This window comes from Blastococcus sp. SYSU D00820 (assembly GCF_054050695.1).
The window spans coordinates 1-57440 of sequence record NZ_JBJGZW010000023.1 but is presented as its reverse complement, the minus strand read 5'-3'; the positions used below and the strand labels follow the sequence as shown (position 1 = coordinate 57440).

51 protein-coding genes (1 of these 51 running past the window's edge) are annotated in these 57440 nt (G+C 76.2%); 31 read left to right on the top strand and 20 right to left on the bottom strand.

What is annotated here, in order from left to right; all coding sequences use genetic code 11:
- From ACI79R_RS19630 to ACI79R_RS19615, 4 genes are all read right to left on the bottom strand, one after another.
- On the bottom strand, positions 1-105 hold the 5' end (the start) of the coding sequence (locus tag ACI79R_RS19630; protein WP_456575345.1) for a GNAT family N-acetyltransferase. 543 nt of this gene lie to the left of the window's left edge; 105 of the gene's 648 nt are visible here — the first part of the coding sequence; the start codon lies at positions 103-105; its stop codon lies beyond the left edge, outside the window.
- 70 nt (positions 106-175) lie between these two features.
- On the bottom strand, positions 176-787 hold the full coding sequence (locus ACI79R_RS19625; protein WP_456575344.1) for a hypothetical protein: 612 nt from the start codon (positions 785-787) through the stop codon (positions 176-178).
- Positions 788-875: 88 nt separating this feature from the next.
- The gene (locus tag ACI79R_RS19620; protein WP_456575343.1) at positions 876-1709 is read right to left on the bottom strand and encodes a DUF2382 domain-containing protein; all 834 of its coding nucleotides are present in this window, start codon (positions 1707-1709) and stop codon (positions 876-878) included.
- A 51-nt stretch (positions 1710-1760) separates the two neighbouring features.
- On the bottom strand, positions 1761-2585 hold the full coding sequence (locus ACI79R_RS19615) for a TetR/AcrR family transcriptional regulator (protein ID WP_456575342.1): 825 nt from the start codon (positions 2583-2585) through the stop codon (positions 1761-1763).
- 156 nt (positions 2586-2741) lie between these two features.
- Between ACI79R_RS19615 and ACI79R_RS19610 the strand changes: the two genes are divergently transcribed.
- Genes ACI79R_RS19610 through ACI79R_RS19600 form a run of 3 tightly spaced genes read left to right on the top strand, consistent with a single transcriptional unit; the run spans position 2742 to position 8223 of the window.
- Positions 2742-5330, top strand: coding sequence for a molybdopterin oxidoreductase family protein (locus ACI79R_RS19610; protein ID WP_456575341.1), 2589 nt, complete (start codon positions 2742-2744; stop codon positions 5328-5330).
- Entirely contained in the window at positions 5330-7876 is a 2547-nt protein-coding gene (gene nirB / locus ACI79R_RS19605; RefSeq protein ID WP_456575340.1) for a nitrite reductase large subunit NirB, read from the top strand. The genes ACI79R_RS19610 and nirB overlap by 1 nt, the downstream gene beginning before the upstream one ends.
- Positions 7873-8223: a Rieske (2Fe-2S) protein gene (locus ACI79R_RS19600; RefSeq protein WP_456575339.1), complete on the top strand. Its 351-nt coding sequence runs from the start codon at positions 7873-7875 to the stop codon at positions 8221-8223. Before nirB ends, ACI79R_RS19600 begins: the two co-directional genes overlap by 4 nt.
- Positions 8224-8325: 102 nt before the next feature.
- Here the strand turns inward: ACI79R_RS19600 and ACI79R_RS19595 are convergent, their stop codons facing one another.
- From ACI79R_RS19595 to ACI79R_RS19585, 3 genes are all read right to left on the bottom strand, one after another.
- Positions 8326-9783 carry a hypothetical protein gene (locus tag ACI79R_RS19595; RefSeq protein WP_456575338.1) on the bottom strand — a complete coding sequence of 486 codons (1458 nt, stop codon included), beginning with the start codon at positions 9781-9783 and terminating at the stop codon, positions 8326-8328.
- Positions 9780-10298 (bottom strand): SigE family RNA polymerase sigma factor, encoded by a 519-nt coding sequence (locus ACI79R_RS19590; RefSeq protein WP_456575337.1) that lies wholly within the window; start codon positions 10296-10298, stop codon positions 9780-9782. Before ACI79R_RS19590 ends, ACI79R_RS19595 begins: the two co-directional genes overlap by 4 nt.
- A gap of 80 nt (positions 10299-10378) precedes the next feature.
- Positions 10379-10981: a helix-turn-helix domain-containing protein gene (locus tag ACI79R_RS19585; RefSeq protein WP_456575336.1), complete on the bottom strand. Its 603-nt coding sequence runs from the start codon at positions 10979-10981 to the stop codon at positions 10379-10381.
- A gap of 66 nt (positions 10982-11047) precedes the next feature.
- Here ACI79R_RS19585 and ACI79R_RS19580 point away from each other — a divergent pair, with 66 nt between their 5' ends.
- Positions 11048-12685, top strand: coding sequence for a methyltransferase domain-containing protein (locus ACI79R_RS19580; RefSeq protein ID WP_456575335.1), 1638 nt, complete (start codon positions 11048-11050; stop codon positions 12683-12685).
- Here the strand turns inward: ACI79R_RS19580 and ACI79R_RS19575 are convergent.
- Positions 12660-13121, bottom strand: coding sequence for a DUF2000 family protein (locus tag ACI79R_RS19575; RefSeq protein ID WP_456575334.1), 462 nt, complete (start codon positions 13119-13121; stop codon positions 12660-12662). The two genes, ACI79R_RS19580 and ACI79R_RS19575, sit on opposite strands and share 26 nt — an antisense overlap.
- Before the next feature lie 66 nt (positions 13122-13187).
- On the opposite strand from ACI79R_RS19575, the gene ACI79R_RS19570 reads away from it, so the two are divergent.
- Positions 13188-14003 carry an AraC family transcriptional regulator gene (locus ACI79R_RS19570; protein WP_456575333.1) on the top strand — a complete coding sequence of 272 codons (816 nt, stop codon included), beginning with the start codon at positions 13188-13190 and terminating at the stop codon, positions 14001-14003.
- Here the strand turns inward: ACI79R_RS19570 and ACI79R_RS19565 are convergent.
- A complete protein-coding gene (locus tag ACI79R_RS19565) occupies positions 14000-14794 on the bottom strand; it encodes a hypothetical protein (protein ID WP_456575332.1) in 795 nt (264 codons plus the stop codon). The two genes, ACI79R_RS19570 and ACI79R_RS19565, sit on opposite strands and share 4 nt — an antisense overlap.
- Positions 14795-14942: 148 nt before the next feature.
- On the opposite strand from ACI79R_RS19565, the gene ACI79R_RS19560 reads away from it, so the two are divergent.
- The gene (locus ACI79R_RS19560) at positions 14943-16334 is read left to right on the top strand and encodes a nitrate/nitrite transporter (protein WP_456575331.1); all 1392 of its coding nucleotides are present in this window, start codon (positions 14943-14945) and stop codon (positions 16332-16334) included.
- Positions 16335-16365: 31 nt separating this feature from the next.
- On the top strand, positions 16366-16938 hold the full coding sequence (locus ACI79R_RS19555; RefSeq protein ID WP_456575330.1) for a GNAT family N-acetyltransferase: 573 nt from the start codon (positions 16366-16368) through the stop codon (positions 16936-16938).
- On the opposite strand, the gene ACI79R_RS19550 is transcribed toward ACI79R_RS19555, so the two are convergent.
- The gene (locus ACI79R_RS19550) at positions 16916-18079 is read right to left on the bottom strand and encodes a uroporphyrinogen-III synthase (protein ID WP_456575329.1); all 1164 of its coding nucleotides are present in this window, start codon (positions 18077-18079) and stop codon (positions 16916-16918) included. The two genes, ACI79R_RS19555 and ACI79R_RS19550, sit on opposite strands and share 23 nt — an antisense overlap.
- A gap of 246 nt (positions 18080-18325) precedes the next feature.
- Positions 18326-19375 (bottom strand): MBL fold metallo-hydrolase, encoded by a 1050-nt coding sequence (locus ACI79R_RS19545; protein WP_456575328.1) that lies wholly within the window; start codon positions 19373-19375, stop codon positions 18326-18328.
- A 32-nt stretch (positions 19376-19407) separates the two neighbouring features.
- Between ACI79R_RS19545 and ACI79R_RS19540 the strand changes: the two genes are divergently transcribed.
- The 5 genes from ACI79R_RS19540 to ACI79R_RS19520 all read left to right on the top strand — a co-directional run bounded on the left by ACI79R_RS19540 (position 19408) and on the right by ACI79R_RS19520 (position 22435).
- Positions 19408-19911 (top strand): PH domain-containing protein, encoded by a 504-nt coding sequence (locus tag ACI79R_RS19540; protein ID WP_456575327.1) that lies wholly within the window; start codon positions 19408-19410, stop codon positions 19909-19911.
- A gap of 279 nt (positions 19912-20190) precedes the next feature.
- Positions 20191-20817 (top strand): translation initiation factor IF-3, encoded by a 627-nt coding sequence (infC, locus tag ACI79R_RS19535; RefSeq protein ID WP_456575326.1) that lies wholly within the window; start codon positions 20191-20193, stop codon positions 20815-20817.
- Positions 20818-20925: 108 nt separating this feature from the next.
- Positions 20926-21120 (top strand): 50S ribosomal protein L35, encoded by a 195-nt coding sequence (gene rpmI / locus ACI79R_RS19530; protein ID WP_456575325.1) that lies wholly within the window; start codon positions 20926-20928, stop codon positions 21118-21120.
- Between the two features lie 35 nt (positions 21121-21155).
- A complete protein-coding gene (gene rplT / locus ACI79R_RS19525; RefSeq protein ID WP_456575324.1) occupies positions 21156-21545 on the top strand; it encodes a 50S ribosomal protein L20 in 390 nt (129 codons plus the stop codon).
- A gap of 89 nt (positions 21546-21634) precedes the next feature.
- Positions 21635-22435 carry a TrmH family RNA methyltransferase gene (locus ACI79R_RS19520; protein WP_456575323.1) on the top strand — a complete coding sequence of 267 codons (801 nt, stop codon included), beginning with the start codon at positions 21635-21637 and terminating at the stop codon, positions 22433-22435.
- Between the two features lie 33 nt (positions 22436-22468).
- Here the strand turns inward: ACI79R_RS19520 and ACI79R_RS19515 are convergent, their stop codons facing one another.
- The 5 genes from ACI79R_RS19515 to ACI79R_RS19495 all read right to left on the bottom strand — a co-directional run bounded on the left by ACI79R_RS19515 (position 22469) and on the right by ACI79R_RS19495 (position 28575).
- Positions 22469-23080, bottom strand: coding sequence for a GNAT family N-acetyltransferase (locus ACI79R_RS19515; protein ID WP_456575322.1), 612 nt, complete (start codon positions 23078-23080; stop codon positions 22469-22471).
- 35 nt (positions 23081-23115) lie between these two features.
- Complete coding sequence (locus tag ACI79R_RS19510; RefSeq protein ID WP_456575321.1) at positions 23116-25644, bottom strand: FtsX-like permease family protein; 2529 nt, start codon at positions 25642-25644, stop codon at positions 23116-23118.
- 6 nt (positions 25645-25650) lie between these two features.
- A complete protein-coding gene (locus ACI79R_RS19505; RefSeq protein WP_456575320.1) occupies positions 25651-26415 on the bottom strand; it encodes an ABC transporter ATP-binding protein in 765 nt (254 codons plus the stop codon).
- A 249-nt stretch (positions 26416-26664) separates the two neighbouring features.
- A complete protein-coding gene (locus ACI79R_RS19500) occupies positions 26665-26898 on the bottom strand; it encodes a heavy-metal-associated domain-containing protein (RefSeq protein ID WP_456575319.1) in 234 nt (77 codons plus the stop codon).
- 108 nt (positions 26899-27006) lie between these two features.
- Entirely contained in the window at positions 27007-28575 is a 1569-nt protein-coding gene (locus ACI79R_RS19495) for an MFS transporter (protein WP_456575318.1), read from the bottom strand.
- 130 nt (positions 28576-28705) lie between these two features.
- On the opposite strand from ACI79R_RS19495, the gene ACI79R_RS19490 reads away from it, so the two are divergent.
- Positions 28706-31420: an AAA family ATPase gene (locus ACI79R_RS19490; protein WP_456575317.1), complete on the top strand. Its 2715-nt coding sequence runs from the start codon at positions 28706-28708 to the stop codon at positions 31418-31420.
- A gap of 155 nt (positions 31421-31575) precedes the next feature.
- On the opposite strand, the gene ACI79R_RS19485 is transcribed toward ACI79R_RS19490, so the two are convergent.
- Positions 31576-32544: a GlxA family transcriptional regulator gene (locus tag ACI79R_RS19485; RefSeq protein ID WP_456575316.1), complete on the bottom strand. Its 969-nt coding sequence runs from the start codon at positions 32542-32544 to the stop codon at positions 31576-31578.
- 236 nt (positions 32545-32780) lie between these two features.
- Here ACI79R_RS19485 and ACI79R_RS19480 point away from each other — a divergent pair, with 236 nt between their 5' ends.
- The 4 genes from ACI79R_RS19480 (at position 32781) to ACI79R_RS19465 (ending at position 37597) form a co-directional block, all read left to right on the top strand.
- Positions 32781-33173, top strand: a complete 393-nt coding sequence (locus tag ACI79R_RS19480; protein ID WP_456575315.1) for a hypothetical protein — start codon at positions 32781-32783, stop codon at positions 33171-33173.
- A 109-nt stretch (positions 33174-33282) separates the two neighbouring features.
- Entirely contained in the window at positions 33283-34623 is a 1341-nt protein-coding gene (locus tag ACI79R_RS19475; RefSeq protein WP_456575314.1) for an alpha/beta fold hydrolase, read from the top strand.
- A 193-nt stretch (positions 34624-34816) separates the two neighbouring features.
- The gene (locus tag ACI79R_RS19470; RefSeq protein ID WP_456575313.1) at positions 34817-35944 is read left to right on the top strand and encodes a flavin-containing monooxygenase; all 1128 of its coding nucleotides are present in this window, start codon (positions 34817-34819) and stop codon (positions 35942-35944) included.
- A 63-nt stretch (positions 35945-36007) separates the two neighbouring features.
- The gene (locus tag ACI79R_RS19465; RefSeq protein WP_456575312.1) at positions 36008-37597 is read left to right on the top strand and encodes a molybdopterin-dependent oxidoreductase; all 1590 of its coding nucleotides are present in this window, start codon (positions 36008-36010) and stop codon (positions 37595-37597) included.
- Between the two features lie 394 nt (positions 37598-37991).
- Here ACI79R_RS19465 and ACI79R_RS19460 read toward each other — a convergent pair whose 3' ends face one another.
- Complete coding sequence (locus ACI79R_RS19460; RefSeq protein ID WP_456575311.1) at positions 37992-38909, bottom strand: AurF N-oxygenase family protein; 918 nt, start codon at positions 38907-38909, stop codon at positions 37992-37994.
- Positions 38910-38971: 62 nt separating this feature from the next.
- Between ACI79R_RS19460 and ACI79R_RS19455 the strand changes: the two genes are divergently transcribed.
- Entirely contained in the window at positions 38972-39646 is a 675-nt protein-coding gene (locus tag ACI79R_RS19455) for a TetR family transcriptional regulator (RefSeq protein WP_456575310.1), read from the top strand.
- Entirely contained in the window at positions 39639-39950 is a 312-nt protein-coding gene (locus tag ACI79R_RS19450; protein ID WP_456575309.1) for a DUF4873 domain-containing protein, read from the top strand. Before ACI79R_RS19455 ends, ACI79R_RS19450 begins: the two co-directional genes overlap by 8 nt.
- A gap of 111 nt (positions 39951-40061) precedes the next feature.
- Here the strand turns inward: ACI79R_RS19450 and ACI79R_RS19445 are convergent, their stop codons facing one another.
- Together ACI79R_RS19445 and ACI79R_RS19440 are read right to left on the bottom strand one after the other, a co-directional pair.
- On the bottom strand, positions 40062-40847 hold the full coding sequence (locus ACI79R_RS19445; protein ID WP_456575308.1) for an alpha/beta fold hydrolase: 786 nt from the start codon (positions 40845-40847) through the stop codon (positions 40062-40064).
- 80 nt (positions 40848-40927) lie between these two features.
- A complete protein-coding gene (locus ACI79R_RS19440) occupies positions 40928-43189 on the bottom strand; it encodes an EAL domain-containing protein (protein WP_456575307.1) in 2262 nt (753 codons plus the stop codon).
- Between the two features lie 129 nt (positions 43190-43318).
- Here ACI79R_RS19440 and pheS point away from each other — a divergent pair, with 129 nt between their 5' ends.
- From pheS to tyrS, 12 genes are all read left to right on the top strand, one after another.
- The gene (pheS, locus tag ACI79R_RS19435) at positions 43319-44386 is read left to right on the top strand and encodes a phenylalanine--tRNA ligase subunit alpha (protein WP_456575306.1); all 1068 of its coding nucleotides are present in this window, start codon (positions 43319-43321) and stop codon (positions 44384-44386) included.
- 70 nt (positions 44387-44456) lie between these two features.
- Positions 44457-46952: a phenylalanine--tRNA ligase subunit beta gene (gene pheT, locus ACI79R_RS19430; protein WP_456575305.1), complete on the top strand. Its 2496-nt coding sequence runs from the start codon at positions 44457-44459 to the stop codon at positions 46950-46952.
- Positions 46945-47751 carry an SDR family NAD(P)-dependent oxidoreductase gene (locus ACI79R_RS19425; protein WP_456575304.1) on the top strand — a complete coding sequence of 269 codons (807 nt, stop codon included), beginning with the start codon at positions 46945-46947 and terminating at the stop codon, positions 47749-47751. The genes pheT and ACI79R_RS19425 overlap by 8 nt, the downstream gene beginning before the upstream one ends.
- A 73-nt stretch (positions 47752-47824) precedes the next feature.
- On the top strand, positions 47825-48865 hold the full coding sequence (gene argC / locus ACI79R_RS19420; RefSeq protein WP_456575303.1) for an N-acetyl-gamma-glutamyl-phosphate reductase: 1041 nt from the start codon (positions 47825-47827) through the stop codon (positions 48863-48865).
- Positions 48862-50013, top strand: a complete 1152-nt coding sequence (gene argJ / locus ACI79R_RS19415) for a bifunctional glutamate N-acetyltransferase/amino-acid acetyltransferase ArgJ (RefSeq protein ID WP_456575302.1) — start codon at positions 48862-48864, stop codon at positions 50011-50013. Before argC ends, argJ begins: the two co-directional genes overlap by 4 nt.
- Entirely contained in the window at positions 50010-51047 is a 1038-nt protein-coding gene (gene argB, locus ACI79R_RS19410) for an acetylglutamate kinase (RefSeq protein ID WP_456575301.1), read from the top strand. Before argJ ends, argB begins: the two co-directional genes overlap by 4 nt.
- Complete coding sequence (locus ACI79R_RS19405) at positions 51044-52231, top strand: acetylornithine transaminase (RefSeq protein WP_456575300.1); 1188 nt, start codon at positions 51044-51046, stop codon at positions 52229-52231. Before argB ends, ACI79R_RS19405 begins: the two co-directional genes overlap by 4 nt.
- Positions 52228-53172: an ornithine carbamoyltransferase gene (gene argF / locus ACI79R_RS19400; protein WP_456575299.1), complete on the top strand. Its 945-nt coding sequence runs from the start codon at positions 52228-52230 to the stop codon at positions 53170-53172. The genes ACI79R_RS19405 and argF overlap by 4 nt, the downstream gene beginning before the upstream one ends.
- Entirely contained in the window at positions 53169-53708 is a 540-nt protein-coding gene (locus ACI79R_RS19395; RefSeq protein ID WP_456575298.1) for an arginine repressor, read from the top strand. The genes argF and ACI79R_RS19395 overlap by 4 nt, the downstream gene beginning before the upstream one ends.
- The gene (gene argH / locus ACI79R_RS19390; protein ID WP_456575297.1) at positions 53705-55141 is read left to right on the top strand and encodes an argininosuccinate lyase; all 1437 of its coding nucleotides are present in this window, start codon (positions 53705-53707) and stop codon (positions 55139-55141) included. The genes ACI79R_RS19395 and argH overlap by 4 nt, the downstream gene beginning before the upstream one ends.
- Positions 55142-55143: 2 nt before the next feature.
- Positions 55144-55806 (top strand): DNA-3-methyladenine glycosylase, encoded by a 663-nt coding sequence (locus ACI79R_RS19385; RefSeq protein ID WP_456575296.1) that lies wholly within the window; start codon positions 55144-55146, stop codon positions 55804-55806.
- Positions 55803-57089 carry a tyrosine--tRNA ligase gene (gene tyrS, locus ACI79R_RS19380; protein WP_456575295.1) on the top strand — a complete coding sequence of 429 codons (1287 nt, stop codon included), beginning with the start codon at positions 55803-55805 and terminating at the stop codon, positions 57087-57089. Before ACI79R_RS19385 ends, tyrS begins: the two co-directional genes overlap by 4 nt.
- Positions 57090-57440: the final 351 nt, after the last annotated feature.

The following is a 57440-nucleotide window of genomic DNA, read 5'->3' as shown; positions in this document are numbered from 1 at the left end:
GGCGAGGGCGACGGTCAGGGTGGCCGCGATGCGCGGCACGTCCCGCTGCTCGGCCGGGCGCACGGAGGGCACCCCGATCTGCACCGTCGTCGGGTCGCCGTCCACCCGGCGATGAGACCACGACGAGGGCCGGCCCCGGTGCGCGGGGCCGACCCTCGCCGGGGAGGGGGCCGGTTCAGGCGTCGAATCCGGCGCGGTCGACCTTCCGGTGGTAGCGGGTGCCCAGCCGGCCGCCCAGGACGGCGCCGAGCAGGGTGGCCAGCAGGACGGCGACCAGCGCGATGATCCCGCCGGTGGTGGCGGTGCCCTCGTCGATCGGGATGCGCGGCAGGTCCAGCCGCTGCAGCACGTTGTACTGCGCGCCGAAGACGATGCCGGCCACCGCCAGCAGCACGACGACCAGCAGGCCGATGACCCACACGGCGATGCCCTGGCGGACGCCGTCGAAGCGCGCCATCCGCCCGGCGACGTAGCCGCCGGCCAGGTAGGCGAGGAACAGGACGACCAGCAGCACGATGCCGCCCACGATCCCGATCGTGCCGGCCTGCTCGGTGGCCTCGCCGGTGGTCGGCAGGCCCTGGGTCAGGCCGATGGCCACGCCGGCCGCGGACAGCAGGGCGACGAGGATGACCGCCAGGCCGTTGGCCGACAGCCAGCCGAAGAAGGCCGCGCCCCACTTGATGCCGCCGAACCGCTCGTGCTGGGCGGCGACCGCGTCGCGGGCGGGGCCCCGGGTGGGGTGGGCGCCGGCGGACCCGGTGCCGCTGTCGGACAGGGGAGTGCTCACGGGGTGCCTTCCTCCGGAGGTGCCGGTGGCCGGGGGCCACCGGGTCGAGCGGGGGGCGGGACCCGGACGGATCCCGCCCCGCGAGGCGTCAGGCCCGCCCGGTGGGCCCGGTCCGGCCGTCGGTGTCGACCTCGATCTCCTCCTTGCGGACGGTGTCGTTGACCGTCTCGGTGTCGGTCACCGTCTCGGTGTCCAGGCGCACGCGCTCGACCGGCACGGCCTCCTTGGCGACCACGGGGCGCTCGGCGTGCAGCGTGACCTCGTGCTCCTCCTCGGAGATCGCCGGGCCGTCGAGGGCGTTGCCGATGTTGGCGTCGGTGATGGGCTCGCGCTGGACCCGGACCTCCTCGCGGGAGACCGGCACGGTCTCGGTCACGTTCTCGGTGACCACGTACTTGCGCAGCCGGGCCACGCCCGACTCGACCCGCTGGGTGCCGACGGCGAGGCGCTCCTCGGAGCGGGTCATGGCGTTGTCGGTGGTCGGGCCGGAGGTGTCGTGGCCGACCGCGCCGCGGGTGCCGGTGTCGCGGGTGGTGTCGGCGGTGATCCCGGAGGTCGTGCCCGCGGCGGGCGGCCCGTCGACGGTGCCGACGGCGGCGGCCACGGACTGGCCGCCGTCCAGGCCGTAGTAGCGGTACAGGTCGGCCTCCTCCGACGGGGAGAGGTGGCCCTCGACGTCGTGGTGCGGCGCGCCGGCCACCATTTTCTTGTCGTAGGGCACGCGCAGCTCGCCGCCGGCGAGGTCGGCGTCGGCCAGGGGCACGAAGGCCTCCTTGGTGCCGAACAGGCCGGTGCGCACGGTGGCCCACTCCGGGCGGCCGGTCGAGTCGTCGAGGTACACCTCGCCGACCGTGCCGATCTTGCCCTCGGGGCCGACGGCGGTGCTGCCGATGAGGCTGCTGATGGACTGCTCAGTGATCATGGCAGCTCCGTGCCCGGTGGGTTTACGTTGTAAACGGGCGTCGTCCCACGTTCATCGGAAGGACTCCGGACGGCGTGGGCTGCGGCCCTCGCGGCGCATCTCCTCGAGGCGGCCCAGCAGGTTCTCCAGGGCCTCCTCGAACTCCGCGGCCGACTCGTCGAGCGACAGCAGCGACTCCAGCCGGACGACGGTGGGATACCCGCTGAGGTCGGGTGCCACGCCCGGCGTGCCGACGCCCGCGTCCTCGTGGTTGACCGGCACGCCCTTCTGCGAGACCTCCAGCAGCAGGTGACCCAGCAGGAAGCTGCTGTAGGCGCGGTAGGCCGCCACGGCCGAGTCCTCGGAGAAGCCGCTGCGGGTCAGCGCGACGAGGAAGGACTCGACCCACCGGAGGCTGCGCAGCGGCGGGCGGATCCACGGCGCGGCCGGGGGGCGGGTCGCGACGAGGGGGAAGACCTCCGGGTGCGCCAGGGCGATGCGCCGGACGCCGTGGGCGAGCCGCTGCAGGTAGTCCTGCCAGCCGTGCGCGGCCTCCAGGTGCACGTCGGGGTCGCCGTACAGCTCGTCGATGACGCTCTCGACGACGCCGTCCAGCAGGTTCTCCCGGCTGGGGACGTAGCGGTAGAGGGCCATCGCCTCCACGCCGAGGGCGCGGCCCAGCCGCCGCATGGTGAGCGCCGCCAGACCGTGCTCGTCGATGTACTGCACCGCGGCACCGAGGATGCGCCGCCGGTCCAGCGACGGGCGGCCGGTGGTGGGCGGCCCGGCCGGCAGCACGGCGGCCGCCCCGCCGCGCGCCGGCGGGGCGTCGGGGTCGTCGGCGCCCGTGCCGAGCTCCTCGTCGGGCGCGTCCCGGCCGTCCTCGCGGTCGCCCACTGGTACCTCCTGGCTCGTCGGCCCCCCGGGACATCCTCGCTGGTCGGTCGTGCCCGCCCGTCCGCACTCCCTGCAGTGCCCGGTTGTGAGCGGAGCGGAACCCGGTGTTGACGCCGGTGCCCACGGGGGGAAACCGGCGCCCCCGACTCTCGGTGCGTGACCCCGACCGCCCGCTCCGAGGCCGCCACGCGGCGGCCCGCCGGCGTGCGGACGACGGCCACGCACTGCCCCTACTGCTCGCTGCAGTGCGGCATGGAGGTCACCGCCGGCGACCGGCCGGCCACCCTCGTCCCGGCCGACTTCCCGACCAACCGCGGCGGGCTGTGCTCCAAGGGCTGGTCGTCGACGGAGCTGCTCGACCACCCCGAGCGGCTGCTGCGCCCCCTGGTCCGCGCCGTGCCCGGCGACCGCACCAGCCCGCTGGTCGAGAGCACGTGGGACGACGCGCTCGACCGGGTCGTCACGGCGATCCGGCGGACCCAGGCCGCCCACGGCCGCGATGCCGTCGGCTGCTTCGGCGGGGGCGGCCTCACCAACGAGCAGGCCTACCAGTTCGGCAAGTTCGCGCGGGTGGCCCTGCGCACCAGCGCCATCGACTACAACGGCCGGTTCTGCATGTCCTCGGCCGCGGGCGCGGCCAACCGCGCCTTCGGCCTGGACCGCGGCATGCCCTTCCCGCTCGCCGACCTCGCCGGGGCCGACGTCGTGGTGCTGGTCGGCAGCAACCCGGCCGACACCATGCCGCCGGCCATGCAGTACCTCGATGCCGGTCGCCGGCGCGGCGCCCAGCACGTGGTCGTCGACCCCCGCCGGACGGGGACCGCCCGGAACGCCACGCTGCACCTGCAGCCGCTGCCCGGCACCGACCTCGCCCTGGCCAACGGCCTGCTGCACATCGCGCTCGCCGAGGGCCTGGTCGACGAGGCCTACGTCGCGGCGCGCACCACCGGCTTCGACGCCGTCCGCGCCGGGGTGGCCGCCTACTGGCCCGACCGCGTCGAGCGGCTCACCGGCGTCCCGGTCGAGCAGCAGCGCCGGACCGTCTCCGCCCTGGCGCAGGCCGAGCGGGCCATCGTGCTCACGGCGCGCGGGGCCGAGCAGCACCGCAGCGGCACCGACACCGCGCAGGCGTGGATCAACCTCGCGCTCGCCCTCGGACTCCCCGGCCGGCCCGGCAGCGGCTGGGGCACCGTCACCGGCCAGGGCAACGGCCAGGGCGGCCGGGAGCACGGGCAGAAGGCCGACCAGCTGCCCGGCTACCGCAGCCTCGCCGACCCCGCAGCCCGCGCGCACGTCGCCGCCGTCTGGGGCGTCGACCCCGACGACCTGCCGCGCCCCGGGAGGTCGGCGTTCGAGCTGCTCGACGCCCTCGGCACCGACGGGGGCGTGCGCACCCTCCTCGTCCTCGCCTCCAACGTCGCGGTCTCCGCGCCCGACGCCCGCCGGGTGATCAGCCGGCTGCGTGACCTGGACTTCCTCGCGGTCGGCGACTTCTTCCTCTCCGAGACCGCCGAGCTGGCCGACGTCGTCCTGCCCAGCGCCATGTGGGCGGAGGAGGACGGCACCATGACCAACCTCGAGGGGCGGGTGATCCGCCGCCGGCGCGCCCTCGACCCACCGGACGGCGTCCGCGACGACCTGCAGCTGCTCGCCGAGCTCGCCGGCCGGCTGGGTGCCGGCGACCGGTTCAGCGCCGACCCCGAGGCGGTCTTCGACGAGCTGCGCCGCGCCAGCGCCGGGGGAGCGGCGGACTACTCCGGCATCAGCTACCGGCGCATCGACGACGAGCAGGGCGTGTTCTGGCCGTGTCCGTCGCCCGGGCACCCCGGTACCCCGCGGCTGTTCACCGAGCGGTTCGCCACCCCCGACGGTCGCGCCCGCTTCGTCCGCGTCGAGCACGTCGAGGCGCACGAGCGCCCCGACGACGAGTACCCCTACGTGCTCACCACCGGCCGGGTGCTCGCCCAGTACCAGTCGGGCACCCAGACCCGCCGCTCGCGCAGCCTCCAGCTGGTGGCGCCCGTGCCGCGGGCCGAGCTGCACCCCGACCTCGCCCGCCGGCTCGGCATCGCCGCGGACGACGTCGTCGAGCTCGCCACCCGCCGCGGCCGGGCGCGCTTCAGCGCGCGGGTCACCGACGACATCCGCCCCGACGTCGTGTTCGCACCCTTCCACTGGGGCGGCGGCTCCAGCGCCAACGCGCTCACCGACGCCGACGCCCTCGACCCCACCAGCCGGATGCCGGCCTTCAAGGTCTGCGCCGTCGCCGTCACCCGCGTCGGCGGGCCGGCCGAGCGCATCGATCCGCCGCCGGCCGCCGGCCAGCCACGGCCCCGGCCGCACCGCCCGACCGCCACCCCCGAGCCCCGGGTGCCCACCCGGAGGAGGAGCACAGGCATGAAGAGCACCCCCCGCTTCCTGCAGGGCGTCTACCCGATCACCGGCGAGGGCCTGGCCAAGCCCGGCCCGGTCGACCCGGCGCTGCGGTACACCGTCCCGTCGGGTCAGTCGGCCCAGGCGCTGTACTTCCGCGGCGGCAACGCCACCGGCGAGCTGGTCTACGTGCTGCTGCTGCGCGACGGCGAGCCGATGCGCTGGTTCCCGATCGGCGCCCGGGGCGACACCCACGTGCCGCTCCGGGTGGTCGAGGACCTCCCCGGCGGATGCGTGGTCGAGCTGCACGTCGCCGCGCCCGAGGGCGTCACCGGCGAGATCGTCGTCGACCTGGGCCTGGTGGAGGTCTGATGGCCCGGCGCACGGCGAGCGGGATCCTCGGTGGCCGCCCGGAGGGCCTCACCGTGCTGAGCCTCGGGGACGACGGGTTCGACGCCCGTGCCCGGCTCGTGGTCGTCGGCAACGGCATGGCCGGCGCCCGGTTCGTGGAGGAGGTGCTCGAGCGCGGCGGGGGCGACCAGTTCCGGATCACCGTCTTCGGCGACGAGCCGCACGGCAACTACAACCGGATCATGCTCAGCCCGGTGCTGGCCGGGGAGACCGGCGAGGACGAGATCGTCCTCAACAGCCACGACTGGTACGCCGACAACGGCGTCACGCTGCGCGCCGGCGTGCGCGTGGAGCGCATCGACACCGCGGCCAAGCTCGTGTACGCCGGCGACGGCAGCGTCGCCCCCTACGACCACCTCGTGCTGGCCACCGGCAGCTACTCCTTCATCCCGCCGATGACCGGCGTCCGGGACGACGACGGCGGCCTGCTGCCCGGCGTGCACGGCTTCCGCACCATCGACGAGACCCGCGCCATGCTCGCCGCCGTCGGCAGCTGTGCGCGCGCCGTCGTCATGGGCGGCGGGCTGCTCGGCCTGGAGGCCGCCCGGGCGCTGCAGGGCCACGGCCTGCAGGTCGAGCTGGTGCACGCCGCGCCGTGGCTGATGAACGCCCAGCTCGACGCCGAGGCCGGCGCGATCCTCAAGCGCAGCGTGGAGTCCCTCGGCATCACCGTGCACCTCGACGTCCTCGCCACCGAGGTGGTGGGCCCCGACCGGGTGCGCGGCGTGGTCCTCGCCGACGGCCGGCGGCTCGACTGCGACCTGCTCGTCGTCGCCGCCGGCGTCCGCCCGCACACCGACGTCGCCGTCCGCTCCGGGCTGGAGGTCGAGCGCGCGGTCGTCGTCGACGACCAGCTGCGCACCGACGACCCCGACGTCTACGCCATCGGCGAGTGCGCGCAGCACCGCGGCTCGGTCTACGGCCTGGTCGCCCCCGCGTGGGAGCACGCGAAGGTGCTCGCCGACGTCCTCACCGGCACCGACCCCGACGCCGCCTACACCGGCAGCCGGACGGCGACCAAGCTCAAGGTCGCCGGCGTCGACGTCGCCACCATGGGCGTGAGCACCCCCGAGCGGGACGACGACGAGTTCCTCGTCATCTCCGAGCCCCGGCGGGGCGTGCACCTGTCCGTCGTCATCCGGGACGACGTCCTGGTGGGCGCCACGCTGCTCGGCGACACCCGCAAGGTGGCCTACCTGACCCAGGCCTTCGACCGCGGCAGCCCGCTGCCCGAGGAGCGGATCCGGCTGCTGGTCGACCTCTCCGACGGCGCCGCGGAGGTGGGCGTCGCCGAGATGCCCGCCGACTCCCAGGTGTGCAACTGCAACGGCGTGTCCAAGGGCGACATCTGCGGCGCGGTGGCCGACGGCTGCGGCACCGTCGGGGCGGTCATGGACCGCACCCGCGCCGGCAAGGGCTGCGGCTCGTGCAAGGCGCTGGTGAAGCAGGTCGTCGAGTGGGCCGCCGACGGGGAGGTGACCGAGGACGCCTCCGCCTCCTGGTACGTGCCGGGCATCCCGATGGCCAAGCCCGAGCTCACCGCCGCCATCCGCGCGCAGGAGCTGCGCAGCGTCAGCGCCGTCTTCGCCGCCCTGGCGCCCGGCGGCACGGAGGACGCCAGGTCGAAGATGGGCCTGGCCTCCCTGCTCAAGATGATCTGGGGCCGCGAGTACGTGCGCGAGAAGGACGCCGAGTTCATCAACGACCGCGTGCACGCCAACATCCAGCGCGACGGCACCTTCTCGGTCGTGCCGCAGATGAAGGGCGGGGTCACCACACCCGCCCAGCTGCGCCGGATCGCCGACGTGGCCGAGAAGTACGAGGTGCCGATGGTCAAGGTGACCGGCGGCCAGCGGATCGACCTGCTCGGCGTCCGCAAGGAGGACCTCCCGGCCATGTGGGTCGACCTCGGCATGCCCAGCGGCTACGCCTACGGCAAGAGCTTCCGCACGGTGAAGACCTGCGTGGGCAGCGACTTCTGCCGGTTCGGCCTGGACGACTCCACCCAGCTCGGCATCGACCTCGAGACCCGGTTCCAGGGCATCGAGGGGCCGGCGAAGATGAAGCTCGCCGTCGTCGGCTGCCCGCGCAACTGCGCCGAGGCCTACGTCAAGGACGTCGGCGTCGTCGCCGTCGGCAACGGCCGGTGGGAGGTCCACGTCGGCGGCGCCGCCGGGGCCACCGTGCGCAAGGGCGACCTGCTGGCCACCGTCGACTCCCGTGACGAGGTGCTGACCCTCGCCGGGCGGTTCCTGCAGTACTACCGCGAGAACGCCAACTGGCTGGAGCGCACCTACGACTTCGTGCCCCGGGTCGGGCTGGAGCGGATCCGGTCGGTGCTGCTCGAGGACAGCGAGGGCATCGTCGCCGACCTGGACGCCGCCCTGCAGCGCTCCATCGACGCCTACACCGACCCGTGGCAGCAGGACGGCGGCCGGCCGGCCACGCCCGGCCAGTTCCGCCCCGCCCTGCCGCTGGTCGACCTGCCGAAGGTGCCGGTCCGATGAGCGCGCCGCAGGTCCTGGCAGAGCGCGAGCCCGGGCGGCAGCAGGTCCGGGCGCACGCGGTCGCGCGCGCCGAGGACATCCCTCCGGGCGAGGGCCGGGCCTACGTCGCCGGCGGCACCCAGGTGGCGGTGTTCCGGCTGCGCGACGGCTCGCTGCACGCCACCCAGGCGTCCTGCCCGCACGCCGGCGGGCCGCTGGCCGACGGCCAGACCGACGCCGACGTGCTGGTCTGCCCCCTGCACCTGTACGCCTACCGGTGGGTCGACGGCGCGGCGGCCAGCGGCTCGCCCGCCGTCCGGATCCACCCGGTGCGCGAGGTGGACGGCGTGGTGGTCGTCGAGGTGTGACGGCCCCGCGGCCGCGCGGCGCGCGGGGCCGTGGCGCGCGAGCGGGCCTCCTCGGCGAGCTGGCGGGCGGCGACCACCGACGCCGGCTCGGAATGCGGGCCCTCAGTCATCGAGCCCCACCTCGCCCCAGAGGACGTAGCCCATCGGCTTCTGGTACTCCAGCGGGGTCCCGTCGGCCGCCACGGTGGTCACCGTGGCGAGGGCCTCGGGCCGGTCGACGACCAGCGCACCGTCGCGGAGCGGTTCCTCGGCCAGCACGGCGCCCGTGCCGTCGACCAGCTGCGCCGAGGCGGCGGCCGGCGGGCCGATCACGACCAGGCTGGGCACCACCTCCGAGTCCTCCGTGAAGTCGATGCCGTCGCAGGCGAGCACGAACGTCTGCTCGGCCAGCGGCGGGCCGGCCGGCCGGAGCTGGGTGCCGCACACGGTGCCGGCGCTGCCGCCGCCGGGCACGCCCGACCGGAGGGAGGCCTCGGCGTAGACGGCGCCCGAGGGCAGGGTCGCGGCGAGCAGGACGACGCGCGCCGGCCCGGCCGGGGCGGGCACCTCGCCGGACCAGACCACGGAGAAGCGCACCTGCTGCCGGGTCAGGCCGAGCGTGGACAGCATGAGGCGCGCCTGCGTGTCGACCGCGCCCACCTCTTCCGGAGACGTCGGGGCGCCGCGCAGCCAGTCGACGGCCACGCCCGACGTCTCCTCGGTCGGGGCCAGGAGGGTGCCGGTCTCGACGCCGGACGTGCTCACCTCGGCGCCGTCCCGCGTCACCCGGTAGGCCACCGCGGACAGCGACGACTCGGCCGGTGCCACCGGCAGGGTCAGGACGGCCACACCCTCCGGCGCGGCGACGGCCTCCCAGGCGCGGCTCACCCGCGCGTCGGCCGCGACCTCCGGCCGGAGGGACACCTGGACGGCGTCCCCCGGGGCGGTGAGGACGACCAGCGCGCCGGTGGAGGGGTCGGCACGGGCCAGCGGCCGCTGCACGTCCACCCCGCGCGGCACGCTGCCCGCCACCATCTGGTCCGGCCGGGCGCCGGGCGGGCCGACGAACCAGATCGCGGCCACGTCGCTGAGCGCACCCAGGTCGGTCTGGCGTTCCGGTTCGGCCGCCGCCCCCGTGGGCCGGGCGGTGTTCGGTCCGGCGACCAGGGCCCAGCGGCCTCCGGCGACGTCCCCGGCCCAGACCACCCGCCGGGCGGACACGTCCGGATCGGGGAGGTCGCCGGGCATGCCCGGCTGCGCCCAGGACAGCTGCCGGACGCCCTCGACGAACTCCGCGTCTCCGGCCAGCGATCCGCGGGTCGGCCCGGCGAGCACGTCGGCGGTCGGCGCCGCGGGCGCCGGCGCCGCCGGCCGGTTCGGCGACGAGCCGCCGGAGAGGACGGCGGGCACGGCCACGACCACGGCGGCGACGGCCGCCACCACCGTGGCCAGCCCGATCCGCTGCCGCCGCTGCACCCGGGCGCGGGCGGCCACCGTCCCGGCCAGCCCGCCCCGGGGCGGGGGAGCGGTCCCCTCGGCCAGCCGGGACAGCCGCCGGCGCAGGTCGGTCTCGTCGATCACCGTCGTCCCTCCGGAGCGGTCGTGGTGGCCTCCCGGCCGGCCAGCAGCACCCGCAGCCTCGCCAGGCCGCGGGTGGTCTGGGTGCTCACCGCGCTGGCCGAGCAGCCCATGGCCTCGGCGGTCTGTGCCTCGGACAGGTCGGCGAAGTAGCGCAGCACCACCGCCGCGCGCATCCGCGGCGGCAGGGCGCGCAGCGCCGTGCGCAGCTCCTCGTCCACCTCGCCGCCGCCGGCGGACGGATCGGCCCGGTCGGGCAGCGACTCCACCACCTGCTCGCCGCTCGACAGCCGGCGCCGCCAGCTGGTGTGGGTGGTCACCAGCACCCGGCGCACGTAGGCGGCCGGCGCGTCCGCGGCAGCGACCCGCGACCAGTGCCGGTAGGTCTTCAGCAACGCCGTCTGCACGAGGTCCTCCGCATGTCCGCGGTCACCCGCCAGGAGGACGGCGAGACGCAGCAGGCCGGCCTGCTCCCGCGACACGAAGTCCGCGAAGGCCCGGCTGTCCTCGTCCCGCACGCACGACCCCCCTCGACGGTTCCTGCCCTCTAGACGCGGCGACCCCGCCGGGAGCCCCACACGCTCAGGTCACGGACCGATCACGATGCGTCCTGACCCCGCGCCGCCGGCCGGGCCCGCACGTGCATGCGCTCGCCCTGCGGCCCGAACAGGCCGAGCACCTCGGCCGGCTCGTCGAAGGGGTTGCCGATCCAGTGCGGCGTGCGGGTGTCGAACTCGGCGACCTCCCCCGGGCCCAGGACGACGTCGTGCGCCCCGAGCACCACGCGCAGCCGCCCGGCGAGCACGTAGATCCAGTCGTAGCCCTCGTGCACCTTGAGCTCGCCGTCGAAGGCGGGGGAGCGCGGCGGGTAGACCATCTTGAACGACTGGATGCCGCCGGGCCGCCGGGTCAGCGGGACGACGGTGATGCCCGAGTGCGAGGGTCGCGGCCGCAGGTGCACCCGCGGATCGCCGGTCGGCGGCGCGTCGACCAGCTCGTCGAGCGGCACCTGGTGCTCCCGCGCCAGCGGGAGCAGCAGCTCCAGCGTCGGGCGGCGGTCGCCGGACTCCAGCCGCGACAGCGTGCTGACCGAGATGCCGGTGACGGCGGACAGCTCGGCCAGGGTGGTGCCGCGCTGCTGGCGGAGGGCGCGCAGCCGCGGGCCGATGCCGGTGAGCACGGGGTCGAGGTCGTCGGGCATGCGCCCAGTTTGCCGTTCCAGCAAAGAAGTTTGTCAAGCGAGGGCCCGGCGGCGGACAGTTCCGGCATGGCGATCGACGAGTACGACGTGGTGGTGGTCGGCGGCGGTGCCGCCGGGCTCAGCGGGGCGCTGACCCTCGCGCGGGCGGGCCGCTCGGTGCTGGTGGTGGACGCGGGCGAGCCCCGCAACGCCCCGGCCGGGCACGTGCACAACTACCTCGGCCGGGAGGGCACCCCGCCGGCCGAGCTCTACGGCATCGGGCGGGCGGAGGTCACCGGCTACGGCGGCACGGTGCTGGAGGGCCGGGTCCTCTCGGCCACCCGCGCCGACGGCCGCGGCTTCGCCGTCGCGCTGGACGGCGGCCGGGCGGTGCACGCCCGCCGGCTGCTGGTGACCACCGGCCTGGTCGACCGGCTGCCCGACGTGCCCGGCCTGGCCGACCGCTGGGGCCGCGACGTGCTGCACTGCCCGTACTGCCACGGGCACGAGGTGCGCGGCCGCGCGATCGGCATCCTGGCCACCGCGCCCGGGCCGGCGGTGCACCAGGCGCTGCTGTGGCGGCAGTGGAGCGCCGACGTCGTCCTGTTCGTGCCGGCGGCCGTGGAGCTGTCCGCCGAGCAGACCGAGCAGCTGGCCGCGCGCGACGTCGTCCTGGTGCCCGGGGAGGTCACCGGCCTGGAGGTGCGCGACGACCGGCTGACCGGCGTCTGCCTGGCCGACGGCACGGTCGTCGCCCGCCAGGCGCTGGTCGCGCCGCCGCGGATGGAGGCCCGGTCGGAGGTGCTGGCCTCCCTCGGCCTGGTCGCCGAGGACATGGAGATGCTCGGGGCCGTGATCGGGTCGCGGGTGCCCGCCGGGCCGATGGGGGCCACCGACGTGCCCGGGGTGTGGGTGGCCGGCAACGTCACCGACCTCGCCGCGCAGGTGGTCGTGGCCGCGGGGCAGGGCCTCATGGCCGGCGCGGCCATCAACGCCGACCTGGTCGCCGAGGAGACGCGGCGGGCGGTCGAGGCCCGCCGGTCCGGCGGGCACGGGCACGGGCACCAGCACGGGGCGGACGACGTCGTGCACGACCGGGCGTGGTGGGAGGAGCGCTACCGCTCGGCCCCCGGTCTGTGGAGCGGCCGGCCCAACGACGCGCTGGTCGAGGAGGTCACCGGCCTGCCCGCCGGCCGCGCGCTGGACGCCGGCGCCGGCGAGGGCGGCGACGCGATCTGGCTGGCCGAGCAGGGCTGGCGGGTCACCGCGCTGGACCTGTCGGCGGTGGCGCTGGAGCGCGCCGCCCGCGCGGCCGCCGAGCGGGGCCTGGCCGACCGGATCGAGTGGCGGCAGGCCGACCTGACCGCCGAGGAGCTGCCCGAGGCCGCGTTCGACCTGGTCACCAGCGCCTTCCTGCACCCCGCGGCCGAGGTGCGCGACACGGTGCTGCGCCGGCTGGCCGCCGCGGTGGCGCCGGGCGGCACGCTGCTGGTGGTGGCGCACGACCCCAGCGAGCTCGCGCGCGGCCTCCGCCAGGACGCCCGGCCCGACTACTTCGCCTCGGCCGCGGAGCTCGCCGCGCTGCTCGACCCGGCGGAGTGGGAGGTGCAGGTCGCCGAGGCCCGCCCGCGGGCGGCTCGGCAGCACGAGCAGCACGCCGCCGCGCACGTGACCGACGCGGTGCTGCGGGCCCGGCGGCTCAGGGGTGCATCCGGGCGCCCTTGACCACCTTGTCGACGGCGTTGCGCGGCCCGTGCAGCGCGATGCCGACGAGGTCCAGGGCGCTGCCGGTCACGGCGGCGACGGCGGCGCGGTTGTCGTCGTCGCCGCCGGTGGCGAAGAGGTCGGTGGTGAACACGGCTAGGGGGAGGCCGCGGTCCAGGGCTCGGCTCCGCGCCCGCTGCAGCACCTCCACGTCGGCGGACAGCACGAGCACCGGCTGCCGGAACATCGCCAGGTAGCCGGTGCCGTCGGCGTCGCGGTAGGGGCCACCGATCAGCTCGGGCACCGCACCGGCGATCGCGCTGGCGAGGAACGCGGTCACGTTGAGTTCCTGCCAGGGGAGCAGGTCCTCGCGCAGCACCACGGCGATCTTGGTGGTCCAGGGCCGGCGCGGCCCGCCGTCGGCCGGCTCGACGTCCTGGAGGGACACGGTCGTCATGGGAGCAGCGTCGGCCGCGCTCCCGCCGGGGTCTTGTACGTTCCTGACCCTCGTAGGGTCGGGTCCATGGCGGGTGGAGCCGAGGTCGTCGCGTGGCACCCGGGGGTCCCGGGGCTGACGGAGGTGCTGCACGCGCGCTTCGGTGACCACGCGTATCCGGCACACACCCACGAGACCTGGACGCTGCTCCTGGTCGACTCCGGCGCGGTCCGCTACGACCTCGACCGGCACGCGCACGGAGCCACCCGCAGCGAGGTCACGCTGCTGCCGCCGGGCGTGCCGCACGACGGGCGCTCCCAGTTCCCCGGCGGTTTCCGCAAGCGGGTGCTGTACCTGGAGCCGGGCACGCTGGGGGCGTCCCGGATCGGACCCGCGGTCGACCGGCCGGCGTTCGGCGACGAGGTCCTGCGCCGCCGGGTCTCGGCGCTGCACGGCGCTCTCGGGCCGGAGGGCGACCGGCTGGAGGCCGAGAGCCGGCTGGCGCTGGTGGTGGAGCGGCTCCGCCGGCACCTGGACGCCGACGACGGGCCGGTCCCTGTGGTCCGGGACGACGCCGTCGCGGCCCGACTGCGCGCACTGCTCGACGACCGCGTGGCCGAGGGGCTGCCCCTGGCCGACGCCGCGGCCCGGCTGGACCGGCACCCCACGCACCTCGTGCGGGCCTTCACCCGGCGCTACGGCATCCCGCCGCACCGCTACCTGACCGGCCGCCGGATCGACCTCGCCCGCCGGCTGCTGCTCGACGGCCTCCCCGCGGCGCAGGTGGCGACGGCCGTGGGGTTCGCCGACCAGGCGCACCTCACCCGGCACTTCCGCCGGATGCTCGCCACGACGCCGGGCGCCTACGCCAGGAGCGGAGCCCGCATCGGCGGCCGCCGCTAGCCGTCGAGTTCGGCCAGCGCCGCGGCGACGTCGTCGTCCCGGACGAAGCCGAGCGCGAGCACCCGGTGCACCAGCACCCCGCGGCGGGTCAGCCGCAGGTCGGCCGGGCGGAGCCGGGGGAGCGCGGCGCCGCCCGGCCGGGGCTGGGCCGGCGGCGGGTCGAGCAGGCCGGTGCGCTGCAGCTCGGCGACGTCCTCGCGGGCGCCCCAGGCGGTCCAGCCGCGGGGGTCGTCGGCCAGCGGCGTCATCGGCAGGGGCGACCGGTCGCGCCGGCCCACCCCGGCCAGCAGCGCCAGCTGCCGCCAGCTCAGGGCGCCGGCCAGCCGCAGCGCCCGGTCGACCAGCGGACCGTCCAGGTCGGGGGAGACGGCGACCTCGGCGAGCAGGTAGCCCAGGTGCCGCACGCGGCGCTCGTCGGTCGAGCGCCGGGCGGCGGCGACGACGGCCTCGGCGACCTCGTCGGCGGCCGAGCGGCCGGCCAGCCGCGGGGTGAAGAAGCCGTCGTCGCGCACCCGCCGGCCCGACCGGGCCAGCGACGCGCTGTGCTCCACGGCGAACGCCAGCACCGCACCGGCGCGGGCCCGCTCGCGGCCCTCGGGCAGCCCCGCCGCCTCGTCGGCGGCGGTGCGCAGGCAGCGGGCCAGGCGCTCGGTCAGCCGTACCGCCGGTGCCGGCCCGTCGGCCGCGGCGAAGACCACCGACGCGGCCGCCCGGCTCATCGACCCGGCGACCACCGCACCGGCCTCGAGCAGGGCACGGCCGGTGGCCGGGGAGTCCTCGGTCGCAGTCACGCGGTGATCTTCCCCGCAACCGCGCCGGGCCCGCACGCCCGGCGGCCGCTCCCTCACCACAGCGGGTCAGCGACGGTGAGCACAACGGAACACGAGTCCCCCCGCGCGGCAACGGCGGCGGAACCCCCGCCCGTCACCGTCTCCGGGCATGGCCGCCCCCACGCGCACCGCGCCGCCGAGCTCCGCGACCGCCGCCGTCCCCCCGCCGCCGCGACCCGGCCGGTGGATCGACGACTGGCGCCCGGAGGATCCGCAGTTCTGGGAGACGACCGGCCGGCGGGTCGCGCGGCGCAACCTGTTCTTCTCGGTCTTCTCCGAGCACGTGGGCTTCTCGATCTGGAGCCTGTGGTCGGTCCTGGTGCTGTTCCTGCCCGAGCCGGTGTACGGCATCGACCCGGCCGGCAAGTTCCTGCTCACCACGCTCCCCACCGCGCTCGGCGCCGTCGTCCGGCTGCCCTACACCTTCGCCGTCGCGCGGTTCGGCGGGCGGAACTGGACCGTCGTCAGCGCCGCGCTGCTGCTGGTGCCGGCCGTCGCCACGGCGGTGGTGCTGGAGCCCGGCGTCTCCTACTCGACGCTGCTCTGGGTCAGCTGCCTGGCCGGCGTGGGCGGCGGCAACTTCGCCAGCTCGATGGCCAACATCAACGCCTTCTACCCCGACCGGCTCAAGGGCTGGGCCCTCGGCCTCAACGCCGGCGGCGGCAACCTCGGCGTCCCGGTGGTGCAGCTGGTCGGGCTGCTCGTGCTGGCCGCGGCCGGTGCGCAGCACCCGCGGATCGTCCTGGTCGTCTACATCCCGCTGATCGTGGTGGCCGCGGTCGGCGCCGCCCTGCTCATGGACAACCTGACGACGGCGCGCAACCAGCCCCGGGCCATGCGCGAGGCGCTGCGCCAGCCGCACACCTGGATCATGTCGTTCCTGTACATCGGCACGTTCGGCTCGTTCATCGGCTTCGGCTTCGCCTTCGGCCAGGTGCTGCAGAACCAGTTCACCGACTCCTTCGCCACCCCGCTGGCCGCGGCGTCGCTGACCTGGCTCGGTCCGCTGCTGGGCAGCCTCGTCCGCCCGGTCGGCGGCTCGCTGGCCGACCGGTTCGGCGGCGCCCGCATCACGTTCTGGAACTTCGTCGCCATGGCGGTGGGGGCCGGCGTCGTCCTCGTCGCCGGGCGGGTGGGCTCGCTGCCGCTGTTCGTCGTCGGCTTCGTGCTGCTGTTCGTGTTCAGCGGGATCGGCAACGGCTCGACCTATAAGATGATCCCGGCGATCTTCCGCATCCAGGCCCGGCGGGCGGTGGCCGCAGGCACCGATCCGGCGGTCGCCGACCGGCAGGCGCTGCGCCGGTCGGGCGCGCTGATCGGCATCGCCGGCGCCGTCGGCGCCTCCGGCGGCGTGCTGGTGAACCTGGCCTTCCGGCAGTCCTTCCTCGACACCGGCAGCGGCGAGGCCGCCTACCTGGCGTTCCTCGCCTTCTACGGCGTCTGCTTCGTCGTCACCTGGGCGGTGTACCTGCGGCCCGGGGCGGCGATGCGCGGCGTGTAGCGCTGTCGGTGGTCGGTGCCACCATGCGCGCATGTCCATCGAGATCCGGCCGGCGATCAGCTTCGACGACGTCGCGACGATGCTCGGCCCGAAGCGGCCCGACGCGAACGCCTGCTGGTGCCTGACCTACCGCATCCCCTCGAAGGAGCACCTGGCGCTGCAGGGGCCGGCCCGGGGCGAGCGGGTGCGGCAGCTGGTGGGCGAGGACCTCCCACCCGGCGTGCTGGCCTACGACGATGGCGAGGTGGTCGGCTGGGCCGGCGTCCACCCGCGAGCGGACACCACCTTCGCGCGGAACCGGAAGATCCCGCACGTCGACGACCTCGACGTCTGGTCGGTCTGGTGCATCCGGGTGCGGCCCGGCCACCGGGGCGCGGGGATCTCCCACGCGCTGCTGGCCGGCGCGGTCGACTTCGCCCGCGCGCACGGCGCCCCGGCCGTCGAGGGCTACCCGGTCGACAACCAGGGCCGGAAGGTCGAACTGACCATGGCCTACGTGGGCACCCGGGCGCTGTTCGAGCGGGCCGGGTTCAGTGAGGTCGCCGTCACCGGCTCGGTGCTGGCCGGCTTTCCGCGGGTGCTCATGCGCCGGGACCTCCGCTGACTGCCCCGCGCGGGTCCGGCGCCGCCACGGCCAGCCGGTAGCCCCGCTTCACGACCGTCTCCACGAGCGGCCGGCCCAGCGCCGCGCGCAGCCGGGTCACCGCCATCTCCACGGCGTGCTCGTCGCCGCCGCCGGGCAGCGAGCCGACCAGCGCGGTCCGCGACAGCACCGCTCCCGGACGCCGGGCCAGCGCCCGCAGCACCGCGATCGGCCCGGGCGCGAGCTCGACGACCCGGCCGTCGAGGACGGCGGCGTGCCCGCGCACCTGCAGCGTCGCCCCGGCCACCGACAGCACCGGGTCCCGCTCCGGCAGCCGGGCGACGACCTCGCGGGCCAGCGCTCCCAGCCGGGCCCGCTCGGGCTGCCGGGTCGGGATGCCGGCGGCCTCCAGCGGCGCGGCGGTGACCGGTCCGACGGCCACCGCCAGCACCCGGCCGCGCATCGCGGCGACCAGCCGGTCGCGCTCGCCCAGCTCCTCGGCGATCTGCAGCAGGCTGGCCGCGGCCGGGGCGCTGGTGAAGGTGACGGCGTCCACGCCCCCGGCGACGACCGAGCGGACCAGCCGGTGCACCGGGGTGACGTCCTCGGGCGGCACCCAGCGGTAGACCGGCACGGTCAGCACCTCCGCGCCCGTGGTGCGCAACCCCGACACCAGGTCGGGCAGCGGGTCACCGTGCAACTGGACGGCGATCCGCCGGCCGGCCAGCGGCCCCTCGGCGCCCGACAGCAGGTGCTCGAGCACCTCCGCCGAGCTCTCCGACTCCGGCGACCACGCGTCGACCAGCCCACCGCCGCGGATCGCGCCCCGCGCCTTCGGGCCCCGGGCGAGCACCCGGGCGCCGGACAGGTGCTGCACCAGCGGCAGGTCCCAGGCGTCGGCGGCCTCCAGCCAGCCGCGGAACCCGACACCGGTCGTGGCGATCACCAGGTCGACCGGCGCGGCCAGCACCGCGCGGGTGGCGGCGACCAGCTCGGCGTCGTCGGCCAGGGGCACGATGCGGATCGCCGGCGCGTGCACGACCCGTGCTCCGCGGCGGTCCAGCAGGGCGCCCAGCTCCTCCTTGCGGCGGGCGGCGGTCACCGCGACCGTGTAGCCGGCCAGCGGCAGCTCCGGGCCCGGCGCGACCCCGGTCTCGCTCACGCTTCCCCCTCGCTGCGCCGGCCCGGTCGGGCCGCACGGTGCCCATCCTCCGGGACCGCCGTTGCGGGCGTGTGTCCCGGGACGGCGGCGGTGGCCGGGATCACGGCAGCAGGGCCGGCACGCCCTCCGGCAGGGGCGCCGTCCACCCGGACGTCGGCGCGCCGGCGGGTGCCCTCCGCGGCGGACTGCCGCGCTCGGTGGCCGGCCAGGACGTCCACTCACCGGCCGGCGCCCCGGCCGGCACGGTCACCGGACGGCAGCGGTCCAGGTGTGGACGTCGTCCCCCTCGCCGACGACCAGCCCGCGGCTGGCCAGCAGCCGCAGGTGGGCGTCGGTCTCGGTGACGGCGAAGATCCGCATGCCGCGGGTGTACTGCTCCCACGGCCGCGACCACGACAGGTGCGCGGCGAGGTCCCACGGCGTGCTGCCGGGGTGCGCGCGGATGGCCCGCAGCAGCTCGTCGAGCCGGTGCTCGTGGTGGGCGGTCAGCTCGGCGGTCCGCTCGGCCAGCCCGCGGAAGCGCCACTCGTGCGCCGGCAGCACCTCGCCGTCGGCCATCCCCGAGACCCGCTCCAGCGAGGCGAGGTAGTCGCGCAGCGGATCGGCCAGGCCGACCGGCGAGGAGGAGATGTTGGGGCTGATCCGGGGCAGCACGTGGTCGCCGGAGAGGAACAGCCCGGTGCGCTCCTCGGCGAAGCACAGGTGGCCGGGCGTGTGCCCCGGCGTGTGGACCGCGCGCAGCGACCAGCCGGGGAAGTCCGCGGTCTCGCCGTCCTCGAGGTGGCGGTCGGGCGGCCGGATCGCGGTGAAGGCGGACATGTGCTCGGCGGGGCCGACGTCGCCCTCGGCCTCCTCGCGGCTGGCGCCGAGGGAGACCAGGAACTCGATCTGGCGGGCCACGAAGGCCTCGGCCTCGCCCTCGCCGGACGCGGCGACCAGCCGGGCGTCGGCCGGGTGCATCGCCATCCAGGCGCCGGAGGCCTCCCGCACGCGGTTGGCCAGCCCCAGGTGGTCGAAGTGGAAGTGGGTGACCAGCACCCCGCGGACGTCGCCGACGTCGCCGCCGATCGCGGTGAGCCCGGAGCGCAGCGCGTCCCAGCCCTCGTCGCTGTCCCAGCCGGTGTCGATCAGCCCGAGGCCGCCGCCGTCCAGGGCGAAGGCGTAGGCGCTGACGTAGCGGAGGGGGTTGTGCGGGATCGGGACGGGCACCGACCACAGCCCCTCGGCCACCCGTTCCACCGGTGGCAGCGCCCTGCGTTGCCACGCCTCGTGCTGCGCCGTGCCCGTGACCTCCACGTCCCGCACTCTGCCAGCCCCCGCCTGGGACCATGGAGCGCGTGTCAGCCAGTGGACGCCCGCCCGCCGTCTCCGCCGTTCCGCACCGGCTCCGCCTGCTCTGCGCCCTGCTGGCGGCCGTGGTCGTGGTGGTGGGCGTGTTCGTGGCGCTGTCGCTGCCCTCCCAGGACACCGGCGTGAGCTTCGGGACCGCCGACCAGGTCGCCGTCGCCGGCATCGGCGTGCTCCTGGCTGCCGGCATCGTCGCGCTCGGCCGGGCCCGGGTCGACGCCGACGCCGAGGGCATCCGGATCCGAAACGTGGTGGGTGGCCGGGAGCTGCCGTGGTCGGCGGTGCGCGCCGTCCGCTTCGAGCGGTCGTCGTGGTGGGCCACGCTGCGGCTGGGCAACGACGACGAGATCGCCGTCCTCGCCGTCCAGTCGATCGACGGGGAGCGGGCCGTCGCCGCCGTCGAGGGGCTGCGGGCGCTGCTGGCCGCCGCCCGGGCCGCGGAGCCGCCGCCGGCGCCGGAACCGCCCCTGCTCTACCGCGACTGAACCCGGGAATGTCCGGAGCCTGGGCGAGGCTGTAGCATGGGCGTGCCTCCCCGCTACACGAGGCGCGTGAACCACCCAGCGGCCCCGCCCCGGGCCGCTGACCAAGAGGAGCCCGCTCCCACCTGGCGCCGTCGAGGCGCCCAGGTCCCCGGTTCGCAGGACCGGCCACCCGGCCGGTCCGCGAGGCGCACCGCCCACCCGGGCGTGTGCGCCGCCGGCGAGTGGGCCCCGTGAGCAGCGCTCACGGGGCCTTCTGTCGTCCGGTGTCCGGTGGTCGGCGTGCGAGCGAGCTCCTCACCGTGTGACAGCAGAGGAGAGGCCATCACCGAGCCCCGTATCAACGACCGTATCCGCGTCCCCGAGGTCCGCCTGGTCGGTCCCGAGGGCGAGCAGGTCGGCATCGTGCCGATCGGCGAGGCGCTGCGCCTGGCGCAGGACGCCGAGCTCGACCTGGTCGAGGTGGCGCCCATGGCGCGGCCGCCGGTCGCCAAGCTCATGGACTACGGGAAGTTCAAGTACGAGTCGGCGCAGAAGGCCCGCGAGGCCCGGCGCAACCAGGCGCTCACCGTCATCAAGGAGATGCGGCTGCGCCTGAAGATCGACCCGCACGACTACGAGACCAAGAAGGGCCACGTCGAGCGCTTCCTCAAGGGCGGCGACAAGGTCAAGATCACCGTGATGTTCCGCGGCCGCGAGCAGTCCCGGCCGGAGATGGGCTACCGGCTGCTGCAGCGGCTGGCCGCCGACGTCTCCGAACTGGGCGTCGTGGAGTCCAACCCGAAGCAGGACGGCCGGAACATGGTCATGGTGATCGCCCCGCACCGGAACCAGCAGGCGCAGGCCCATCAGGGCGGGCGCCGGGCGGCGAAGGGCGAGCAGAGCGAGGAGCAGGCGCCCAGCGCCTGACGACCGGCCCTCCTGCCCCGCAGGAGGGCGGCACCACCGAGACGGCCGGCGCCGTCGCGTCGGCCGTGGCTGGCGCGCGCCGACAACACCAGGACAGGACCGAGGAACATGCCGAAGCAGAAGACCCACAAGGGCACCGCCAAGCGGGTGCGCGTCACCGGCAGCGGCAAGCTCATGCGCGAGCAGGCCAACAACCAGCACAAGTTCGAGCACAAGTCGGGCCAGCGCAAGCGCCGCCTCGACGCCGACCAGGTCATCTCGCCGGCCGACGCGAAGAACCTCAAGAAGCTGCTGGGCATCTGACCGCCCTCCCGTAACGACAAGACAGGAGCTCTCACGTGGCACGCGTGAAGCGGGCGGTCAACGCCCAGAAGAAGCGCCGGACGACCCTGGAGGCCGCCAGCGGCTACCGCGGCCAGCGGTCCCGGCTGTACCGCAAGGCCAAGGAGCAGATCCTCCACTCCGCGACCTACAACTACCGCGACCGCAAGGCGCGCAAGGGTGACTTCCGCAAGCTGTGGATCACCCGCATCAACGCCGCGGCCCGGCTCAACGACATGACCTACAACCGGTTCATGCAGGGCCTCAAGCTCGCCGGCATCGAGCTCGACCGCCGCGTGCTCGCCGAGCTCGCGGTCAACGAGCCGGCTGCCTTCACCGCGCTGGTGGAGTCCGCCCGGGCCGCGCTCGCCGCGAACCCCGAGGCGACCGGCGCCCAGGCCGCGTAAGCACGCAGCGCCACACCTGACGCCGTCGGTGACCGGTCCGCACGGACCGGCACCGGCGGCGTCGTCGTCTGCACGGGGGAGGAGAGGGCATGGCCGACGAGCTGCTGACCGAGCGCTCGGGCCGGGTGGCCGCGGCGCGCAAGCTCACCCGGCGGGCCGGGCGGGACGCCGCCGGGCTCTTCCTGGCCGAGGGCCGGCAGGCCGTCGCCGAGGCGCTGGCCGATCCGGGCGGCGTCCGCGAGGTCCTCGCCACCGAGGCCGCCGCCCGGGCGCACGCCGACCTGCTCGGCGGCGCCGGTGTGCCGGTGCGGCTGATGACGGAGAAGGCCGCCGCGGGGCTGTCGGAGACCGTGACGCCCCAGGGGCTGGTCGCCGTCTGCGCCCTCCGCGACGTGCCCGCCGAGCAGGTGCTCGCAGCACCCCCGCGGCTGGCCGTCGCGCTCGCCGAGCTCGCCGACCCCGGGAACGCCGGCACCGTGCTGCGCACCGCGGACGCCTGCGGCGCCGGGGCCGTGGTGTTCGGGTCCGGCTCGGCCGACCCCTACGGGGGCAAGGCGGTGCGGTCGAGCGCCGGCAGCCTGTTCCACGTCGACGTCGTCCGCGGGGCGCCGCTGGCGGAGTTCCTGCCCGCCGCCCGCGCCGCCGGCGCGACGGTGCTGGCCGCCGACGGCGGCGGCGAGGCGGCGCTGCCGGACCTCGTCGCGGAGGGCCGGCTGTCCGGCCCGGTGCTGTGGCTGTTCGGCAACGAGGCCCGCGGTGTGCCGGCCGAGCTGGCGGCGCTGGCCGACGCACGGGTCCGGATCCCGATGCGCGGCCGGGCGGAGAGCCTCAACCTCGCCGCGGCCGCGGCGATCTGCCTCTACAGCACCCAGCTCGCCCAGGCGGAGTGAGAGGGGCGCATTTTCCGCGCCCTCCCACTCCACTCAGACCGGGCCGGCCGGGCGCGGCGCTCGGCGCATCAGCCAGGTGCGGGGCCCGCCGCCGGGCAGGTCGACGACCGCGGCCACCGCGAACCCGAGGCGCTGGTAGAAGCCCACGTTGCGCGGTGCGCTGGTCTCCAGGTGCACCGCCAGACCGTGTCGATCGGCGCGGGCCAGTCCCGGTGCGAGGGTGGCGGCCCCCAGGCCCAGGCCCTGGTGACGCCGTTCGACGCCGACGCCGGCCAGCAGGAGGTGCTCGCTGCCGGGCCGGTACGGGGCGAGTGCCGCCTCGGCGGCGGCCGCGGCAGCCGCACGGTCGCCGGCCAGGTCGGCGGCCGTCGGCCCGATGTCGTGCCAGACGTGGTCCGGGACGGCGGTGCTGAGCAGCCAGACGGCGACCGTGGTCATGCCAAGGGCGGTGTGGCCGAGGTCGATCCGCCCGTAGGGCAGGGCGACGGCGGTGAGGTACAGACGCTGCAGCGCGTCCAGCCGACGGTCGTGGTCGTCGGCGGCGACCGTCCAGCGGGTCCAGGGGTAGTCGGTGAAGGCGTCGGCGAGGACCCCGGCCGCGGCCGGCAGGTCGTCGGCCGTGGCGGGGCGCAGGTGCAGCGTCATCGTTCCTCCGGTCGGGTGCGAGCCGCCGAGCGGCATCAGCGGGTGGCGATGGCGGTGAGCACGTCGAGCCGGGCGGCGCGGCGGGCGGGCAGCAGCCCCGCGGCCAGGCCGGCGAGCACCGCGGCGCCCATGAGGGCGAGCAACGGGAGCACCGGCACCTGGATGTGCAGCGGTGCGGCGTCGGCGAGGCCGGCGAGGGTGGCCGCCGCCAGGCCGAGGCCGAGCCCGGTGCCGATCACCGCGGCGACGGCGGCGATCAGCACGGCCTCGGCGCGGACCATCCCGGCCAGCTGGGCCCGGGTCATGCCGACCGCCCGCAGCAGCCCGATCTCGCGGGTGCGTTCGACGACGGAGAGCGCCAGGGTGTTGGTGATGCCGAGCAGCGCGATGAGCACGGCGAAGCCCAGCAGCACGGTGATCAGCCCGAGCACCTGGTCGACGGCGGCGGCGCGCCCGGCGGCGGCCTCGGCCTGGTCGAGGACCTCCGCGTTGGGGAAGTCGGCCACCGCCGCCTGCAGCGCCGTCCGGGCCGCGGCCGGGTCCGCGTCGTCGGCCAGGGCGACGTAGACGGTGGCGTCGACGTTCTCGCTGAAGTGGGCGGCGTAGGTGTCCAGCGAGACGACGTAGCTGGTGGACAGTGCCCGGGCGGAGGCATCGGCCATCAGGCCGACCACCCGCAGCCGCTGGTTCCCGTCGCGCGGCAGGGTCATGGTGAGGGTGTCGCCGACGGACAGACCCCGCTCGGCGGCGACGCCGTCGGCGAGGACGATCCCGCCGACGTCGAGGGCGGCGAGGTCGCCGGCGGTCATGTCGATGTCGGCGACGTCCGGCAGCGTGGCCGGATCGACCGCGGTCAGCGCGCTGGTCGTGTCGCCGTCGAGCCAGTGGCCGTAGCGGATCGTGGAGACCGTGGCGACCTCGGGCAGGGCCGCGACGCGGGCGGCGACCTCGGGGGAGAGCCCGCCCAGCATCTCGTCGCGGCTGCTCTGGACCAGCAGGTCGGCGGTGATCGCCTCGGTGGCCGCGGCGCCCATCGCCTTGACCGAGCTGCCGAGGACGGTGACGAAGCCGATGAGGGCCAGCCCCAGGGCGAGGGCCATCGCGGTGCCTGCGGTGCGCCGCGGATTGCGCACCGTCGACTCCCGCGCGAGCTGCCCGGGCACGCCGAGGCCGGTCAACGGCCGGCCGACCGCCTGCGCCAGCCGGGGCGTCAGGATGGGAGCGAGCACGAGCAGGCCGGCCAGCAGCAGCACCGCGCCGAGGGCGACGCCGGTGATGTCGCGCAGCAGCGCGGTGACGGCGAGCCCGGCCGCGCCGAGGGCGAGGGTCGCCCACCCGATGACCAGCCGGGCCCGGCGCGGTGCGGCGGGCGCCGGGGCGGCTGCCCGCATGGCCTCGACCGGGGCGGTGCGGGCGGCGCGGCGGGCCGGGCCGAGCACGGCCAGCAGCGTGATCACCGTGCCGGCGGCCAGGCCGACGACGATCGTGCGGGCGGTGACGGTCAGCGGGCCGTCGGGCAGTGCCAGGCCGGCACCGGAGGCCAGGCCCCGCAGGGCGTAGGCGGCCCCGACGCCGACGGCGGTGCCCCCGGCCGCGCCGGTTCCGCCGACCAGCAGCGCCTCCCCGAGCACGGAGGCGAACACCTGCCGGCCGGTGGCGCCGGCCGCGCGCAGCAGCGCCAGCTCCCCGGCGCGCTGGGTGAGCACGATGCCGAAGGTGTTGGCGATGAGGAACGCGCCCACGACCAGCCCGGCGGCGGCCAGTGCCAGCAGCACGATGCGCAGGTAGCCGATGCTCTCCTTGGCCGCGTCCGCGCTGGCGGCGGCGGCGTCCTGGGCGTTGCTGACCGCGTAGGTGGGGCCCAGCGCCGCGGCCAGGTCCCCGCGCAGGTCGGCGACGGCGACGCGGTCGGCCGCCAGCACCTCGACCGAGGTGAGGTCGGTGCCGAGGTCGAGCAGCGCCTGAGCGGTGGGCAGGTCCACCAGCACGACGGTGCTGTTGGCCAGGCCGTCGGCCTCGCCGACGCCGGTCAGGCCGACGACGCGCAGCTGCCGGCTCCCGGTCGCCGACACGGTGACCGTGTCGCCGAGGGCGATGTCGTGCCCGGCGGCGGTGGCGGCGTCGAGCACGACCTCGCCGCCGCCGACCGGGGCCCGGCCGGCGCGCAGCGAGTAGGCGGTGAACGGGGCCTCGGCCCAGGTGCCGAGCAGGGTCGGCCCGGCCGGGGCCACGGTCTGCCCGTCCACCTGCAGCTGGGCCGGTCCGGACGCGACCGGCCGGACCCGGTCGACCCCGGGGGTGGCCGCGATCCGGTCGGCGAGGTCGGCCGGCAGCGGGTCCCGCTGGACCTCGACGCCCATCGCGGCGTCGAACGAGGCGGCACCGCGGACGGTGAGGTCCACCCCGGCGGCCGTGGTGCGGAACTGCTCGTCGAGCAGGCGGCTGCTGGTGTCGGTGAGGACCAGGCTGCCGGCGGCGAACGCGACGCCGAGCGCGACGGCCAGCCAGGTCAGCGCGAGCCGGGAACGGTGCGCGAGCGTGGTGGCGAGGGCGAGTCGGAACATCGGGGCTCACGCCCCCACTCGCGCGTCGAGGCCGGCCATGCGGGCGAGCACGGTCTCGGCGGTCGGGGCGGCGAGCTCGTCGACGATGCGGCCGTCGGCGAGGAACACGACGCGGTCGGCGGAGGCAGCGGCCACGGGGTCGTGGGTGACCATGACGATCGTCTGGCCCAGGGTGCGGGTGGCCTCGCGGAGGAAGGCCAGCAGCGCCGCCCCGGAGCGGGAGTCGAGGTTGCCGGTGGGCTCGTCGGCGAAGACCAGTTCCGGCCGGGCGATCAGCGCGCGACCGACGGCGACCCGCTGCTGCTGTCCGCCGGACAGCTGCGCGGGGCGGTGGTCGAGCCGGGCGCCCAGGCCGAGCATCTCGACCAGCTCGGCCATCCAGTCCGGGTCGGGACGGCGGCCGGCGAGGGTCAGCGGCAGGGCGATGTTCTCCGCGGCGGTCAGCGACGGGATGAGGTTGAACGCCTGGAACACGAAGCCGAGCCGCTCGCGGCGCAGCAGGGTGCGATGGCGCTCGGACAGCGCGGTCAGGTCGGTGTCGCCGAGCAGGACCTGGCCGGAGTCGACACCGTCCAGGCCTGCGAGGGCGTGCACCAGGGTCGACTTGCCCGACCCGGAGGGGCCCATGACCGCGGTGAACTCACCGGCCGGGATGGCGACGGAGGCGCCGGCCAGGGCGTGGACGGTGGCCGCGCCGCGGCCGTAGGTCTTCACCAGGTCGATCGCGCGAGCGGCACACGCCGCGGCGGGCCCCGGTGCCGGGGTGGTCATGGTCTCTCCTGCGGAGGCGGGCCGCGGGGGCGGCGGGAGGAAGGGGCGGGCGGACATGGCGGCTCCTCGGGGTGTGCGAGCGGTGGTCAGCGGGTGCGGCGGCGCGGGAAGCGGGTCCGGGCGCGCCGGGTGAGCCGGTGGGCGCGGGCGTCGCGGAGCAGCTCGGCCTGGCGGGCGCGGAAGAGCTCCTCGTAGAGCAGGTTCACGGCGGACGTCCCTTCGTGGCGGGGATCGGTAGGCGGGGGAGGGTCAGGACAGGACGCGGTAGCCGGCCTCGTCGACCGCGGCGGCGATGTCGGCGCGGTCGACCGGGCGGGTCGCGGTCACGGTGACCACGCCCCTCGCGAGGTCGGCGGTGACCGACCCGACGCCGTCGACGGCGGCGATCCGCGCGGTGACCGCCTGCCGGCAGCGCTCGCAGGTCATGCCGGTGACGGAGAAGGAGGTCGAGCCGATGAAGGTGCGCGGCGTGCCGGACAGCATGGGGAGCTCCTGGGTGCGGGGACGGTGCGTCGGTCGGCGACGAGCGTCGGCGCCGGGATGGGTGGCTCTCACCGGGGAGATCGCCGGGATCCGCGGGAACCGGCCTGCTCAGTGGCCGTGGCCGTGGCCGTGGCTGTGACCGTGGCCGTGGCCGTGGCCGTGGCCGTGGCCGGCGGCGCCGGCCGGGGGCTTGCCGCCGGGGACGGCGAGTGCGGTGAGCACGAGGAGCGCGGCGAGGATGCCGGCGGTGACGGTGAATGCCCGGCCGTAGCCGTCGACGAGGCCTGCCGACGTGGCGAGGTTCCCGGCGACGGCGGTGAGCGCGGCGACGCCGAGGGCCGCGCCGATCTCGTGGCCGGTCATCATCAGCCCGGACGCCAGCCCGGAGCGCTCGGCCGGCACGTCCCTCATCGCGGCGACCGCGATCGCCACGAACATGGGGCCGACGCCCGCGCCGACCAGCAGGAAGCCGGGCAGCACGTCGGCGGCGTAGGAGGTGCCGCCGGCGCCCGCGGCCAGCAGCAGCACCCCGGCGGCCATGACCACCAGCCCACCGAGGAGCAGGGTGCGCGCGCCGAGGTGGCCGATGCCCCGCGACGCGGCAGCGGCGGCGAGGGTGATGGCGGCGGCCAGGGGCAGGAACTGCAACCCGGCGACGACCGGCGAGGAGCCCAGGACGGCCTGCAGGTACAGCGAGGTCAGGAAGATGGCGCCGACGACGACGCCGGTCACGCCGGCCATCACCGCCGAGGCCGAGATCAGCGACCGGATGCGCCAGGTCGCCGGGGGCACCAGCGGGTCGGCGGCCCGGCGCTCCAGCCGGGCGAACGCGGCCAGCAGGACCCCGGCGACGGCCAGGGCCAGCCAGGTGCGCGGCGCGTCCCACCCGGCCGAGCGGGTGGCCTCGATGCCGGACACCAGCGCCAGCAGCCCGCCCACCAGGGTCAGCGCGCCGGGCGCGTCCAGGCGACGCAGCGCGCCGGGCCGGGAGTCGCCGCGGGCCACGGCCCGCAGGGTGCCCAGCACCACGAGGGCGCCGATCGGCACGTTGATGAAGAACACGGCCCGCCAGCCCAGCGCGCTGGTCAGCGCCCCGCCGAAGAGCACGCCGGCGGCGATGCCGAGGCTGCCGACGGTGCCCCACACGGCCAGCGCGGTCTGCCGTTGCCTCCCGACGTAGGCGGTCATGACGATCGACAGCGCGGCGGGGGTGAGCAGCGCGGCGCCGGCGCCCTGCGCGGCGCGGGCCAGGATCAGCGTGAGCGGGGTCTGCGCCAGGCCGCTGACCAGTGAGGCGGCGGTGAACAGGACGATGCCGGCGAGGAACGCCCGGCGCCGGTCGAGCAGGTCGGAGATCCGGCCACCGAGCAGCAGCAGACCGCCGGAGAGCAGCACGTAGGCGCTCACCGCCCACTGGTGGTCCCCGGCCGACAGGCTCAGGGACTCGCTGATCGACGGGAGCGCGACGTTCACCACCGACACGTCCAGGACGACCATGAACTGGGCGGCGATCATGAGGGCGAACGTCGTCCACGGCCGGCGCGGCTCGTCCGCGGCCGGTGCCGCGTGACCCGGCGCGTGGTGGGGTCGGTGACCGTGGGCGTGCGCGGCCGCACCGTAGTGGCCGTGTGGATCGGGAGCGGGGACCGCGGGTTCGGTGACCGGGTGGGCGGACATGGCATCTCCTCGGGGGCGGGAACTGCGGATCTGGCTGCCACGCTCGCCGTCGCCGAGGGCCCTCACGCCGGGAGAACCACCAGGTTCGTGACCGCGGGCCCGGTCCGCGGCGGTCGGTACGGTTCCGCTCGTGCTGGCCGGACGGAACCGCGAACGCGCGGCGATCGCTGCCCTGCTCGAGGCCGCGCGGGCCGGGTCCGGCGGATCCCTGGTGATCCGCGGCGTGGCCGGGTCGGGCAAGTCGACCCTGCTGGCCGACGCGGTCGGCGCCGCGACCGGCATGCGGGTGCTGCGCACGTCGGGCGTGGAGTCGGAGTCCCCGCTGGCGTTCGCCGCGCTGCAGCGGCTGCTGTGGCCGGTGCGCGGCCGCCTCGACGCGCTGCCGGCGCGCCAGGCGGCTGCGCTGGGCGCGGCACTGGGCGAGGCCGACGGCGACGGCGATCGCTTCCTGACCTTCCTGGGCACGCTGAGCCTGCTCGCCGACGCCGCGGAGGAGTCGCCGGTGCTGGTCGTGGTCGACGACGCGCACTGGCTCGACGACGCCTCGGCCGCGGCGTTGCTGTTCGCCGCCCGCCGGCTGCAGGCCGAGCGCGTCGCTCTGCTGTTCGCCGCCCGAGACGGCGAGGCCTACGCCTTCGAGACACCCGACCTGCCCACCGTCGTGCTCGGTGGCGTGACCGGGACCGACGCCGACGAGCTGCTGACCGCCCGCGCCGACGGTGCGGTCGACCCGGCGGTGCGCGACCGGCTGGTGACCGCGACCGGCGGCAACCCCCTCGCACTGGGCGAACTCGCCGCCGCCCTGACTCCTGACCAGCTGGCCGGCCGCGCGCCGCTGCCCACCCCGCTGCCGCTGACCGGCGGCGTCGAGCGCGGGTTCCTCGATCGGGTCCGGCCCCTGAGCGCGCCGGCCCGGAGGTTCCTGCTCCTGGCCGCCGCCGACGACACCGGCCGGCTGTCCGTCGTCCGCGATGCCGCCTCGCGTCTCGACATCGGCGACGACGCCCTCGACGAGGCCGAGGGGGTCGGGCTGCTCCGCGTCGACGGCGACACCCTGACGCCGTACCACCCACTGGTCCGCTCGGCGGTGTACCGGGCGGCCACCAGCGCCCAGCGCCGCGCTGCCCACCGGGCGCTGGCCGACGTCCTCGACGCCGACCCCGACCGGCGCGCCTGGCACCTGGCCGCCGCGGCCGACCGGCCCGACGAGTCGGTGGTCGCCGCGCTGGACGGCGTGGCCGAGCGCGCCGCCGCCCGGGGCGGACACGAGGCCGCCTCCGCCGCCTGGGCCCGCGCCGCCGAACTGACCGTGGACGGCGAGAGCCGCGGCCGGCGACTGCTCTCCGCCGCCTCCTCGGCCTGGCTGGGCGGCCAGCCGTCGCGGGCCGCCGGGCTGGCCGGCGCCGCCGCGGCCGACCTCACCGACCCGGTGCAGCGGGCCCTGCTGCTGCTGCTGCAGGGGCAGATCGAGTGGAACACCCACTCGCTCAACGAGGGCTACGACCTCGTCCTGCAGGCCGCCCAGCTCGCCGCCGGGGCCGACGAGGCGACCGCGCGGCCGCTGGCGATGCTGGCCGCGGCCCTGTCGGCCTTCGGGGCGCGTTCCCCGCGCCCGATCGATCCCGCCACGCTGGTCGGCGAGCCTCCCGCCGACGCGCCGGCCACCGGCCGGGCCGCCTGGGCGCTGCTGCAGGGGTACGCCGCCGTCGGCCGCCGCGACTGGGCGCCCGCGGCGGCGTCGTTCCGGCGCGCGTTCGACCTGACCGACGCCGAGCCGCTCGACGGCGACCACGTGCTGCAGCCCAACCTGGGCATCGCCGCCTGGCTCATCGACGAGGACGAGCGCAGTCTGCGGCTGCACGAGGAGCAGCTGACCGCCGCCCGGCGCGCCGGTGCGCTCGCCATGGTGGAGCACGCCCTCACCCGCGGGTTCCACGCCCAGTTGGCGACCGGTGCGTGGACGGAGGCCGCCGGCGCCGCCGCCGAGGCGCTGCCGCTGACCGCCAGCACCGGCGCCACGGGGCTCACCGCTCTGCCCACCGCGCAGCTGGCGGTGGTGGCGGCCCTGCGCGGGGACGATGCCGCCGACCGCCACCTCTCCGACGTCGCCGCGATCCGCGCGGCGCATCCGGTCGGCGTCACCGACAGCCTCGTCACCGACCTGGCGCACTGGGCGCAGGCCCTGCGCGTCGCCGACCGGCCCACGACCGCGCTGCACCACCTCGAGCAGATGCAGAACCCGATGCTGCGCCGCATGTCCGCCCTGGACGTCTTCGACATCGCCGTCCGCGCCGACCGGCCCGACGTCGTCCGGACGTGGCTGGCCGAGGTCGAGCAGTTCGCCGCCGCGACCCACACCGCCTCGGCGGTCGCCGTCACCGAGCACGGCCGCGCGCTGCTCGCCGACGGCCCGGACGCCGAGAAGCACTTCCTGGCCGCACTCGACGCGCACGCCGCCTCGCCGCGACTGCCCGACCGGGCCCGCACCCAGCTGGCCTTCGGCGAGCACCTGCGTCGCTCCCGGCGGCGGGTCGACGCCCGCGATCACCTGCGGGCCGCGCTCGCCGTCTTCGAGGAGCTGGGCGCGGCCCGCCTCGCCGAACGCGCCGCGCAGGAGCTGCGCGCCTCCGGGGAGACCGCCCGCCGCCGCGACGTCACCACCACCACCGAGCTGACGGCGCAGGAGCGCCAGGTCGCCGGGCTGGTCCGGCAGGGCCTGTCGAACCGGGACGTCGCCGCCCGGCTGTTCGTGTCGCCCCGCACCGTCGACTTCCACCTGCGCAACGTCTTCAGCAAGCTCGGCGTCGCCTCCCGCGCCGAGCTCACCGCGCTGCCGCTCGACTGACCCCGCCCAGCCGGCGCCGACCCCCTGCGCGCGCCTCCGACCCGGCGGTTCTCCCGGCGTGACGTCCCCGGGCTCCGTGGTCCGGGGTCCCGGTGGCCATCCGGCTCACCGCGGCGTGGGCGATGGCGAGGAGGCCGGTCGCCGGCGCGGTGGGCCTACGCCCCGGCGGCGGAGCCGAAGTGCCGGCGGTGGTCTCCGGGGGTGGTGTCCAGCCGACGACGGAACGCGCGGTTCATCGTCTCCGGCGCCTGGAACCCGCAGAGGCGGGCGATGTGGTCGACGGGGTGGCGGGTGGTCTCGAGGAGCTGGCAGGCCGCCTCGAGCCGCAACCGTTCCACGTGCTCGCTCGGCGTCACCCCTACCTCGGCCGTGAACACCCGGCTGAACTGTCGCTCGGACAGGTGCACCCGGCGGGCCAGGGCGGGCACCGACAGGTCCGCGGTGAGGTGGTCGGGCAGCCACGCCAGCAGCTCCCGTACCGGTTCGCTCTCGGTCGCCTGCGCGGCGAGCAGCCGGGAGAACTGCGCCTGCCCACCGGACCGCCGCAGGTAGACCACGAGGTGGCGGGCGACCGCCGCCGCTGCCCGAGCGCCGTGGTCGTCGGCGACGAGGGCCAGCGCCAGATCGATGCCCGCCGTCACGCCGGCGGAGGTCCAGACGTCGCCGTCGCGCACGTAGATCGCGTCACCGTCGACCGATACCTCGGGGTGCGCGGTCGCGAGCAGCTGGCACTCCGCCCAGTGGGTGGTGGCCCGCCGCCCGTCCAGCAACCCGGCGGCCGCGAGGACGAAGGCCCCGGAGCAGACCGAGGTGACCCGCCGGGCGCTGGCCGCCAGCCGCCGGACGTGGGCCAGCAGGTCCGCGTCCGTGCGCACCAGGTCCATGTCCCGGCCGCCGGCGACCACGAGGGTGTCGACCGGCGCCACGACGTCGCAGAGCGCGGTGGTGCCGAACGACAGCCCCGAGCTGGCCATCACCGGACCGCCCGACGTGCTGACCACCTGCGTGCGGTAGCTCGCCGCCGGCAGCAGGTGGGTGGCGCTGGAGAAGACCTCGAGCGGGCCGGTCACGTCCAGGATCTGCGCCGACGGGAAGGTGACGACCGCGACGTCGAGGGCAGCCACTCCCGGACTGTACGGCGAGGCATGTCCGGAAACGTCAAGTCCGCGTCCTGGCGCCGTGGGAGCTCGGGACCCATCGTCGTCCCGTGCCCGAATCGCAGGTCGCCCGCTCCGGCCGGATGGGGAAGGGACGTCTCCGCCCGGCGCTCCCCACCCACCGGGAACCTCCGGGAGCCCCCGTGCCCTCTGCTGTACCGGCCAGCTCCTCGGGCTCCGCTCTCCGTCGCCTCCGGGCACCGGTGATCTGGGGCGTCGTCCTCGGTGTCGTGCAGGCGGCCTCGCCGCTGGCGTTCCCCTGGCTGGACACGGCCACCGTCTACGCGCTCGGCCTCACCCTCATCGCCGCGGTCTACGTCGGCTTCGCCGTGGCCGACGGGCGCCGGCACGTGCTGGTCGTCGAGACGGTCGTCGCGTCGGTCTTCGTGGTCGCTGCCGCTGCCGCCGCCGCGGACCCCGGCTCGGCCTGGCTGGTCGTCGCCGGGCTGGCCGGACACGGCGGCAAGGACCTGTGGCAGCACCGCACCGGCTTCGTGGCCGGCACCCGCTGGTGGCCGCCGTTCTGCGCCACCGTCGACTGGGTCGCCGCCGCCCTGATCGCGGTCGCGCTGACCGCCGGGCTGCTCCCGACCTGACCCGGCGGCGACGGACCCGGCCCGATGCCGGTTCCACCGACGCGAGCACCGTCGACCGCCGTCCGAGACCGACCGCCGTCCGAGACCGACCGCAGCCAGGAGACTCCCCATGCCCGCCTCCGTCTCGACGGCCGAAGCCCCCGGGGCCACCGTGGGGCCGCCGAGCCTCACCGGCCCCATCCGCCGGATCATCGCCGGAGCCCTGCTGACCGGGGCCCTGCTCGCCGCCGTGCTCCCCGTGGTCGTGTTCGCCGGCGCGCCCGAGCACGTGATCACCGGATCGGCCCTGCTCGGGTTCGCCACCGGCTGGGCGCTGCTGGCGGGGCTGTCGGCGCGGATGACCAGCCAGCCGCAGCGGTGGGCCCTGGTACCGGCCGCCGCACTCGGCGCGACCGGGCTCGGGCTCCTGGTCCTCGCCCCGGGCAACCCCGGGCTGACCGCCGCCGGATGGGTGTGGCCCCCGGTGCTCTCGGCGCTGGCGGTGTGGATGGGCGTCCGGATCCGCCGTGCCCTGGCCGCCGGCAGCGGCCGCTGGTTGCTCTACCCCGTCGTCGCGGTCATCGCCGCCGCGGCGGTCGGCGGCGCCGTGGAGACCGTCGCGCTGGCCTCCGACGATCCGGGCCGCACGATGCCCGGCCGGACCTATGACGTCGGCGGCTACCGGTTGCACCTGGACTGCACCGGTTCCGGCGGACCGACCGTGGTGCTGTTCAACGGGCTGCAGGCGACGTCGGCCAACTGGGCGCGCATCGCCCCGGCCGTCGCGCGGAGCGGCCGGGTCTGCGCCTACGACCGTGCCGGGCAGGGCTGGAGCGAGGACGCGCCGCAGCCGCAGGACGGTCACCAGGCCGCCGCCGACCTGCACACGCTGCTCGAGCGCGCCGGTGAGGAGGGGCCCTACGTGCTCGTCGGGCACTCCATCGGCGGCGACTACGCGATGACCTACGCCGCCCGCTACCCCGGGCAGGTCGCCGGCATGGTCCTGCTGGACGCCACCGACCCCTACCGCGTCGGCGGCGGTCCCCCCGGTGCGGTGGCGGTCCTGCCCAGCCTCGCGCGCCTGGGTGTCGGGCGGCTGCTTCCCGCCTCGGCGTGGTCCGCGCTCCCGGAGCCGGCCGCCGGGCAGGTGCAGACGTTCACCGCCGGCTCCCGCGGCTGGCGCAACGTCCGCGACGAGGTCGCCACCATGCCCCTCCTGATCCGGCAGGCGCGTGCCCTGACCACCCTCGGCGCCACGCCGCTGGTGGTGCTCACCGCCGCCGGGAACGAGGACGATCCGGCGTGGCTCGCCGCGCAGGAACGCATGGCGGCGCTCTCGACCAACAGCGCCCACCGGTACGCAGACGCCGTGCACGCGGCTCTGCTGGACGAGGTGCGCGGCGCCGCGAGCTCGGTCCAGGCGGTCGAGGACGTCGTCCGGGCCGCGCGCGCCGGCACGCCCCTGCGGTGAACCCGGCGGTTCTCCCGGCGTGACGACACCGGCCCGGTCCTAGCGTCAGGGCACCACCGCAGCCCGGATGCACCCGGGACCTGCCTGGTCGCCGACCGCCTGCTCGCCGGCGTGCTGCGCACCCTCGGGCTCGCCCGACCGGTGAGACCTCCGCGCGCTCGTCCCGTCCGTCCCCGCCCGTTCCGGAGTGCCCATGCCCACGCCCCAGCCCTCGCCCGCCGGTGAGCGCGAGCTCCTCGACGTGCTCGTCATCGGTGCCGGCCAGGCCGGACTCGCCCTCGGCCATCACCTCACCCACCGCGGTGCGAACTTCCTGCTGGTCGACTCCGGACCCGAGATCGGGCACTCCTGGCGGTCCCGGTGGGACTCGCTGCGGCTGTTCAGCCCCGCCCAGTACGACTCCCTGCCCGGGTTGCCGTTCCCCGCGCCGGCCGACACCCACCCGGGCAAGGACGACGTCGCCGACTACCTCGCCGACTACGCCGCCCACTTCGCCCTGCCGGTGCGGTGCACCACCCCGGTGCTGCGGCTGCATCGCGGCGCCGACGGGGTCTTCGCGGCCACCACCCCCACGGAGACGCTGCGTGCGAGGCAGGTCGTCGTCGCCACCGGCCCGTTCCAGACGCCGCACGTCCCGGCGCTGGCCGACCGGCTCGATCCGGCCGTGCCCCAGCTGCACAGCGCCGCCTACCGCAACCCCGCCCAGCTGCCCGGCGGCGGCCGGGTGCTGGTGGTCGGCGCGGCCAACTCCGGCCTGCAGATCGCCGCGGAACTCGGCACCACGCAGTCGGTCACCGTCGCGGTCGGCACCCGGCCGACCGAGCTGCCCCAGCGCATCGCCGGCCGCGACCTGTTCACCTGGTTGACCAGGTCCGGCTTCTTCACCGTGCCCGCGCACACCCGCATCGCCCGCCTGCTGCGCGCCCGTGGCGACCTGGTCATCGGCACCCGCAGTCGCACCCTCCGCCGGCGCGGGATCGACTTCCGGCCGCGGCTGACCGGGCTCGACGGCCGCAACGCCCGCTTCGCCGACGGCACCACCGTGACCGTCGACGCCGTCGTGTGGGCCACCGGCTACCGACCGGACCACTCCTGGCTGCACATCCCCGGCGTCGTCACCGATGGACGGGTCCGCCACACCGGCGGGGTCACCGACGTGCCGGGTCTGTACTTCCTCGGGCTGCCCTGGCAGACCTGCCGCGGCTCGGCGCTGCTCGGCTTCGTCGGCGCCGATGCCGCAGCCCTCTCCGACCGCCTGGCCGCCGACGCCATCCGGCTGCACCGGTCGGAGCCGGCGAACCCGGCGATTTCCCCGGCGTGACGCCGCTGCCGCGTTCCTAGCGTCGACCGCGGCACCGCCCACCCCGCATCCGAGGAGCACCCGATGACCGCCTCCCCGACCAGCCGCCCGACCGTCGGCGTGCTCGCCGGCCTGCTGGCCGCGGCCGCCGGCGAGATCACCGCGACCGCCACCGGCCGCGGCCGGTCACCGTCGTCCGGGGTGGCCCGCGGCCTGGTCGACGCCGCCCCGGCGATGCTGGTCGACGGCGGCGTCGCCCTCGTCGGCCGCGCCGACAAGCCCGGGCTGGCCGTGCTCGCGGCCGGCGCCGGCGGTCTGGCCGCAGCGGCCGGCGGTGCCGTGGCCGGCCGCCGTCCGCTGCTGGGCGCGGCCGTGGCCGCGGCGCCGCACGCCCTCGGCGGCTACCTCGCGGTCCGCCGCGGCGACGCCTCCGCGCGGGACACCGCCGCCGCCACGGCCGCCGGCATGCTCACCGCCGCGACCGCGATCGCCCCGCTCCCGGTGCCACCGGCGGCGGTGGTCGCCGCCACCGCAGCGGCCGCGGCCGTCGTCGTGGGCACCGACCGGCGGGCCCGTCGCCGCGCCGGCGTCGCGCTGCGCGACCGGGTGGCGCTGCCCGCACCCGCCCGGCCGCTGCCGCCGGTGCCGGCGAGTGCCGCCGCGCGGCAGCCGGGCGTCGCCCCCCTCCTCGCCCACCCGGGTGAGCTGGTCGTCATCGACGTCACCGTGCCCGAGCCGAGGATCGACCCCGCCGGCTGGCGGCTGGAGGTGGACGGCCGGGTGGACGAGCCGCTGACCCTGTCGCTGCCCGAGCTGCTGGCCCGGCCGCTGGAGGAGCGCGACCTGCTCATGGTCTGCGTGCACAACCCGGTCGGCGGCGCGCGCATGGGCTGCGCACGCTGGACCGGCATCGGCCTGGCCGACCTGCTGGAGCAGGCCGGCGCTCCCGGCGGCGGCGGCTGGCTGGTCGCCGAGGCCGTCGACGGCTACACGAACGTGCTGCCGCTGGGGGTCGCCCGCGCCCACGGCTTCCTCGCGGTCGGCATGGCCGGGCAGCCGCTGCCCCGCGAGCACGGCAGCCCGGCCCGGCTCCTCGTCTCCGGCCGCCACGGGCAGGACGGCAACCTCAAGTGGCTGCGCCGGCTCACCGTCACCGACACGCCACCGCTGTCTTACTGGGGCCGGCGCGGCTGGGCCGACGGCACCTACCCGGTCCATCCGGGTTCGCGCATCGACGCTCCCGGCAGCCACGCGCACCTGGCGCCCGGGGAGATCCCCGTGCGCGGCTACGCCTGGGCGCCACCGGTCGGCATCGACCGCGTGCAGCTGCAGGTCGACGGCGGCCCGTGGACCGACGCCACCCTGGGCACCGATCTCGGCCCGGACGCCTGGCGCCCCTGGTCGGTGGACTGGACGGCTCCGCCCGGCCGGCACGAGCTGCGGGTCCGGTGCCGCACGACCACCGGCCAGTGGCAGGAGGAGTCCACCACCACACCGTTCCCGCACGGCGTGCGCGGCATCCACGAGGTCGCCGTCCACGTGGGTGGCCCACCCGTGCTGCCGGCACTGCGCCGGCTGGTCGGCGAGGGCGTCACCCGCGCGAGCTGGTCGGCGCGCAGCCTCGCCGCATGGCGTCATCCGGCCGCCACGCCGCCCGCCGGTCGGGCCGGCTGACCTGCCGACGGCGGCGTTCCCCGCACCTGCCCAGCCGGCTCGACCACCTGCCGACCGCAGTCCCCCCGTTCGCAACCCCGCAGAGAGGCATCCCCGTGAGCGCTGTGTCCCTGACCGACCACGAGATCGTCATCACGCTCAGCACCGCCGAGAAGGTCGCCGCCCTCCACGGCGACCTCCGCATCCCGCTGAGCGCGATCGCGGACGTCGAGGTCGTGCCCGACGCGCTGAGCGCTGTGCGCGGGCTGCGCGCGCCCGGCCTGGCGCTGCCGGGCCGGGTCGGGATCAGGGCGTGGCGGACCACGAGCGGCGCCGAGTTCGTCGTGGCCCGCCGTGGCCCTCGCCGAGCGGATCCGGGCCGTCCGTCGAGCGACACCGGGCGCTCCCGCTCCGGTCAGACCAGGCCGGCGCGCTTCCAGAGCACCTCGGACGGCCCGCCGACGAGGCCCACCTCCCGCAGGAACGACACCAGACCTGCCGACGCGCCGCGCAGCTTGGCGCGGTAGTGCTCGTTGCCGCGCGCGACCGACTTGGCCTGCTGGGGGTCCAGCCCCACCGAGGCGTAGACCTCCGGCTGCACCAGGTTGTCGGCCACGATCGCGGCCACCGAGGCGACCACGGTGCGGTGCCGGCGCAGCGCCCAGCGGCCGAGCTCCGGCGTCCGCCGGGCGATCTCCTCACGGGCGAAGCGCATGTGCCGCGCCTCCTCCACGACGTGGATCTGGCTGGTGGCTCGGGTCAGCGGCTGCACCCGCTCGTCCTTCATCAGGTCGCGCTGGAAGATGTCGAGGATCTCCTCGGCCACGAGGATCGCCGCGTACGCGGCCGGCCCGGAGCCGCGGGCGGCGAAGGCCTTGCCGAGCCGCTGGATCGACGCCGGGGGCTGGTAGGACGGCGCGCCGAAGGTCTGCGCGGTCCGCGCGAACATCACCGAGTGCCGGCACTCGTCGGCGATCTCGGTCAGCGCCCACTGCACGTGCGGCTGCGCCGGGTCGTCGCCGTAGACGTCCTTGAGCACCAGCTGCATGAGCAGGCACTCGAACCAGATGCCGACGCCGGAGATCGAGCAGTACTCGTGGACGGTCAGCGTGACCCGCTGCTGCTCGGTCAGGCGCTCCCACAGCGGCGTCCCGTAGAGGGAGGACCACTCCGGCGACAGGCCGTAGAGGTCATCGGGGATCGGCGCGTCCCAGTCGATGTCGACGACGGGGTCGTAGGACTTCTTCGCCGCGGAGCCGAGCAGGCGGGTGGAGATCTCCTCGCGGTCCACGGGCTGCTTGCGCGCCGGGCGGGTGGGCAGCGTGGCGGTCATCGGGCACTCCTCCGGGTCGACGGCTGATGCTGTGACCGAAGGTAGCTGTTACCGTTCGACACATGCAACGGCTGGTGGAGGAGGATGCCCGCGTGTCGCGCACCTCCACCCCCGACGGCCGCCGGTCGCGCTGGACCGAGCACCGCCGTGTCCGCCGCGAGGAGCTGGTGGGCGCGGCGCTGACCGCCTTGCGTGCCGTCGGGCCCGACTTCGCCGTGGACGACGTCGCCCGGGCCGCGGCGGTGTCGAAGACGGTCATCTACCGCTACTTCGCCGACAAGGACGAGCTCATCGACGCCGTCCTCGACCGGATCTCCACCGAGGTGCTGCTGCCGCGGCTGCTCGGCGAGCTCGCCGTCGAGCGGCCCGACGACCGGGCGCGGCTGCGCGCGGTGATCGCCGCCTTCGTCGGGCTGATCGAGGAGGAGCCGGCGCTCTACCGGTTCGCCTACGCCCAGGCCGGCCGGTCCGGCCGGCCCGATCTGGTCGCCGCGACCGAGCGGGAGGTCGCCGAGGCGCTCGGCGCCCTCATGGCCGAGCGGCTGACCGCCGCCGGCCGCCCCGCGGCCGGGGCGATGACCTGGGCCTACGGCGTCGTCGGCATGGTCCAGCTCACGGCCCACTGGTGGTCGGGCACCCGCAGCGTGCCCGCAGCCGACCTCGTCGACCAGCTCGCCGACCTCGCGTACGGCGGGCTGGGCACCCTGCTGCCACCGCTGGAGGGACCGCATGGCTGATCCGCACGGGCACGACGCCGACGGCTACACCGGGGAGGTGACCGTCGAGGGCCCGGGCCTGGACCCGCACAGCGCCGAGGCGGTCCTGGCCGCCCGGTTCGATCCGCTGGCCGGCTCGGTGGTGTGGACCGGCCGGATCCGGGCCGACCTGTCGCCGTCGACGGAGGTCACGGTGACCACGCCGCACGGCAGCGCCCGGGCCCGGGTGACCGAGCGCGACGTCTGGGGCGCCGCGCGGGTCACCGGCCTGGAGCGCCCGCCCTTCCGGGTCGAGCTGCTCGACGGGCGGCCGCCGGCCCGCTGACGGCTCGGGAAGCGAACGCGGGGCGGCCGCGGGCCACGGCACCACCTCGACGAGCTCGGCGGCAGGCGGGGCCTGCCCGTCGCGCGTCCCCCGCTCGGCCGATCCCTGGGCTCAGGCGGCGCGGTTCCCCTCGGCGGACCGCACCGTCTCGCGGATGACGCGGGCGCAGGCGGCAGGGTCGTCGACCATCGGCACGTGACCGACCCCCGCCAGCACGCTGAGCCGCGCCCCGGGCAGCCGCTCGCGCGCCGCCGCCAGGTGGACCGCCGGCGGCAGGATCCGGTCGTGCTCGGCCCACGCGATCGCGACCGGGCACGGCAGGGGGTCGAGCGGGGCGACGACCTCCGTCGTGCCCAGGATGTCGAGCGCCGCCACGCAGCCGACGAGGTCGCGCACGGCCTCGACCGCCTGCCCCGGCGTCAGCCGGTCGCCGTGCCGGGCGACGTCGCGCATCGCCAGGCGCCGGACGGGACCGAACCGCATCCCGAGCGGAGCCACCGCCGCGGTCGACCGGGCCACCAGGCGCAGGCGGCGCAGCCGCGCGCGCCCGGGGCTGTCGGTGTCGCCCGGCTCCCAGAACCCCGCGGGCGACAGGGCGCAGACGCTGCGGGCGCGTCCGCGCCGGGCGAGCTCGACGGCCATCCAGCCGCCCATCGAGTTGCCGGCGACGTGGACGGTGTCCAGCCCGCGCGCGTCGAGGAAGCGCTCGGCGTCGTCGGTCAGCGCGCCGATGCTGGCCGGCCCGGACAGCGCGGCGCCGCCCCGGTGCCCGGCCGCGGTCGGGACGTGCACGTCGTGGTCGTCGGAGAGGTGGGGGACGACGTCCGCCCACGCGGCTGCCGACATCGTCACGCCGTGCAGCAGCAGCAGGGGAGGGCGCTGGCCCGGTGCGGTCACGCGGGGAGACTAGTGAGGTCCGACCGCTGCCTCGCGACGGTCGCCGGCTCCGGTGGCGCGGCCGCGCTGCGGCCCGCGGCTCAGCCGACGGGAGCGGGCTTGCGCCCGTACATGCGCAGGTCGGCCAGGTGCACCAGCGGCCCGAAGCCGTCGGCGTCCTCGGGGAACAGCGCCAGCCCGATGCTGGCCCGCACGCTGACCTCGGCACCGCGCAGCAGCACCGGGACGCGCACGGCCTCGGCCAGGGCGTCGGCGATCCGCTGGGCCTCGGCCGCGGCGGTGGCCGGGTCCAGGCCGGGCAGGGCGATCAGGAACTCGTCGCCGCCCAGCCGGGCCAGCAGGTCCGAGCGGCGCAGCCGGCCCTGCAGCCGGCCGGCCACCACCTGCAGGAGCTCGTCGCCGGCGGCGTGCCCGTGGGCGTCGTTGACCGCCTTGAAGCCGTCGACGTCGACGAACAGCACCGCCAGCGCGTCGCCGCGGCCGGTGGCCTCCCACAGCGCGGCCTCCACCTGCTCCTCGAACCGGCGCCGGTTGGCCAGGCCGGTGAGCGGATCGGTGTAGGCCAGCTCCTCCACGCGGGCCATGGCCGCGCGGGTGCGGTCGCGCTCCTGCAGCAGCGCGCGCTCGGCCTCGACGCGGGCGGTCACGTCGACCTGGACGCCGATGTACTGCACGACCGCACCGGAGTCGTCGCGCACCGGCGCCAGGTGCAGCTCGTTCCACCAGGGCGTGCGGTCGGGGCCGCGGTGGTTGAGCAGCGTCTCGCGGCACTCCTCGCCGGCGTCGACCGCCCGGCGGATGCGCGCGACCGCGGCCGGATCGGTGTCGGTGCCCTGCAGGAAGCGGCAGTTGCGGCCCAGCAGCTCGGCGGCCGGCAGGCCGGCCAGCTGCTCGAACGCCGGGTTGACGTAGACCAGCGGCTGGTCGGGCAGGCGCAGGTCGACGATGCACACCCCGCTCGGGGTCGCGGCCAGCGCGCCGGAGAGCAGCCGGTCGGCCGCCGAGCCCGGCGGGACGGCGACGGCGGGCCGGCCGGCCGGCGCCGGCGCCGCGGCGACCGGCGCCACGGGGCGGGGCAGCGGCGACCGGCGCGGCGCCACGCGGGACAGCAGCGCCGAGCTGGCCCGGACGACGGTGTCGCGGTCGTAGGTCAGGGCGTACTCGAACCGGCGCTCCCGGTCCGGACCGGGGTCGCCGAGGTCGCGGGCCAGCAGCGCGGCGCTGAAGTGCGGGCTGAGCACCGTCACGTCCCACTCGCCGCGGACCGGGTCGGTGGGCGACAGGTGGGTGCCGCGCAGGCCGGGCAGCGGCTCCTCGGGCAGGTCCTCGCCGAGCGCGCAGACGAAGCCGGTGCGCTCCACCAGGTCGCGGTAGCGCTGGGTGGTCGACGGCGTGAAGTGCCGGGCCTCCTGGAAGGTCGCGGCGACCACGCAGGTCCGGCCCATCCGGAGGGCCTCCCGCTCGAGCTGCTTGCTCAGCTCGATGAGCAGCGCCTTGGGCGCGGTGCGCAGGGCGACGCCGTCGGGCAGGCAGGAGAAGGGGGAGAGCTCGCCGTCCTCGGTGCCCAGAGGCACCGGCCGGGGGAGGGGGAGCTCGGCGGTGGGCCGGCCGGCGACCGGGCCGGGGCCGGGGCGGCCGAAGTACCAGCCCTGGCCCAGGGTGGCGCCCAGGGCGCGCGCCATGGCCAGGTGCGCCTCGTCCTCGATGCCCTCGGCCAGCACCACCGCGCCGGTGCGCTCGGCGTGGGCGTTGACCGCGTTCATGATCTCGGCGATCACCGGGCCGGGCCGCTCCTGCACCAGGCGCAGGTCGAGCTTGACGACGTCGGGGCGCAGCAGCGGCATGAAGGCCAGCGACAGCGGCTCGGCGCCGACGTCGTCCACCGCGACGCCCCAGCCCACCGCCCGGACCCGCTCCACGGTGCGCAGCAGCTCGGCCGGCCGGGCCGCCAGCGCGCGCTCGGTGATCTCCATGACCACCCGCAGGTCACCGGGCGCCTCGGAGACCAGCGCCAGCAGGTCCTCCAGCGGAGCGGTGTCGAGCACCTCGGGCTCGACGTTGACGAACAGGGTCAGGGGTGCGGTGACGCCCCGATCGAGCGCGGTGCTCAGCGCGGTCGCGCGGCAGGCCTCGTCCAGCTCGGCGAGCAGCCCCTCGCTGCGGGCCGCGGCGAACAGCGCGTCGGGCCGCTCGAGAGGGCCCTCGGGCCCGCGGGCCAGCGCCTCGTAGGCGACGACGGCGCCGGTGTCGAGGTCGACGATGGGCTGGAAGACGCTGCGCACGCCGCCGGCGCGCAGGACGTCCGCGACGGTGCCGGCGGGGTTCCCAGGGAGAGAGGCCACGGTGCCCCATCGGCGGCCGGATGCGGCGGTGTGAGCCGGGGGTCACGGGGCTCCCTCGAAAGGGGCGGGCCCGCACGCCGGCAGAACCCGGGAGACCCGCTGGCGGGGTGCCGGGCAGAATGGCCTCCCGTGTCTGGCGCCAACGACCCCTACGACCCCAAGCAGGTCGCCGCGCTCTCCGCCGAGTCGCTCGACGCCGCCGTCGCGGCGGCGGTCGCCGCCTTCCGCGGTGCGGCCGACCTCGAGCAGCTGGCGGCGGTGCGCCCGGCGCACCTGGGCGACCGTGCCCCGGTGCTGCTGGCCCGCCGCGAGCTGGGCGCGCTGCCGCCGGCCGCCCGCTCGGACGCCGGCAAGCGGGTGAACGCCGCCCGCGTCGCGGTCACCGAGGCCTACGAGGCGCGCAAGGCCGAGCTCGAGGCCGAGCGCGACGCGCGGGTGCTGGCCGAGGAGCGGGTCGACGTGACGCTGCCCTGGGACCGCGTGCCCCGGGGCGCCCGGCACCCGCTCACCACGCTCAGCGAGCGGATCGCCGACGTCTTCGTCGGCATGGGGTACGAGGTGGCCGACGGCCCCGAGCTCGAGGCCGAGTGGCTGAACTTCGACGCGCTCAATATCGGCCGCGACCACCCGGCCCGCACGATGATGGACACCTTCTTCGTCGCGCCGGAGGACTCCGGCCTGGTGCTGCGCACGCACACCAGCCCGGTGCAGGCCCGCACGATGCTGTCGCGCACGCCGCCGATCTACGTCGTCGCGCCCGGGCGGGTCTACCGGACCGACGAGCTGGACGCGACGCACACCCCGGTCTTCCACCAGATCGAGGGCCTGGCCGTCGACCGCGGGCTGACCATGGCCCACCTGCGCGGCACGCTCGACCACCTCGCGCGCATCCTCTTCGGCGCCGACGCGGTCACCCGCTGGCGGCCGTCGTACTTCCCGTTCACCGAGCCGTCGGCGGAGTTCGACGTGTGGTTCCCCGAGCACCGGGACGGCCCGCGCTGGGTCGAGTGGGGCGGCTGCGGGATGGTCAACCCGCGGGTGCTGGTCGCCTGCGGCGTGGACCCCGAGGAGTACAGCGGCTTCGCCTTCGGCCTGGGCATCGAGCGCGGGCTGATGTTCCGGTCGGGGATCACCGACATGCGCGACATCGTCGAGGGTGACGTGCGGTTCACCCGGGCTTTCGGAGTTGACCAGTGAGTGAGCATCGCAGCGAGCGCCAGCGGGCGAGGAGCGGAGCGAACGTGCTGCGGAGCAGCGAGGTGACAGCGTGAGGGTCCCCATCGGCTGGCTGGCCGAGTACGTCGACGTCCCCGCCGGGACGACCGTCGAGGACCTCGACACCGCCTTCGTCCGCCTGGGCCTCGAGGTGGAGGAGATCCACCGCCCCGAGCCGGTCACCGGCCCGCTGGTGGTCGGGCGGGTGCTGGAGATCGAGGAGCTGACCGGCTTCAAGAAGCCGATCCGCTACTGCCAGGTGGACGTCGGCGAGGACGGGGCGGGCGGGAAGGACGTACGCGGCATCGTCTGCGGCGCCCGCAACTTCGCCGCGGGCGACGCGGTGGTCGTGGCGCTGCCCGGCGCCGTCCTGCCCGGCGGGTTCGCCATCGCCGCCCGGAAGACCTACGACCGCGTGTCCGACGGGATGATCTGCTCGGTCCGCGAGCTCGGCGTCGGCGACGACCACGCCGGGATCCTTGTGCTCGGCGAGGACGAGGTGCCCCCGCCCGGCACGCCGGCCGGGCCGCTGGTCGGCCTGGACGACGTCGTCGTCGAGCTGGCCGTCACCCCCGACCGCGGCTACTGCCTGTCCATGCGCGGCATCGCCCGCGAGATGGGCACGGGCCTGGGCACCGAGTGGCGCGACCCGGGCCTGCTGCACCCGCCGGCGTGGTCGGGCGAGCCGGCCTGGTCGGTCACCGTCGAGGACGCCGACCGCTGCGACCGGTTCTCCATGATCGCCATGGAGGGCCTGGACCCGACGGCGCCGAGCCCCTGGTGGATGCGCCGGCGGCTGGCCCAGTCCGGCGTCCGCAGCATCTCCCTGGCCGTCGACGTCACCAACTACGTGATGCTCGAGCTCGGCCAGCCGATGCACGCCTTCGACCGCGACGCGGTGACCGGCCCGATCACCGTCCGCCGCGCGCGGGTGGGGGAGCGGCTGACCACCCTCGACGGCACCGACCGCACGCTGGACCCCGACGACCTGCTGATCACCGACGAGACCGGCCCGATCGGGCTGGCCGCGGTCATGGGCGGGGCGTCGACCGAGATCGGCGGCAGCACCGAGGGCAGGGCCACCACCGCCGTCCTGCTCGAGGCCGCGCACTGGGAGCCCACCGGGGTCGCCCGCACCGCGCGCCGGCACCGGCTGCCCAGCGAGGCGGCCAAGCGGTTCGAGCGCGGCGTGGACCCCGAGATGACGATGGTCGCGCTGGCCCGAGCGGCCGCGCTGCTGGCCGAGTACGGCGGCGCGCGCGTCGTCGGCACGCCGGTGGACGTCGACACCCGCGGGCCGCGGCCGGTGATCCCGCTGGACGCCGGGCTGCCCGCCCGCATCGCGGGGGTGGCCTATCCGCCGCACCAGGTGGTCGAGCTGCTCACCGCGGTCGGCTGCACCGTCGACGGCGTCGGCGGGCCGCTGCAGGTGACCCCGCCGTCCTGGCGGCCGGACCTCACTGACCCCGCCGACCTGGTGGAAGAGGTCGTGCGCCTGGCCGGCTACGACGACGTCCCCTCGGTACTGCCCACCGCCCCGCCCGGCCGCGGGCTCACCGACGCCCAGCGGCGGCGGCGGGCGATCGGCCGCGCGCTGGCCGAGTCCGGCTACGTCGAGGCGCCGTCCTACCCCTTCGTCGGGACGCCGGCCCTGGACGCGCTCGGCCTGGCCGCCGACGACCCGCGCCGCGCGGTCGTGCTCGTGCGCAACCCGCTGTCGGAGGAGGAGCCGGCGCTGCGCACCACGCTGCTCCCCGGGCTGCTGGCCACGCTGGCCCGCAACCTCTCCCGCGGCCAGCGCGACGTCGCGCTCTTCGAGCACGGGGCCGTCTTCCCCGGGGCCGAGCGGTCGCCGGCTCCCGTGCCGGGCGTCGACGCCCGCCCGGACGACGCCACGCTGGCCGCCCTGCTCGGCGCCGTCCCCGCGCAGCCGTGGCACGTGGCGGTCGCCCTGGCCGGCAACCGCGAGGTGCGCGGCTGGTGGGGCCCGGGCCGCCCGGCGGTGTGGGCCGACGCGGTCGAGGCGGCCCGCCGGGTCGCCGCGGCGGCCGGGGTCGAGCTGACCGTGCGCGCCGGGGAGCGGGCGCCCTGGCACCCGGGGCGCTGCGCCGAGCTGCTGGCCGGCGACGTCGTCGTCGGCCACGCCGGCGAGCTGCACCCGCGCGTGTGCGCGGCGCTGGAGCTGCCGGCCCGCACGGCGGTCATGGAGCTCGACGTCGACGCGCTGCCCGCCACCGGCGTGCCGCAGGGGCCGCGCATCTCGGCGTTCCCGCCGGTGCGCCTGGACCTCGCCTTCCAGGTCGCCGACGGCGTGTCGGCGGCCGCGGTGCGCGAGGCGGTCGTCGACGGCGCCGGCGAGCTGCTGGAGGACGTGCGGCTCTTCGACGTCTACACCGGGGCGCCGCTGGACCCGGGCACCCGCTCGCTCGCCTTCGCCCTCACCCTGCGCGCCCCCGACCGGACGCTCACCGGCGAGGAGGCCACCGCCGTGCGCGAGGCGGTGGTGGCGACCGTGACCGACCGGGGGCTGGGGATCCTGCGTGGGTGACCTGGCCGGCCAGGTCGCCCTGATCAGCGGCGCGTCCACCGGGATCGGCCGGGCCCTCGCCGAGGGCCTGGCCGCCCGCGGTGCCGCCGTGGCGGGCCTGGCCCGCAACGGCGAGCGGCTCGAGCAGGCGATGGCCGAGGTGGCGCTGGCCACCGGGGGCCGCGCCCTGGCCGTGCCCGCCGACGTCACCGACCGCGCGGCGGTCGAGACGGCGGTCGGCACCGTGGTCGCCGAGCTGGGGCAGGTCGACCTGCTGGTCAACAACGCCGGGCTGATCGACCGCGCCGAGGAGCCGCTCTGGGAGGCCGACCCCGACCAGTGGTGGGACGTCGTCACCAGCCACCTGCGCGGGTCGTTCCTGCTCTGCCGAGCCGTCGTGCCGTGGATGGTGCTGCGCAACCGCGGCCGGGTCGTCGACCTCGCCAGCGGAACCGGCATCCGCCCGCGGCCGGAGTACTCCGCCTACTCGGTGGCCAAGGCCGGGCTCATGCGGATCACCGAGACCCTCGCCGGCGCGCTCGAGGGCTCCGACGTCCGGGTGTTCGACGTCGCGCCCGGCGTGGTGCGCACCCCGATGACCGAGTCGATGCCCATGCACGTGCACCGCACCGAGTGGACCGACCCCGCCGACGTCGTCGAGATGGTCGCGGCGATCGCGGCGGGGGAGCTGGACCAGTGGTCCGGCCGGTTCCTGCGGGTCGGCGCCGACCGGCTGGACGTCGTCCGCGGGATGACGCCGGCCGGGGACGCCCGGCAGTTGCGGCTGCTGCCCTACGGGGACGACGACCCGCTGGGCTGAGCCCGCCGCCTTTCGCGCGCGAACGGCGCCCCACCCGTGAACGGTCATGCATGGCTGTGTATGGTCATGCATCGTGAGCACAGGGCAGACGTGGACGGTCGGGGTCACCGGCGCCACCGGGTACGCGGGGGGTGAGGTGTGCCGGCTGCTGGCCGGGCACCCGCAGCTCCGGCTGACCGGGGTGCATGCCAACTCGAGCGCCGGCCGACGCCTGGGGGTGCTGCAGCCCCACCTGCTGCCCTTCGCCGACCTCGAGGTGCGGCCCAGCGGCGCCGACGACCTCGCCGGGTACGACGTCGTGGTCCTGGCCCTGCCGCACGGTGAGTCCGCGGCGATCGCCGCGCAGCTGCCGGAGGACACCCTCGTCATCGACTGCGGCGCCGACCACCGGCTCAACGACCCGGCGGCCTGGGCCCGCTGGTACGGCGGCGAGCACTCCGGCTCCTGGCCCTACGGCCTGCCCGAGCTGCCCGGCCAGCGCGAGCAGCTGGCCGGCGCCCGGCGGATCGCCGTCCCCGGCTGCTACCCGACCTCGGTCACCCTGGCCATGGCCCCGGCGCTGGCCGCCGGGCTGGTCGAGCCCGAGGTCGTCGTGGTCGCCGCCAGCGGCACCAGCGGGGCCGGCAAGTCGGCCAAGCCGCACCTGCTCGGCAGCGAGGTGATGGGCTCGGTCAGCGCCTACGGCGTCGGCGGCGTGCACCGGCACACCCCCGAGATGGTCCAGGGGCTGTCGCGGGCGGCCGGGCAGCCGGTCGGCGTCAGCTTCACCCCGACGCTGGTGCCGATGAGCCGGGGCATCCTCGCCACCTGCTCGGCGAAGCTGGCACCCGGAGCCGACGCCGCCGCGGCGCGCGCGGCCTACGCGCAGGCCTACGCCGACGAGCCGTTCGTGCACCTGCTGCCCGAGGGCCAGTGGCCCACGACCGCGCAGGTGCTCGGTGCCAACACCGTGGCGCTGCAGCTCGCCGTCGACCCCGACGCCGGCCGGCTGGTCGTCGTCGCCGCGGTCGACAACCTGACCAAGGGCACCGGGGGCGCGGCGATCCAGTGCGCCAACCTGGCGCTCGGCATCCCGGAGACCAGTGGTCTCCCCACCGTTGGAGTGGCCCCGTGAGCACCACCGCCCCGCAGGGGTTCCGGGCGGCCGGCGTCGCCGCGGGCCTGAAGTCCTCCGGCGACCCCGACGTCGCCGTCGTCGTCAACGACGGCCCGCACGACGCCGCGGCCGCCGTCTTCACCACCAACCGCTTCCCGGCCGCGCCGGTCCAGTGGAGCCGCCAGGTGCTGTCGACCGGCCGGCTGCGGGCGGTCGTGCTCAACTCCGGCGGCGCCAACGCCTGCACCGGGCCCGAGGGCTTCCAGGACACCCACGCCACCGCCGAGCACGCCGCCGTCGCGCTGGGGCTCGGCGCGATCGACGTCGCCGTGGCCAGCACGGGCCTCATCGGGATGCGGCTGCCGATGGAGAAGCTCACCGCCGGGGTCACCGCGGCGGTGGCCTCGCTCGGCGAGGACGGCGGACCGGACGCCGCGCGGGCGATCATGACGACCGACTCGGTGCCCAAGACGACGGTGCAGGAGCGGGCCGGCTGGACGGTCGGCGGCATGGCCAAGGGTGCGGGCATGCTCGCGCCGAGCCTGGCCACCATGCTCGTCGTCCTCACCACCGACGCCGTCGTGCCGGCCGAGCTGCTGCAGCCGGCGCTGGAGGAGGCGACCGGCGTCAGCTTCGAGCGGGTCGACTCCGACGGCTGCCTGTCGACCAACGACACGGTGATCGTGATGGCCAACGGCGCCAGCGGGGTGACCCCGACCGCCGAGGAGTTCACCCAGGCGCTCACCGGCGCATGCACCGACCTCGCCATGCAGCTGCTCGCCGACGCCGAGGGCTCGACCAAGGACATCGCGATCACCGTCCGCAACGCCGCGAGCGTGCGGGACGCGCTGGTCGCCGGCCGGGCCTGCGCGCGCAACAACCTGCTCAAGACGGCGCTGTTCGGCAACGACCCCAACTGGGGGCGGGTGCTGGCCGCGATCGGCACCACCGACGCCGCCTTCGAGGCCGACCAGGTCGACGTCACCATCAACGGGGTGACCGTCTGCCGGGGCGGGTCGATCGGCGACCCGCGCGAGGGCGTCGACCTCACCGGCCGCGCGATCACCATCGACGTGGACCTCCGGGCCGGCACCGAGCAGGCCACGATCTGGACCAACGACCTGTCCATCGCCTACGTGCACGAGAACTCGGCGTACTCGACATGAGCACATCGCAGGACCCGGCGGACACGAGCACCGCCCAGGACCCCACCCCGCCCGACGTCCGCATCGACGAGGTGCCGCCGGTGGTGGGCGCCGTGCGGCGGAAGATCGGCACCAACCGGGTCATGCGCACCTACGACCCGGAGGGCGACGCCCGCAAGGTCGCCGTCCTCACCGGTGCGCTGCCGTGGCTCAAGGAGTTCCACGGCAACGTCGTGGTGATCAAGTACGGCGGCCACGCGATGGTCGACGAGGAGTGCCGCCGGGCCTTCGCCGAGGACATGGTGTTCCTCCGGACCTGCGGCATCCTGCCCGTGGTCGTGCACGGCGGCGGCCCGCAGATCACCGAGATGCTCGGCCGGCTGGGCATCGTCAGCGAGTTCCGCGGCGGCCTGCGGGTCACCACCGAGGAGACGATCGACGTCGTCCGCATGGTGCTCACCGGGCAGGTCACGCCGGAGGTCGTCGGGCTGATCAACCAGCACGGCCCGCTGGCCGTCGGCCTGTCGGGGGAGGACGGCGGCCTGTTCACCGCCGAGCGCACCTACGCCACGGTGGACGGCGAGCAGGTCGACGTCGGCCTCGTGGGCGACGTCGTCGCCGTCGACCCCGCGCCGGTGACCGCGCTGCTGGAGGCCGGGCACATCCCGGTGATCGCCACGGTGGCCCCGGACGCGACCGGCGTGGTGCACAACGTCAACGCCGACACCGCGGCCGCGGCGGTCGCCGTCGCCCTGGGCGCGGTGAAGCTCGTCGTCCTCACCGACGTCGAGGGGCTCTACGCCGACTGGCCCGACCGCGGCTCGCTGGTGCAGCAGATCGACGCCGCGGAGCTGGCCGAGATCCTGCCGACCCTGGACTCGGGGATGGTCCCGAAGATGGCCGCCTGCCTGCGGGCGGTCGAGGGCGGGGTGAAGCGCGCGACGGTCGTCGACGGCCGCACGCCGCACGCCCTGCTGCTGGAGATGTTCACCACCGAGGGCACCGGGACGATGGTCGTCCCGGCCCCCGCCCAGACCGGGGAGGAGCCGGCATGACCCGCACGGAGGAGCTGGCCACCCGCTGGTCGGCGGTGATGATGGGCAACTACAAGGCGCCCGCGGTCGCGCTCGCGCGCGGCGCCGGGGCCACGGTCTGGGACGTCGACGGCCGCGAGTACACCGACCTGCTGGGCGGCATCGCCACCACGATCCTCGGCCACGCGCACCCGCGGGTCGTCGAGGCGATCACCCGGCAGGCGCAGACCCTCGGGCACGTCTCCAACCTGGCCATGCACGAGCCCGGGGTGGCGCTGGCCGAGCGGCTGCTGGAGCTGGCCGGCCGGCCCGGGCGGGTCTTCTTCTGCAACTCCGGCGCCGAGGCCAACGAGGCGGCGTTCAAGCTCAGCCGGCTCACCGGCCGGCCGCAGGTGATCACCGCCGAGGGCGCCTTCCACGGCCGCACGATGGGCGCGCTCGCGCTCACCGGGCAGCCGAGCAAGGCCGCCGCGTTCGCGCCGCTGCCCGGCGGGGTCTCCTACGTGCCCTACGGGGACGCCGGTGCGCTGGCCGCCGCGGTGTCGGAGCAGACCGCGATGGTGCTGCTCGAGCCGATGCTCGGCGAGGGCGGCGTGCTGCCGGCCCCGGCGGGCTACCTGGCCGCCGCCGCGCGGACGGCGGCCGGCGCCGGCGCGCTGTTCGCGCTCGACGAGGTGCAGACCGGCATCGGCCGCACCGGCAACTGGTTCGCCCACCAGGCCGACGGCCTGCGGCCCGACGTCCTCACCCTCGCCAAGGCGCTCGGCGGCGGCCTGCCGATCGGGGCGACGCTGGCCTTCGGCGACGCCGCGGAGCTCATGACCGCGGGCTCGCACGGCTCCACCTTCGGCGGCAACCCGATCGCCGCGGCGGCCGCGCTGGCCGTCCTGGACACCATCCGCGACGAGGGCCTGCTGGAGCGGGCCAAGGAGCTCGAGCACCGCTTCACCGCCGGCATCGAGGGCCTCGGCCACGCCGGCGTCTCCGGCGTCCGGGGGCGCGGCGCGCTGCTCGGCGTCGTCCTGACCGCGCCGGTCGCCGCGGCGCTGGAGGCGCAGCTGCGGACGGCGGGCTTCCTCACCAACGCCGTCGCGGGCGACGTGCTGCGGCTGGCGCCGTCCCTGGTGCTGACCGACGCGCAGGTCGACGCGTTCGTGGCGGCGCTGCCCGCCGCCCTGGACGCCGCGCTGGAGAGCACCCCGTGACCCGCCACTTCACCCGGGACGACGACCTCACCCCGGCCGAGCAGGCCGAGGTGCTCGCGCTGGCCGCGGAGCTCAAGCGCACCCGGCACACCGCGGAGGCGCCGACCCCGCTGCGCACCCCGGGCGGGCCGCGCACCGTCGCCGTCCTCTTCGACAAGCCCTCCACCCGCACGCGCGTGTCCTTCGCCATCGGCGTCACCGAGCTCGGCGGCTCGCCGTTGGTGATCGACGCCGGCAGCAGCCAGCTCGGCCGCGGCGAGCCGGTGGAGGACACCACCCGCGTGCTCGACCGGCAGGTCGCCGCCATCGTGTGGCGCACCTTCGGCCAGGACCGGCTGGAGGCCATGGCCGCGGTCAGCCGGGTGCCGGTGGTCAACGCGCTGACCGACGAGTTCCACCCCTGCCAGATCCTCGCCGACCTGCAGACGGTGGTCGAGGCCAAGGGCGCCCTCCCCGGGCTGACCCTGACCTACCTCGGCGACGGCGCCAACAACATGGCGCACAGCTACCTGCTCGGCGGCGCCACCGCCGGCATGCACGTGCGGATCGGCTCCCCGGAGGGGTTCCGGCCCGACCCGGCGGTCGTGGCGCGCGCGGAGGAGATCGCGGCGGGGACCGGCGGCTCGGTGCTGTGGACGGCGGACGCGGCGGCGGCCGCCGACGGTGCCGACGTCCTGGTCACCGACACGTGGGTCTCCATGGGGCAGGAGGACGAGTACGACACCCGCGTCGCGCCGTTCCTGCCCTACGCCCTGGACGAGGCGGCGCTCGCGCGGGCGGCGTCGGACGCCGTCGTGCTGCACTGCCTGCCGGCCTACCGCGGCAAGGAGATCGCCGCGGCGGTGATCGACGGACCGCGGAGCCTGGTGTGGGACGAGGCGGAGAACCGGCTGCACGCGCAGAAGGCGCTGCTGGCCTGGCTGCTCGAGCAGAGCCGATGACCGCCGCGATCACGCGCTCGGCCCGCCAGGCGCGGATCGCCGAGCTGATCGCGGCCCAACCGGTGACCTCGCAGACCCAGCTGGCCGCGCTCCTGGCCGAGTCGGGCATCGAGGTCACCCAGGCCACGCTGTCCCGAGACCTGGAGGAGATCGGGGCGGTGAAGCTGCGGGGCACCGACGGCGCCCCGGCGTCCTACGTGCTCCCGCCCGAGAACGCCCCGCTGCGCCCGGCCCAGGCCGCGCCGGCCCGGCTGACCCGCCTGCTGGCCGACCTGCTGACCAGTGCGGAGGGCAGCGCCAACCTCGCGGTCCTGCGCACGCCACCCGGCGCCGCGCAGTTCCTCGCCTCGGCCCTGGACAAGGTCGGCCTCCCCGACGTCCTGGGCACGATCGCGGGGGACGACACTCTCCTGGTGGTCGCGCGCGACCCGGACGGCGGCCCCGGCCTGGCCGACCGGCTGCGCGCGATGGCCGCCCGCACCCCCGCCGTCTACCCCGAACTGCAGTCCGACCTCGAGGAGGGGACGCCGACGTGACCAGCGCCGCGAACGAGACCCGGCTCTGGGGTGGCCGCTTCGGCGGCGGCCCGTCGCCGGCGATGGCGGCGCTGTCGAAGTCGACGCACTTCGACTGGCGGCTCGCGCCGTTCGACCTCGCCGGCTCCCGGGCGCACGCCCGCGTGCTGCACCGCGCCGGGCTGCTCACCGACGACGAGCTCGACCGGATGGTCGGTGCGCTCACCGAGCTGTCCGCCGAGGTCGCCGACGGCAGCTTCACCGCCATCGAGTCCGACGAGGACGTGCACGAGGCGCTCGAGCGCGGCCTGACCGAGAAGCTCGGCGCGCTCGGCGGCAAGCTGCGGGCCGGCCGCAGCCGCAACGACCAGATCGCCACCGACCTGCGGCTCTACCTCCGGCACACCGTGCGCGCGCTCGCCGGCGAGCTGGCCTCCCTGGAGTACGCGCTGGTCGGCCTGGCGCAGCGCTACGAGCACGTCGCGGCGCCGGGCATGACCCACCTGCAGCACGCCCAGCCGGTGCTCATCGCCCACCAGCTGCTCGCCCACGCGCACGCCTTCGCCCGCGACGTCGACCGGCTGGTCGACTGGGACCGGCGGACGGCGGTCAGCCCCTACGGCTCCGGCGCGCTGGCCGGCTCCTCGCTGCCCCTGGACCCCGACGCCGTCGCCGCCGAGCTCGGTTTCGACCGCGCCTCGGACAACTCGATCGACGGGGTCAGCGACCGCGACTTCGCGGCGGAGTTCTGCTTCGTCGCGGCGCTGATCGGCGTCCACCTGTCCCGGCTGGGGGAGGAGGTCGTCCTCTGGACGTCGACCGAGTTCGGCTGGGCCCGGCTCGACGACGCCTGGGCGACCGGGTCGTCGATCATGCCGCAGAAGAAGAACCCCGACATCGCCGAGCTCGCCCGCGGCAAGTCCGGCCGCTTCGTCGGCAACCTCACCGGGCTGCTCACCATGCTCAAGGGCCTGCCCCTGGCCTACGACCGCGACCTGCAGGAGGACAAGGAGCCGGTCTTCGACTCCATGGAGCAGCTGCTGCTCCTCCTGCCCGCGGTCACCGGCATGATCGCCACGCTCACGCTGCGCCCCGAGGTGCTGGAGGCCGCCGCCCCGCAGGGCTTCGCCCTGGCCACCGACGTGGCCGAGTGGCTGGTCCGGCAGGGGGTGCCGTTCCGGTCGGCGCACGAGATCTCCGGCGAGATGGTGGCCTTCTGCGAGCAGGCCGGCCTCGAGCTGGACCAGCTGGACGACGACCAGCTCGCCGGGATCGACGAGCGGCTGACCCCCGAGGTGCGCTCGGTGCTCTCGGTGCCGGGGGCGCTGGCCGCCCGCAAGGCCCGCGGCGGGACGGCGCCCGAGCGGGTCGCCGGCCAGCTGACCGCGCTGGCCGAGCTGGCCCGGCAGCACACCGAGTGGGCGTCGTCCTCTCCCGTGGCGGCCGCGCTCTGACCGTGCCCCCGACCGACGCCGGCCGGCCCGGGCCGCTGCTCACCTCCGAGCAGCTGCTCGGGCCGGTCGACGTCGTGGCGCCGGCGCTGCTGGGCTGCTGGGTGGTCACCGACCGGCCCGAGGGGCAGGTCGCCGTGCGGCTCACCGAGGTGGAGGCGTACTCGGGGGAGGGGGAGGACCCCGCCTCGCACGCCCACCGCGGCCCGACGCCGCGGGCGGCGATCATGTTCGGCCCGCCGGGCCGGCTGTACGTGTACTTCAGCTACGGCGTGCACTGGTGCGCCAACGTGGTCGTCGGGCCGGAGGGGCGCGGCTCGGCGGTGCTCCTGCGGGCCGGGGACGTCGTCGTGGGGGAGGACCTCGCCGCCGTCCGCCGGCCGGCCGCCAGGACCGCGCGCGACCTGGCCCGCGGCCCGGCCCGGCTGACCCAGGCGCTGGCCATCGGGCCCGACGACCGCGGCCGCGACCTGCTGGACCCGGCCTCCCCGGTGCGGCTGCACGCCGGGCAGCCGCCGGCGGCGGTGTCGGCCGGACCGCGAGTGGGGATCAGCGTGGCCATGGAGCTGCCGTGGCGGTTCTGGCAGACCGACGCGACGTCGGTGAGCGCGTTCCGCCCGGGCGGGAAGCGGCGGCGTCCGGCCGGCGGGCAGGATGGCATCCCGTGACCGACGTGATCGACGAGCTGCACCGCCGCGGGCTGATCGCCCAGAGCACCGACGAGGAGGCGCTGCGCGCCCACCTCGCCGCCGGACCGGTGACCTACTACTGCGGCTTCGACCCCACGGCGCCGAGCCTGCACGTCGGGCACCTGGTGCAGTTCATGGTGCTGCGGGCCCTGCAGCGGGCCGGGCACCAGCCGATCGTGCTGGTCGGTGGCGCCACCGGCCTGATCGGTGACCCCCGGCCGACCGCCGAGCGGCAGCTCAACGACCGGGGCACGGTGGCCGGCTGGGTGGACAGCATCCGCCGGCAGGTCGCGCCGTTCCTCGACGTCCCGGCCGAGCGGGACGGGCTGCGCGCGCCGATCTACGCCGACAACCTCGACTGGACGGCGCCGCTGACGGCGATCGACTTCCTCCGGGAGCTCGGCAAGCACTTCCGCGTCGGCCGGATGCTGGCCAAGGAGGCGGTGTCGGCCCGGCTGAACTCCGAGGCCGGCATCAGCTACACCGAGTTCAGCTACCAGATCCTGCAGGCCAACGACTTCCGCGAGCTCTTCCTGCGGCACGGCTGCACGCTGCAGAGCGGTGGCTCCGACCAGTGGGGGAACCTGACCGCCGGCATCGACCTCGTGCGGCGCACCGAGGGCGCCACGGTGCACGCGCTGAGCACCCAGCTGGTGACCAAGTCCGACGGCCAGAAGTTCGGCAAGAGCGAGGGCGGCACCGTCTGGCTGGACCCGGCGCTCACCTCGCCCTACGCGTTCTTCCAGTTCTGGCTCAACGCCGACGACGCCGACGCCCGCACCTGGCTGCCGCTGTTCAGCGAGCGCCCGGCCGAGGAGGTCGCCGCCCTGCTCGCCGAGAGCGAGGAGCGGCCGGCCGCCCGTGCGGCACAGCGGGCGCTGGCCGAGGAGCTCACCCTCCTGGTCCACGGGGCGGACGAGCTCCGCCAGGCCGAGGCCGCCGGCCGTGCGCTGTTCGGCCGCGACGACCTCTCCGCCCTCGGCGCGGAGACGCTCGGTGCGGCGCTGCGGGAGGCCGGCAGCGTCACCGTCGAGGGGCCCACCCCGTCGGTCGCCCAGCTGATGCAGCAGGCCGGGCTGGTCGCCAGCCTGTCCGAGGCCCGGCGGACGGTGAAGGAGGGCGGCGCGTACCTGAACAACGAGCGGGTCACCGACGCCGACGCCGTCCCGGGGGACGGCGCGTGGCTGCCCGGTGGCTGGCTCGTGCTGCGCCGGGGCAAGCGTGCCGTGGCCGGTGTGCAGCGTGGCCCGTCCGCGCCCTGAGAGCGCGCTCGGCGCGTGAACGCCAGGTGACGCGCCGGTTCCGGCGGGGTGTCGACCGTCACCGCCCCCGCGGTTTGACACGGCTGCCGGACCCACGTAACTTTCTCTCTGCGCCGCGCGGAACCCGGGAGGGGGCCGCCGGGGGGCCCGGAGAGGGCCCGCCTGGTTGCGGCGCGACAATCGAGTAACGTCGATGACGAAGACCCGCGAGGGTCTGGTTCACCGCGCGTCCGCTCCTTGAGAACTCAACAGCGTGCCGAAAGTCAGTGCCAAGTAAGAATACCCCCGCACTGTGGCCCTTTTGGGGTTGTGGTGAGGGATTCCTTTGGTTGATTGATATCGAGAGTGTCA

Coding starts and splice junctions, on each gene's coding strand:
- ACI79R_RS19460 (WP_456575311.1), bottom strand. CDS start 38,909: ATGACCGCCACGCTGCCCACCCGCCCGGCGCGCAAGCAGCCCGTGGAC.
- ACI79R_RS19395 (WP_456575298.1), top strand. CDS start 53,169: ATGACCGCCGCGATCACGCGCTCGGCCCGCCAGGCGCGGATCGCCGAG.
- ACI79R_RS19470 (WP_456575313.1), top strand. CDS start 34,817: ATGCCCACGCCCCAGCCCTCGCCCGCCGGTGAGCGCGAGCTCCTCGAC.
- ACI79R_RS19585 (WP_456575336.1), bottom strand. CDS start 10,981: ATGCCCGACGACCTCGACCCCGTGCTCACCGGCATCGGCCCGCGGCTG.
- ACI79R_RS19405 (WP_456575300.1), top strand. CDS start 51,044: ATGACCCGCACGGAGGAGCTGGCCACCCGCTGGTCGGCGGTGATGATG.
- ACI79R_RS19575 (WP_456575334.1), bottom strand. CDS start 13,121: ATGACGACCGTGTCCCTCCAGGACGTCGAGCCGGCCGACGGCGGGCCG.
- ACI79R_RS19555 (WP_456575330.1), top strand. CDS start 16,366: ATGTCCATCGAGATCCGGCCGGCGATCAGCTTCGACGACGTCGCGACG.
- ACI79R_RS19475 (WP_456575314.1), top strand. CDS start 33,283: ATGCCCGCCTCCGTCTCGACGGCCGAAGCCCCCGGGGCCACCGTGGGG.
- ACI79R_RS19515 (WP_456575322.1), bottom strand. CDS start 23,080: ATGACGCTGCACCTGCGCCCCGCCACGGCCGACGACCTGCCGGCCGCG.
- rpmI (WP_456575325.1), top strand. CDS start 20,926: ATGCCGAAGCAGAAGACCCACAAGGGCACCGCCAAGCGGGTGCGCGTC.
- nirB (WP_456575340.1), top strand. CDS start 5,330: ATGGCCCGGCGCACGGCGAGCGGGATCCTCGGTGGCCGCCCGGAGGGC.
- ACI79R_RS19560 (WP_456575331.1), top strand. CDS start 14,943: ATGGCCGCCCCCACGCGCACCGCGCCGCCGAGCTCCGCGACCGCCGCC.
- ACI79R_RS19520 (WP_456575323.1), top strand. CDS start 21,635: ATGGCCGACGAGCTGCTGACCGAGCGCTCGGGCCGGGTGGCCGCGGCG.
- ACI79R_RS19570 (WP_456575333.1), top strand. CDS start 13,188: ATGGCGGGTGGAGCCGAGGTCGTCGCGTGGCACCCGGGGGTCCCGGGG.
- ACI79R_RS19540 (WP_456575327.1), top strand. CDS start 19,408: ATGGAGCGCGTGTCAGCCAGTGGACGCCCGCCCGCCGTCTCCGCCGTT.
- ACI79R_RS19450 (WP_456575309.1), top strand. CDS start 39,639: ATGGCTGATCCGCACGGGCACGACGCCGACGGCTACACCGGGGAGGTG.
- ACI79R_RS19510 (WP_456575321.1), bottom strand. CDS start 25,644: ATGTTCCGACTCGCCCTCGCCACCACGCTCGCGCACCGTTCCCGGCTC.
- ACI79R_RS19465 (WP_456575312.1), top strand. CDS start 36,008: ATGACCGCCTCCCCGACCAGCCGCCCGACCGTCGGCGTGCTCGCCGGC.
- ACI79R_RS19500 (WP_456575319.1), bottom strand. CDS start 26,898: ATGCTGTCCGGCACGCCGCGCACCTTCATCGGCTCGACCTCCTTCTCC.
- ACI79R_RS19455 (WP_456575310.1), top strand. CDS start 38,972: ATGCAACGGCTGGTGGAGGAGGATGCCCGCGTGTCGCGCACCTCCACC.
- ACI79R_RS19600 (WP_456575339.1), top strand. CDS start 7,873: ATGAGCGCGCCGCAGGTCCTGGCAGAGCGCGAGCCCGGGCGGCAGCAG.
- ACI79R_RS19495 (WP_456575318.1), bottom strand. CDS start 28,575: ATGTCCGCCCACCCGGTCACCGAACCCGCGGTCCCCGCTCCCGATCCA.
- ACI79R_RS19505 (WP_456575320.1), bottom strand. CDS start 26,415: ATGACCACCCCGGCACCGGGGCCCGCCGCGGCGTGTGCCGCTCGCGCG.
- argB (WP_456575301.1), top strand. CDS start 50,010: ATGAGCACATCGCAGGACCCGGCGGACACGAGCACCGCCCAGGACCCC.
- ACI79R_RS19580 (WP_456575335.1), top strand. CDS start 11,048: ATGGCGATCGACGAGTACGACGTGGTGGTGGTCGGCGGCGGTGCCGCC.
- ACI79R_RS19620 (WP_456575343.1), bottom strand. CDS start 1,709: ATGATCACTGAGCAGTCCATCAGCAGCCTCATCGGCAGCACCGCCGTC.